This is a genomic window from Methylomonas sp. LL1, assembly GCF_015711015.1.
In the GTDB taxonomy this organism is placed as follows: Bacteria; Pseudomonadota; Gammaproteobacteria; order Methylococcales; family Methylomonadaceae; genus Methylomonas.
In genome coordinates, this window is record NZ_CP064653.1 from 1,785,485 (window position 1) to 1,843,155 (window position 57,671).

At 53.5% G+C, this 57,671-nt stretch carries 40 protein-coding genes (2 of these 40 running past the window's edge); 28 read left to right on the forward strand and 12 right to left on the reverse strand.

The annotated features are described in order from the left end of the window. Both nifD and nifH read right to left on the reverse strand, forming a co-directional pair. Positions 1 to 448 carry the start of a nitrogenase molybdenum-iron protein alpha chain gene (gene nifD, locus IVG45_RS08405; RefSeq protein ID WP_196437382.1) on the reverse strand. It extends 1,034 nt beyond the left edge of the window, so the window shows 448 of its 1,482 coding nt (coding positions 1-448); the start codon lies at positions 446 to 448; its stop codon lies off the left edge, out of view. 105 nt (positions 449 to 553) lie between these two features. Then, positions 554 to 1,438, reverse strand: a complete 885-nt coding sequence (nifH, locus tag IVG45_RS08410; RefSeq protein ID WP_196437383.1) for a nitrogenase iron protein — start codon at positions 1,436 to 1,438, stop codon at positions 554 to 556. A 703-nt stretch (positions 1,439 to 2,141) separates the two neighbouring features. Here nifH and IVG45_RS08415 point away from each other — a divergent pair. Next, complete coding sequence (locus IVG45_RS08415) at positions 2,142 to 2,993, forward strand: SIR2 family protein (protein WP_196437384.1); 852 nt, start codon at positions 2,142 to 2,144, stop codon at positions 2,991 to 2,993. A 128-nt stretch (positions 2,994 to 3,121) separates the two neighbouring features. On the opposite strand, the gene IVG45_RS08420 is transcribed toward IVG45_RS08415, so the two are convergent. Beyond that, positions 3,122 to 4,573 carry a bacteriohemerythrin gene (locus IVG45_RS08420; RefSeq protein WP_196437385.1) on the reverse strand — a complete coding sequence of 484 codons (1,452 nt, stop codon included), beginning with the start codon at positions 4,571 to 4,573 and terminating at the stop codon, positions 3,122 to 3,124. A gap of 284 nt (positions 4,574 to 4,857) precedes the next feature. Next, positions 4,858 to 5,946, reverse strand: a complete 1,089-nt coding sequence (gene amrS, locus IVG45_RS08425) for an AmmeMemoRadiSam system radical SAM enzyme (RefSeq protein WP_196437386.1) — start codon at positions 5,944 to 5,946, stop codon at positions 4,858 to 4,860. A 204-nt stretch (positions 5,947 to 6,150) separates the two neighbouring features. Between amrS and amrB the strand changes: the two genes are divergently transcribed. From amrB to IVG45_RS08480, 11 genes are all read left to right on the forward strand, one after another. Further along, positions 6,151 to 6,930: an AmmeMemoRadiSam system protein B gene (gene amrB, locus IVG45_RS08430; RefSeq protein WP_196437387.1), complete on the forward strand. Its 780-nt coding sequence runs from the start codon at positions 6,151 to 6,153 to the stop codon at positions 6,928 to 6,930. Next, positions 6,917 to 7,483, forward strand: coding sequence for an AmmeMemoRadiSam system protein A (amrA, locus tag IVG45_RS08435; protein WP_196437388.1), 567 nt, complete (start codon positions 6,917 to 6,919; stop codon positions 7,481 to 7,483). The genes amrB and amrA overlap by 14 nt, the downstream gene beginning before the upstream one ends. Positions 7,484 to 8,061: 578 nt before the next feature. Then, positions 8,062 to 10,908 (forward strand): EAL domain-containing protein, encoded by a 2,847-nt coding sequence (locus IVG45_RS08440; RefSeq protein ID WP_196437389.1) that lies wholly within the window; start codon positions 8,062 to 8,064, stop codon positions 10,906 to 10,908. A 5-nt stretch (positions 10,909 to 10,913) separates the two neighbouring features. Then, on the forward strand, positions 10,914 to 11,357 hold the full coding sequence (locus IVG45_RS08445) for a bacteriohemerythrin (protein ID WP_230874841.1): 444 nt from the start codon (positions 10,914 to 10,916) through the stop codon (positions 11,355 to 11,357). Positions 11,358 to 11,513: 156 nt separating this feature from the next. Further along, positions 11,514 to 12,983, forward strand: a complete 1,470-nt coding sequence (gene zwf / locus IVG45_RS08450) for a glucose-6-phosphate dehydrogenase (RefSeq protein WP_196437391.1) — start codon at positions 11,514 to 11,516, stop codon at positions 12,981 to 12,983. Between the two features lie 31 nt (positions 12,984 to 13,014). Continuing rightward, a complete protein-coding gene (gene pgl / locus IVG45_RS08455) occupies positions 13,015 to 13,725 on the forward strand; it encodes a 6-phosphogluconolactonase (RefSeq protein WP_196437392.1) in 711 nt (236 codons plus the stop codon). Between the two features lie 254 nt (positions 13,726 to 13,979). Beyond that, the gene (locus IVG45_RS08460) at positions 13,980 to 15,332 is read left to right on the forward strand and encodes an OpgC family protein (RefSeq protein ID WP_196437393.1); all 1,353 of its coding nucleotides are present in this window, start codon (positions 13,980 to 13,982) and stop codon (positions 15,330 to 15,332) included. 35 nt (positions 15,333 to 15,367) lie between these two features. Then, on the forward strand, positions 15,368 to 17,188 hold the full coding sequence (gene edd / locus IVG45_RS08465) for a phosphogluconate dehydratase (RefSeq protein WP_196437394.1): 1,821 nt from the start codon (positions 15,368 to 15,370) through the stop codon (positions 17,186 to 17,188). A 120-nt stretch (positions 17,189 to 17,308) separates the two neighbouring features. After that, on the forward strand, positions 17,309 to 17,938 hold the full coding sequence (locus IVG45_RS08470; RefSeq protein ID WP_196437395.1) for a bifunctional 4-hydroxy-2-oxoglutarate aldolase/2-dehydro-3-deoxy-phosphogluconate aldolase: 630 nt from the start codon (positions 17,309 to 17,311) through the stop codon (positions 17,936 to 17,938). Between the two features lie 72 nt (positions 17,939 to 18,010). Further along, entirely contained in the window at positions 18,011 to 18,505 is a 495-nt protein-coding gene (locus tag IVG45_RS08475; RefSeq protein WP_196437396.1) for a rod shape-determining protein, read from the forward strand. Between the two features lie 138 nt (positions 18,506 to 18,643). Beyond that, positions 18,644 to 19,213, forward strand: a complete 570-nt coding sequence (locus tag IVG45_RS08480; RefSeq protein ID WP_196437397.1) for a cytochrome b — start codon at positions 18,644 to 18,646, stop codon at positions 19,211 to 19,213. A gap of 106 nt (positions 19,214 to 19,319) precedes the next feature. Here the strand turns inward: IVG45_RS08480 and IVG45_RS08485 are convergent, their stop codons facing one another. Beyond that, complete coding sequence (locus IVG45_RS08485) at positions 19,320 to 20,357, reverse strand: IS110 family transposase (RefSeq protein ID WP_196434802.1); 1,038 nt, start codon at positions 20,355 to 20,357, stop codon at positions 19,320 to 19,322. Positions 20,358 to 20,857: 500 nt separating this feature from the next. Between IVG45_RS08485 and gnd the strand changes: the two genes are divergently transcribed. After that, complete coding sequence (gene gnd, locus IVG45_RS08490) at positions 20,858 to 22,303, forward strand: decarboxylating NADP(+)-dependent phosphogluconate dehydrogenase (RefSeq protein ID WP_196437398.1); 1,446 nt, start codon at positions 20,858 to 20,860, stop codon at positions 22,301 to 22,303. A 254-nt stretch (positions 22,304 to 22,557) separates the two neighbouring features. Here the strand turns inward: gnd and IVG45_RS08495 are convergent, their stop codons facing one another. Continuing rightward, positions 22,558 to 22,965: a Dabb family protein gene (locus IVG45_RS08495; protein ID WP_230874808.1), complete on the reverse strand. Its 408-nt coding sequence runs from the start codon at positions 22,963 to 22,965 to the stop codon at positions 22,558 to 22,560. Continuing rightward, positions 22,965 to 23,528 (reverse strand): thioredoxin family protein, encoded by a 564-nt coding sequence (locus IVG45_RS08500; protein WP_196437399.1) that lies wholly within the window; start codon positions 23,526 to 23,528, stop codon positions 22,965 to 22,967. Before IVG45_RS08500 ends, IVG45_RS08495 begins: the two co-directional genes overlap by 1 nt. Before the next feature lie 120 nt (positions 23,529 to 23,648). On the opposite strand from IVG45_RS08500, the gene IVG45_RS08505 reads away from it, so the two are divergent. The 6 genes from IVG45_RS08505 to glgX all read left to right on the forward strand — a co-directional run bounded on the left by IVG45_RS08505 (position 23,649) and on the right by glgX (position 40,545). After that, complete coding sequence (locus IVG45_RS08505) at positions 23,649 to 28,781, forward strand: trifunctional serine/threonine-protein kinase/ATP-binding protein/sensor histidine kinase (RefSeq protein ID WP_196437400.1); 5,133 nt, start codon at positions 23,649 to 23,651, stop codon at positions 28,779 to 28,781. Positions 28,782 to 28,846: 65 nt separating this feature from the next. Then, positions 28,847 to 29,548 carry a response regulator gene (locus tag IVG45_RS08510; protein ID WP_196437401.1) on the forward strand — a complete coding sequence of 234 codons (702 nt, stop codon included), beginning with the start codon at positions 28,847 to 28,849 and terminating at the stop codon, positions 29,546 to 29,548. Between the two features lie 17 nt (positions 29,549 to 29,565). Next, on the forward strand, positions 29,566 to 31,980 hold the full coding sequence (locus tag IVG45_RS08515) for a sensor domain-containing protein (RefSeq protein WP_196437402.1): 2,415 nt from the start codon (positions 29,566 to 29,568) through the stop codon (positions 31,978 to 31,980). Between the two features lie 55 nt (positions 31,981 to 32,035). Next, positions 32,036 to 32,701, forward strand: coding sequence for a ribulose-phosphate 3-epimerase (gene rpe, locus IVG45_RS08520; protein ID WP_196437403.1), 666 nt, complete (start codon positions 32,036 to 32,038; stop codon positions 32,699 to 32,701). Positions 32,702 to 32,771: 70 nt separating this feature from the next. After that, positions 32,772 to 37,949, forward strand: a complete 5,178-nt coding sequence (locus IVG45_RS08525; RefSeq protein ID WP_196437404.1) for a RecQ family ATP-dependent DNA helicase — start codon at positions 32,772 to 32,774, stop codon at positions 37,947 to 37,949. Between the two features lie 532 nt (positions 37,950 to 38,481). Further along, positions 38,482 to 40,545, forward strand: coding sequence for a glycogen debranching protein GlgX (gene glgX, locus IVG45_RS08530; RefSeq protein WP_196437405.1), 2,064 nt, complete (start codon positions 38,482 to 38,484; stop codon positions 40,543 to 40,545). A gap of 155 nt (positions 40,546 to 40,700) precedes the next feature. Here the strand turns inward: glgX and IVG45_RS08535 are convergent, their stop codons facing one another. Then, positions 40,701 to 43,595 carry an AAA family ATPase gene (locus IVG45_RS08535; RefSeq protein ID WP_196437406.1) on the reverse strand — a complete coding sequence of 965 codons (2,895 nt, stop codon included), beginning with the start codon at positions 43,593 to 43,595 and terminating at the stop codon, positions 40,701 to 40,703. Positions 43,596 to 44,088: 493 nt separating this feature from the next. Between IVG45_RS08535 and IVG45_RS08540 the strand changes: the two genes are divergently transcribed. Continuing rightward, positions 44,089 to 44,625 carry a hypothetical protein gene (locus IVG45_RS08540; RefSeq protein WP_196437407.1) on the forward strand — a complete coding sequence of 179 codons (537 nt, stop codon included), beginning with the start codon at positions 44,089 to 44,091 and terminating at the stop codon, positions 44,623 to 44,625. Between the two features lie 176 nt (positions 44,626 to 44,801). Here IVG45_RS08540 and IVG45_RS08545 read toward each other — a convergent pair whose 3' ends face one another. Next, the gene (locus IVG45_RS08545) at positions 44,802 to 47,726 is read right to left on the reverse strand and encodes an AAA family ATPase (RefSeq protein ID WP_196437408.1); all 2,925 of its coding nucleotides are present in this window, start codon (positions 47,724 to 47,726) and stop codon (positions 44,802 to 44,804) included. A 378-nt stretch (positions 47,727 to 48,104) separates the two neighbouring features. Here IVG45_RS08545 and IVG45_RS08550 point away from each other — a divergent pair, with 378 nt between their 5' ends. From IVG45_RS08550 to IVG45_RS08565, 4 genes are all read left to right on the forward strand, one after another. Beyond that, the gene (locus IVG45_RS08550) at positions 48,105 to 48,839 is read left to right on the forward strand and encodes a VPLPA-CTERM sorting domain-containing protein (protein WP_196437409.1); all 735 of its coding nucleotides are present in this window, start codon (positions 48,105 to 48,107) and stop codon (positions 48,837 to 48,839) included. 239 nt (positions 48,840 to 49,078) lie between these two features. Next, positions 49,079 to 51,178, forward strand: coding sequence for a cellulose binding domain-containing protein (locus tag IVG45_RS08555; protein ID WP_196437410.1), 2,100 nt, complete (start codon positions 49,079 to 49,081; stop codon positions 51,176 to 51,178). Positions 51,179 to 51,382: 204 nt separating this feature from the next. Beyond that, positions 51,383 to 52,492 (forward strand): VPLPA-CTERM sorting domain-containing protein, encoded by a 1,110-nt coding sequence (locus IVG45_RS08560; protein ID WP_196437411.1) that lies wholly within the window; start codon positions 51,383 to 51,385, stop codon positions 52,490 to 52,492. A 343-nt stretch (positions 52,493 to 52,835) separates the two neighbouring features. Continuing rightward, a complete protein-coding gene (locus IVG45_RS08565) occupies positions 52,836 to 53,639 on the forward strand; it encodes an arylamine N-acetyltransferase family protein (protein ID WP_196437412.1) in 804 nt (267 codons plus the stop codon). A 165-nt stretch (positions 53,640 to 53,804) separates the two neighbouring features. Here IVG45_RS08565 and sixA read toward each other — a convergent pair whose 3' ends face one another. Continuing rightward, positions 53,805 to 54,290, reverse strand: coding sequence for a phosphohistidine phosphatase SixA (gene sixA / locus IVG45_RS08570; protein ID WP_196437413.1), 486 nt, complete (start codon positions 54,288 to 54,290; stop codon positions 53,805 to 53,807). A gap of 193 nt (positions 54,291 to 54,483) precedes the next feature. Between sixA and IVG45_RS08575 the strand changes: the two genes are divergently transcribed. The 4 genes from IVG45_RS08575 (at position 54,484) to IVG45_RS08590 (ending at position 56,436) form a co-directional block, all read left to right on the forward strand. After that, on the forward strand, positions 54,484 to 54,909 hold the full coding sequence (locus tag IVG45_RS08575) for a hypothetical protein (protein WP_196437414.1): 426 nt from the start codon (positions 54,484 to 54,486) through the stop codon (positions 54,907 to 54,909). Positions 54,910 to 55,192: 283 nt separating this feature from the next. Beyond that, positions 55,193 to 55,528 carry a hypothetical protein gene (locus IVG45_RS08580; RefSeq protein WP_196437415.1) on the forward strand — a complete coding sequence of 112 codons (336 nt, stop codon included), beginning with the start codon at positions 55,193 to 55,195 and terminating at the stop codon, positions 55,526 to 55,528. A gap of 33 nt (positions 55,529 to 55,561) precedes the next feature. Then, complete coding sequence (locus IVG45_RS08585; RefSeq protein ID WP_196437416.1) at positions 55,562 to 55,813, forward strand: Rho-binding antiterminator; 252 nt, start codon at positions 55,562 to 55,564, stop codon at positions 55,811 to 55,813. A 143-nt stretch (positions 55,814 to 55,956) separates the two neighbouring features. Beyond that, the gene (locus tag IVG45_RS08590) at positions 55,957 to 56,436 is read left to right on the forward strand and encodes a hypothetical protein (RefSeq protein WP_196437417.1); all 480 of its coding nucleotides are present in this window, start codon (positions 55,957 to 55,959) and stop codon (positions 56,434 to 56,436) included. Positions 56,437 to 56,524: 88 nt separating this feature from the next. Here IVG45_RS08590 and IVG45_RS08595 read toward each other — a convergent pair whose 3' ends face one another. Both IVG45_RS08595 and lolA read right to left on the reverse strand, forming a co-directional pair. Continuing rightward, on the reverse strand, positions 56,525 to 56,935 hold the full coding sequence (locus IVG45_RS08595; RefSeq protein WP_196437418.1) for a hypothetical protein: 411 nt from the start codon (positions 56,933 to 56,935) through the stop codon (positions 56,525 to 56,527). A gap of 139 nt (positions 56,936 to 57,074) precedes the next feature. Further along, on the reverse strand, positions 57,075 to 57,671 hold the 3' portion of the coding sequence (lolA, locus tag IVG45_RS08600; RefSeq protein ID WP_196437419.1) for an outer membrane lipoprotein chaperone LolA. The gene runs 30 nt beyond the window's last position; only the last 597 of its 627 coding nucleotides appear in the window; its start codon lies beyond the right edge, outside the window — the gene reads right to left on this strand; its stop codon occupies positions 57,075 to 57,077.

Sequence of the window (57,671 nt, forward strand, 5' to 3'; positions counted from 1 at the left end):
TCGACACACCTTTGTTCAATGGGAACAAGGTTTCAATTTCGTCAATACATTTGGCCAGTTTTTTATCGCCGCCGAAAACGATGTCTTTTTCGGTGAAATCGGAGGTAAAGTTCATGGTACCGAAGGTATTGATACCGGTAGTACCGACGTAGTAGTTACGGCGGCCGGCGCGCGAATATTGTCCGCAACCGACGGGGCCGTGAGAAATATGGATCATGTCCTTAATCGGACCCCAAACCACACCCTTGGAACCGGCATAGGCGCAACCACGAATGGTCATGACTCCAGGCAGGGATTTACGGTTTGACGTGATACATTTATTGGACTTTTCCAAGCTTTGATCATTAACCGCCAAATGTTTTTCGCGGTCTTTTTTAGCTTTTTCGGGATAGACTTCCAACACTTCTTGAATAAGCGCTTCGGTCTCTTCTCTTGTCATGGCTGCCATGATGATCTCCTTTTGTGGTCGTGGGTAATCTCCCAACTGACCCCTGTTAGGAACTAGTTAAAAGCAGGTTGGATCGAGCATCCTCAACCCAACCTACGTACTTATTTAAGCAGAAGCTTCAGCTGCTGCTGTAACGCCGACGGTGCTTTCGTCAACTTCTTCCATCACACCGAATTCCATCAACAGTTCTTCCAGCTCATCCATCGTGATTGGAGTTGGGATGACCAGGTTTTTGTTGTTGACGATTTTGTTGGCCAGATCGCGGTATTCTTGAGCTTGTTTAGCTTGCGGCTCATACTCGATCACGGTCATGCGGCGGATTTCGGCGCGTTGTACGACGTTGTCGCGCGGCACGAAGTGGATCATGTGGGTGCCCAATTTGGCGGCCAATTCCATGATCAGTTCGTCTTCGCGAGCGGTTTGACGCGAGTTGCAGATCAAACCGGCCAAACGTACGCCGCCTGAGTTAGCGTATTTCACGATACCTTTAGCGATGTTGTTGGCCGCATACATGGCCATCATTTCGCCGGAGCAAACGATATAAATTTCTTGCGCTTTGTTTTCACGAATTGGCATCGCGAAACCACCGCAAACAACGTCACCCAATACATCGTAGAATACGAAGTCTAAGTCTTCGTCGTAAGCGCCTTCCTCTTCCAGGAAGTTGATCGCGGTGATAACACCACGGCCGGCGCAACCTACTCCTGGCTCTGGACCGCCGGATTCAACGCATTTAATGTCGCGATAACCGACTTTCAATACGTCTTCCAGTTCCAAATCTTCCACGCTGCCGGCGTCGGCCGCCATTTGCATGATAGAGTTTTGCGCTTTCGCATGCAGGATCAAACGAGTAGAATCGGCTTTAGGGTCGCAACCGACGATCATTACTTTTTTGCCGAGCTCAGCCAAGCCGGCAACCAGATTTTGAGTAGTGGTCGATTTACCGATACCACCTTTACCGTAAATAGCACATTGACGTAATTTCGCCATGATCTTCTCCTCTGTAGAGCGTGTAGTTAATGACAAACTGAATATTGCAATGCGCGTGCCAATCTATACGCAACTTTTAAGTATATGTTTTTAAAGTAAATTTAATAAATTTACCTTCCAAATGCTTGGTTGCATACCAAACAATTTGTGTAGGGGGCTGTTGCTTTACTCACAGAAATGATGTGGTTTTATCGATTTGGCCATTTTGACCCACGCCCACCATCGGGAAGGCCCCACTCGGCCATCGGCCTTGGCCCAACCTTGACTTTGCTCACGCCTCATCATTTCGGTACTGCCGTAACTTATATATAGCCATCGCGGTTCACATTTAGGCAATTTGGCCCCTCTCCAACCGAATGCCTACAAAGATGCCAGTAGTTGGGCTATATAGTTGCAGTTACCGATTTGACCGGAGCCATGAAATTCACAAACCAGAATTTGGTGAGCAATGACTCTATCTAATGCTTACGGCACTGATTACCGCCGGTTTAGCCATCCTAGTATTGAGCGCATGCCGACAGACTCAGTGGCCGTTGTGATAAACCTTACAATTTAAACAGAAACTACGGCGCGCCGATGATACCGGTGCTTCGGCCGCGAAGCCGGGCCTGACTGGCATGTGTTCCAACCTGGCCTATGCCTGAAAAAGTGGAGCGAATATTGCATTCTTCAAACTATGCATTTTCAACTCCGGAGCTCATCCATGTCCAATTCCGTCTTTTCCGAAATTCTTAGCGGTTTATATGATAATCAAGTCGTGCCTTATCTCGGCCCAGGGGTGCTGTTCGATTCGATCAGTAAACTCAATGGCGCGCCGATACCGGCCGACAGCGATAGCTTAATTCTGGCCATGAACGGCGGCAAGCCGATGGCCCCCAAGCTAATGTACGAATTCCCGCGCGCGGCGATGAATCAGGAATTAAAGCGCGGCCGCAATTACGTCACCCAATTTTTGGATAAAACCTACGGTCAAATGAAGTGGAGCCGGGCCGCCGTGCATGAATGGCTGGCGGAATGGAAACCCAATTATATCGTCGACATCAATCGCGACACTCAGTTGCAGGACAGCTACGCCGATGAGGAACACACGCTGGTCGTCGGTCTTGCCCGCGTGATTGGCAACCACTTCCGCTTCAAGATTTATCACTACGACGGCCAAAGCTATTTTGAAATCGAGCAAAACCAGGTCGACACCAAGTTGCCTATCCTATTCAAACCGATGGGTACGCCGAAACCGGAATCCAATTACGTGGCTTCCGATGCCGACTATGTCGATTACATCACCGAACTGATGGGCGGCTTCGCCATCCCCGACTTCTTGAAGGAATACCGGAAAGGTAAAAAATATCTGCTGCTGGGGCTGCCCTTGAACCGGGATTCTGAACGGATGGTAATGAGCGATATTACCTATGCCGCCGCCGAACACCGGGGCTGGTTCTTACGTAAAAATCCCACCGACAAGGAAAAACGCTTCGCCGATCGCTTAGGCTTTGAACTGATCGAAGCCGATTGCAAGGATTTGCTGGAACTGGTACTAACTCGCCAGGCAGCTTAATACCCCTTCGCAACTCCGGGAACGGTTTAGCGTTTCTCTGGGGCTCGTGCCCAAATTGATTGGAACAGGTAGGAGAGGCTCTTGCGCCCTCCTACATTTGACCAGCCGTCCCGATCATTAACCAACGATCAGTTTTGATAAAACCGGAAGCAGCCTTTGCCGGCATTTTTGGCTTCGTAAAGGCTGTGGTCGGCATGCAGCAGCAAGGTCAAGGCCGGCACGTTATCAGCCGGATACAGGGTCACGCCGATACTGGCCGAAACACTGACCGTGCCGCTGTCCAACGCGATGGGCTGTTCGATTTCGTCTATCGTGCGCTGCAGCAGTCCTCGGCAATATTCGGCGTCATTCAGATCGCCCCATAAAATCACAAATTCGTCCCCGCCCAAACGGGCCACGGTGTCATTTTTGCGCATCACGCCCGTCAGCCGTTGGGAAACGATTTTTAACACCAGATCGCCGGCATCATGCCCCCAATGGTCGTTGACCGGTTTAAAGCCATCCAAATCGAGATAACAAACCGCCAAATAGCAACGATTCCGCATGGCATCGGCCATCGCCAGCTCCATTCTGTCCGCCAACAACAAGCGATTGGGTAAACCGGTCAATGCGTCATGGTTGGCGGCGTGCTCCAAATGCCGCTGGCGTTTGATCAACTGGCCGACGCTGGAAAAAACCCCGGCATAATGACAGACTTGGCCTTGAGCGTTTTTGATGGCGGATATGGTCAGCCACTCCGGCTCTAATTCGCCTGACGGCGTCCGATTCCATATCTCTCCCGACCAATGACAAGTTTGATCGAGGCTTTGCTGGATTTGTTCACTCATTACTTTATCCAGAAATCCCGACTTAATGTTTTGCAAGGGTTTTCTGAGTAAAACACTCTCTTCGAGTTGGCTATTCTGACAAAAAGCGCTGTTAACATCGATGATATGGTACTGGGCATCGGTGATACAAATAGCTTCCAGGGTGTTTTCGAACACATTGGCGAACAGACGCAGCCGCATTTCGACTTTTTGCCGTTCGGCAATTTCCTTCATTAACTGCAAGGTTCGCGTCGACAGATTTTCGTACATCGCCAGCATGGTCTCGATCAATAATTGCTGGCCGCTGTTTTTGCTCTTGTCGAATTGAATTTTGGCTTGTTCGACTGACGCTCCCTTCTGCATCGCCAACACGATTTCGGCCATCTGCTTGTCCCTATCTAAAATGTGAAACGCCAGCCAATGGGTTAAAAAACAGACGATTTCCTCTATCACCTTGTCCAGGGGTTGATCGGTTTCTCGCTGCTTTAACGCTATCACGTCGGCAATAAAACTGGCGTGAACCTTCCTATGCCTGGCCAACATCGCATCGTCGGGCAGATACTGTTGCCAAATTTTCTCTTCGGTTTCAAAGTGATAAGCCGCGTAATCGGTCAATTGAGCAAAGATCTTGTTCAGCCCCGGAATATCGATATCGTAGGCCAGATGTCCCGCCAACAAATTGAGTAAACGCACCAACTGGCAATGTTGCGCATCGATCTCCGGAATACCCACCTCGAAGCCGGCGCTCCAAGGAAAAATTTCAATCGCTGTCATAAGTTTTTATTTTGTTTAAAAGCACCGAATTAGATAATTTTGAGAAAACCTGTAGCCACGGATACCAAAACTATCGTTTGCCGAGCGGACTCGTGCTGAGCGAAGCCGAAGTAGCCGAAGCGAATAGTTGACTTCGACTCCGCTCAGTCAACGTCGGACTTTTTTGGCATTCAGTCAACGACAGTTTTTGGGTGGGGCAAATTTATTGCCATAAATCACCTTAATACCCTGGTCTTTCGGACTTGGAACCGCAAGCGATCATGAATACCCCCGCCCCATGGCTCTCAGTCATCAAATCGCACTGCCCGCCGTTTTGCGCCCCAATCCCCAGGACTAGGATTGAACAGGCCCGCGCATCGGGCTCCGCAAAATTGGCAATGCCCCGTGGCATCCAAATTCCAGTCCGACAGCACATACCAGTCGCGCCCGATCAATAATTTCCCGCATTGATGGCAATAAGTGCTTTCCGCCGCCTTATCATGCACATTGCCGACATAGGCGTAACGCACGCCGTTTTTCAGCGCGATGTCGCGCGCCAGCAGTAGCGATGAGGTCGCTGTATGCGGTTTGTCGATCATTTTCCAGTCGGGATGAAAAGCCGTGAAATGCATCGGCACATCCGACCCCAATTTTTCCACCACCCATTGGGTCATGGCCTCCAATTCGGCCTCGCTATCATTTTCGCCGGGTATGATCAGCGTGGTCAGTTCGAACCAGACCTGAGTCTCATGCTTCAGATACAGCAAGGTTTCCAGCACCGGCTGCAGATGGCCGCCGGTGATTCTGTGATAAAAATCCTCGCTAAAGGCTTTTAAATCAATATTGGCCGCATCCATCCACTGATAAAACTCGATACGAGGTTCGGCGCAGACATAACCGGCACTGACCGCCACCGACTTCAAACCCAATTCCCGGCAGGCCCGAGCGGTATCGATGGCATATTCGTGAAATACCACCGGATCGTTATAAGTATAAGCCACGCTGCCGCAACCGTAACTCGCCGCCGCTTCGGCAATGGCTTGCGGCGAAGCCCGGCTCATCAAGGTATCCATTTCCCTCGATTTGCTGATGTCCCAATTCTGGCAAAACTTGCAAGCCAGATTACAGCCGGCGGTGCCGAAGGAAAAAATCGGCGTTCCGGGCAGAAAATGATTCAGCGGCTTTTTCTCGATCGGGTCGATCGCGAAGCCGCTCGATCGGCCGTAACTGGTCATGACGATTTGATTATCCAGATTCTGCCGCACGAAACACAGGCCGCGCTGGCCTTCATGCAACTTACAAAACCGTGGACAAAGATCGCATTGCACCCGGCCATCGTCCAAGGTATGCCAATAACGGGTAGCCACCGTGTCGTGAGAAATAAAAGTGGTCATACTCATCCTCCTGCCCGATTGAAATTCAGTAGTCCGGCTATTTAGAACAAATACCCCGGACAGCCGAAATCAACGCTTAAGCGGTTGATGTTAAATAAAACTCCGGGACAACATGCCCGGAACTTGGCAAAGTTGTTGTAACATATCCGGGCCGATACCATTAAAAAATTGTGTTGATGGCTTTTCCCGACGGAGGTACATGTCATGAACAGAAAGCCCGCCGTTGCAGGGAGTTTTTACCCTGCCGATCCCAAAACCTTAAGCAACATGATGACTGGCTTTTTGCGCGATGCCTATTGCGGCGGTAAAGCCCCAAAAGCCATGATCGCGCCGCACGCCGGTTATATCTATTCCGGCCCGATCGCCGCCAGCGCTTACGCCCGTTTAAAACCGGTTCGCGATACCATCAAGCGAGTAGTGTTAATAGGTCCCTCGCACCGCGTGGCATTTCAAGGCCTGGCTGTCAGCGAAGCCGACAGTTTCAGCACCCCGTTGGGCGAGATTAGCATTGACAAACCGGCGCTGGAATTGTTGCAAACACTGCCCTTTGTCGGTTTTCTGGAGCAAGCTCACGCGTTGGAACACAGCCTGGAAGTACATTTACCTTTTTTGCAGCAAACCCTAACGGATTTCAAGTTGGTGCCGATTGTCGCCGGCGATGCCAGCCCCGAACAGGTCGGTCAGGTGCTGGACAAGCTGTGGGGCGGCGATGAAACTTTGATCGTGATCAGTTCGGACTTGAGCCATTATCACGATTATTCAACCGCGCAACGTCTGGATAGGCACACCAGCGATTTAATCGAACATCTTCAGTATCGGGAGCTTTCCCCTGAAGCGGCTTGCGGCATGGTGCCGGTCAGCGGCTTATTAAAACTGCTGCGGGAAAAATCGCTGAGCATTAAGAACATTGATCTGAGAAATTCCGGCGACACCGCCGGCGACAAATACCGGGTAGTGGGGTATGGCGCTTATGTCGTTGAATGATTCGCAAAAAAATCAATTACTGGAACTGGCGCAAGCCTCGATCCTGCACGGTCTGGAAACCGGCGAACCGCTGCCGATCGACCCGCAAGACTATGCCGCGGAACTGACCGTCAACCGTGCAACTTTCGTAACGCTGGAGCGCCGGGGACAATTACGTGGCTGTATCGGCATGCTGGAGGCGGTTAGACCGCTGGTTCGAGACATTGCCGAAAATGCCTTCGCCGCCGCCTTTCGCGACCCCCGTTTTCCACCGTTAACCATCGCCGAGTTGGCCGATCTCGAACTGCATATTTCCATCTTAAGTCCGGCCGAAGCCGTCCACTTCAAGTCGGAGCAAGACTTGATCGAGCAATTAAAGCCCGGCATCGACGGCTTGATTCTACGGGAGGGTTATCGCCGCGGCACATTTCTGCCCTCGGTATGGGAACAGTTGCCCGATGCCAGCCAGTTTCTGCGCCATTTAAAACAAAAAGCCGGCCTGCCCGCCGACTATTGGTCCGACAGTCTGGAAATATTCCGCTACAGCACCGAAATGTTTTCCCGATCAGCCTAGCGCTCATAAAGGCTCGGCATCACCCCAACCATGACTTTCAGAGTAAATTGTTCGTCTTTTGTATTCGATTACAGACATTATGACGGAAATTTCTGAGCACCCTCCTACATGAATTAAGGAAACGCCGATTGTGGTTTTGTTTTGATTTATCTACTATCTAAACCCGTAGTGGTTATGGCGGTATTTCGAATACTCAATTAGTGAACCATCCAGATCACAATCGTATTTGGTGAGATAAAAAATTGAGTAATCCATTGAATTATTTTGGAACTCACAAGAACACCGTCCAGATATTCAACTAACGGTTACTGGCAAGAGTGGCTTCAGCCTCGATCAAGCCTTTCATTGCAGCCAAAATCGCTCCTACAAAAGAACCTCATCTTGGGAAATTATGGATGGCCAAATCCTAAGTCAGTGTTATTCGAAATTCCAGTCCATTGTGTGGACGCCCCATCAGGATTTGCTTTTATTATTCCGGCGCTTTCTAAATAAATAGAAGCCTGGTAACACCCTAAAACAGAAAAATGGCTAGGGATTATTTCAATAGATTTCACCATTCAGCGGTCGCCTGGGATAGTGTGTCTAAATGTTTAGATACCGATGCCTACAGCACCTTTGTCGAGCACATGCCTAGCGGTTTGAGCTATTGTAAAATATCCTTCCGCGACGGGCAGCCCGACGACTTCATTTTTCTTTACACCAATTCTGCTTTTGAAACGTTGACCGGCTTGAAACAAGTTTACGGCAAACCGGCTTCCAAAGTCATCCCTGGCATTCAAGACAAAACTCCCCTGGATTTTGAAACATGTTGCCGTGTAGCCATGGGCGGCGAACCGGAGCGATTTGAAACCTTAGTCGAGGCATTGGGAATCTGGTTTTCGGTATCCGTCTATAGTCCGAAACCGGAGCATTTCGTTGCCGTTTTTGATGTCGTCACCGAACACAGGCAGGCCGAAGAAAGTCTTCGCCAAAGCGAAACCTTGTACCGAAAACTGTTCAAGGCCAATCCGCATCCGATGTGGATTTACGACCTGGAGTGGCTGAGTTTCCTGGCCGTGAACGACACCGCCATCTCGCATTACGGTTACAGCAAAGCGGAATTTCTGTCGATGACGATTGCCGACCTTTGGCCTGGCGAAGATAGGCTAAAGTTGCGCGACAGCATCCAACGCCCTGGGATGGACACGCTGTATGAGGACGGTTTCTGCCGCCACATCAAAAAAGACGGCACGCTGATTGATGTCGAGATGACTTCGTACCGTTTTGAATATGCGGGAAGACAGGTGGAAGTGGTGCTGGCCCACGATTTTACCCAGCGCAAACAGGCGGAAATCGATCTACGCATCTCCGCCATCGCCTTCGAGGCTCAGGAAGGCATCTTGGTCACCGATGCCGATAGTGTGATTCTACGCGTAAACCGCGCATTCACGGCAATCACGGGCTACAGCGCCGAGGACGTCATCGGTCGCAATCCGCGCCTGCTAAACTCCGGCCGGCAGGATACCGATTTTTATGCCGCTATGTGGGACAGCATTCAAAACACCGGTTCGTGGGATGGTGAAATCTGGAATCGGCGCAAGAACGGCGACATTTACCCCGAGCATCTCACTATCACTTGCGTAAAAGATTCGCTGGGCAACATCAGCAATTACGTCGCCACGCTCACCGATATCACCTCGAAAAAAGAGGCGGACGATAAAATCAAGCACTTGGCTTACTACGATCCATTGACAGGGCTGTCTAACCGTAGATTGATGATCGATCGCTTGTCTCAGCAGTTGGCGCACGCCCGTCGATCGGGTGATTTGGTGGCTATTTGCATGCTTGATCTGGATGGATTTAAGCAAGTCAATGATCAACTGGGGCATAAGGCGGGCGATGCCCTGCTGGTTGAGGTGGCAAAACGCCTACAGGAATGCGTCAGGCAATCGGATACCGTCTCCCGTTTCGGCGGTGATGAATTTTCCTTGGTACTTGGTGACGTTAAAAAAATCAGCGAATGCGAGCAAACGATTTACCGGATCATTGCCCGATTGGCAAGCCCTTATCAAATCAATGGCAGTATTGCCCATGTCACCGCCAGCTTAGGTGCAACGATTTTTCCTAATGACGGCGACACCCCCGACTTGTTGTTGAGGCACGCAGACCAAGCCATGTATGAAGCCAAGGAGGCTGGCAAAAACTGTTATTGCTTGTTTAACCCCAGCCACCATAAACAGCAAATGTCGAATAAAGCCATGCTCGATAAGATGGGCAAGGCACTGGCCGATGGACAATTCACGATGTTCTATCAACCTCAAGTCGATTGCCGTCTGGGCAAGGTCGTTGGGGTCGAAGCGCTGATACGCTGGAACCACCCAATCCTGGGTCTATTACCGCCGTCGGAATTTATGCCGCTGCTCGAACATGACAATCTCATCATTACCGTCGGCGAGTGGGTGATCAATGAAGCGCTACGGCAGCTGGCTGAATGGAAAAAAGCCGGGATCGATCTAAAAATTAGCGTTAACGTCGCGGCGCGCCAACTGCATCAGGAACGCTTTGTCGTCCAGTTGAAAGCATTGATCGGAAATTACGACTCGGATATCACGAAGCGCTTGATCATTGAAATCGTCGAAACGACCGCGTTGGAAGATATCACGCTTGTCTCGGAGACCATCCGGCAATGCCGTGAATTAAATATTCGGTTTGCAATCGATGATTTCGGCACGGGCTTTTCTTCGCTTGCACATTTGAAGCACCTGAGGGTCGGTGAGCTCAAAATCGATAAAAGTTTTGTTTTTAGCATGCTTCACAATCCGGAAGATCTTGCGATCGTTAGCGGTGTGATCGGCTTGGGAGCCTCTTTCAAGCATGAGGTCATTGCCGAAGGCGTGGAGTCCATTGATCAGATATTGATGCTAATGGATCTGGGCTGCAACATTATGCAGGGTTACGTGATTGCCCGTCCCATGACAGTGGCACACCTGGTTTCATGGCTGAGGGAATTCGAGCCCGATCCCTTGTGGAAATTACCTTTTACTCAAGCCCCATCGCGGGATTATTTTGAGTTGCTATTGGCGGAAACCAACCATTGTCACTGGATAAACGAAATAGTGGAAAGGTATAGGGATAGTATGGAGGACTTTAATCCCGGGAAGTTTCTCGACTTTAAACAATGTCGTTTTGGCAATTGGCTCTATGGGGACGGGGCTCGTCAATTCGGCAAAGACAGTTGGTTTATCGAAATTGAATCGATACATCAAGGAATTCATCAATCAGCCCTACGGTTATGTAGATTTCAACGCAATGGAAATCTAATGAGAGCGACCGATGAAGCCAGCGACTTACAAAAACAGCAACATTTATTGAACGCCATGCTAAAAGCTGCCCGCGAAGCACTATCGAATCAATACTTAATGACTAATTTAACCAAATCACTGTGAATAAAATGATTGGACATGAATTGATAGTATGGAATGAAGAGCTAGTAACCGGTGTGAGCGAAATTGACGAACAGCATCGCATCCTGGTCAATAGCATTAATGAGGTCAATACTCGCTTGTCGAGCACTTCGGTCAGCGCTGAGATACTGGAGAAAATAACTCAGGATCTGCTCAGCTACGCGCTTTACCATTTTGAGACCGAGGAAAGCTTGATGCAAGAATTCAACTACTTGCAAACGCATGGTGAAGATTTAGCCATCCATCAACGCCAACATCGCGACTTCTCCGCAACAGTGGTATCGGTACGCGAAGACATAAAAACAGGAAAACTGATTTCACGCGAAGATTTGCTCTCATTTCTCAATAGTTGGCTGATCAATCATATTCTTAATACGGATAAAAGGTTAGGAGCGTTTATTTTAGAAAAGCGAAAAGAGCTTAAAGCCTAAAATTTAGCCTTCAAAGCCCCCATAATCCGAGGGCGCGACCACCCGCGCCTTGTTTGCCAAGCGCTCGGGACACTATAATAGGCAATTTTATCACTCTTGGCCCGGTTTAATCGCGCATAAACCCGCCCTGGGCATTTTCGCTCCGTATATAACGACATGACAAAAAACAACTGTTTCAAACCCTGCGACTTGGTGATTTACGGTGCCTTGGGCGATTTGTCCAAACGTAAACTGCTGATCTCTTTGTATCGTTTGGAAAAACACAATCTGATCGAGCAGGACACCCGCATCATCGGCGTCGACCGTCTGGAAGAAACCAGCGACAGCTTTGTCGCAATCGCCCATAAAAGCTTGCAAGCGTTTTTGAACAACAGCATTGACGACGAAATCTGGCAGCGTTTTTCCAAGCGCCTGTCCTATTTAAAAATCGACCTGACCCAACCCGAGCAATACAAACAATTGAATGGCGCGGTGGATGCCGAAAAACGGGTGATGGTGAACTATTTCGCGGTGGCGCCGTTTCTGTTCAAAAACATCTGCCAAGGTCTGCAGAGTTGCGGCGTGTTGAACGCAGAATCGCGCATGGTAATGGAAAAACCCATAGGCCATGACTTGAAATCCTCTAAGGAAATCAACGACGTGGTCGCCGACGTGTTTCACGAAGACCAAGTCTATCGTATCGACCATTACCTGGGTAAGGAAACCGTACTGAATCTGCTGGCCTTGCGCTTCGCTAATTCACTGTTCTACACCAGTTGGAACCATAACACCATCGACCATATCCAGATCACGGTCGGCGAAGACATCGGTATCGAGGGCCGCTGGGATTATTTCGACAAAACCGGCCAGTTGCGCGACATGTTGCAGAATCATTTGCTGCAAATTCTGACCTTCGTCACCATGGAGCCGCCCGCGAATCTATCCGCGGAAAGCATCCACATGGAAAAAATCAAACTGTTGAAGGCGCTGCGGCCTATTACCGCGCGCAATGTCGACGATAAAACCGTGCGCGGCCAATATACCGCCGGTTTTATCAAGGGTAACTCGGTACCCGGTTATCTGGAAGAAGAAGGCGCCAATACCGAAAGCACCACCGAAAGTTTCGTGGCCATTCGAGTCGACATCGACAACTGGCGCTGGTCCGGGGTACCGGTGTATATGCGCACCGGTAAACGCATGCCGAACAAGCGCACCGAGATTGTCGTCAATTTTAAAAATCTGCCGCATAACATCTTCAAGGACAGCTTTCATGAACTGCCGGCCAACAAACTGGTCATTCATCTGCAGCCCAATGAAGGCGTGGATGTCATGATGCTGAATAAAGTGCCGGGCATAGACGGCAACATCAAATTGCAACAAACTAAACTGGATTTGAGTTTTTCCGAAACCTTCAAAAAAAACCGTATCTTCGGCGGCTATGAAAAACTGATACTGGAAGCCTTGCGCGGCAATCCAACCCTGTTTTTGAGCCGTGAAGAAATCGAACAAGCCTGGACTTGGGTGGACTCGATCCAGGATGCCTGGCAGCATAACCATACCCCGCCCAAGCCCTACCCGGCCGGCAGCTGGGGACCGGTGGCCTCGGTCGCATTACTGGCACGCGATGGGCGTGCCTGGGAAGAATAACAACTACTATCTTATTGAGAGAATAACGATCATGGTTAAAGAATTCTTTTTTGAACAGCGTCATCATTTATTTACCGCCTTGGTTGCCGAGTGTCAGGACGTGTTATCGGAAGCTATCAGCAAGCACGGCGCGGCCACTCTATTGGTTTCCGGCGGTGGCACCCCCGCGCCTTTGTACGAGGCTTTATCCAAAACCGAACTGAACTGGAAAAAAATCAAAATCGCGCTGGTCGACGAACGCTGGGTGGATCAGGACCACGCCGCCAGCAACGAAGCGCTGATCAGACGTACATTGCTAATTAATAACGCCAAGACGGCCGAGTTTACCGGCATGAAAACCGCCGCCAAAACGGCAACCGCCGGCCAAGGCGAAACCGAAGCCCTCTATCGCAAGCTACCGCAACCCTTCAGTCTGGCGATTGTCGGCATGGGTCCGGATGGCCACACCGCATCGCTGTTCCCGCATGCCAAGGGCTTGGCGGGAGCCTTGAACACCGATAATGACAATCTGACGGCGGCCATCAGCGCCAACCAGACCGAAGTCACCGGCCCCAACACCGAACGGCTGACCCTGACCTTGCCGGCCTTGCTGAAAACCGACCGCGTGATTATTTTGTTCACCGGCGAGGACAAACTGGCTGTTTTCAGCGCCGCCCAACAACCCGGACCGATCGAAGACATGCCGATCCGCGCCCTGCTGCACCAGGAACAAGTGCCGGTCGAACTGTACTGGGCGCCTTGACCGATCGAAAGGGTTTGGTTGGTAATAATTTCCCTGAATTCATTGTAGGGGCGATTTTAAGCGCCCAAGGCGAATAACTCGTAAAAGCGCGTAGCGAATGCGCCCCTACAGGACATTCAAATATCGGGAGCTTATTTTTCACCGAATCCAAGGGTATGCCGGGGCGGCGCAAACCAACCCATTGACGGGAACATAGCCTTTTTAAGCTGCAAACTTCGTCTTGTCCACATTGACCACCCCTAACGGGGCACCTTATGAAATTTGAGATACGCGCCGCGCCACCTCGTAATTTGCAGCTGGATTTCTTTCGCGGCCTGGCCTTGATGATCATTTTCATCAATCACATGCCAGGCAACCCTTGGTTTGCTTACACGCCCTCGCGCCTCGGCCCTAGCGACGCCGCCGAAACCTTCGTATTTTTATCCGGTTTTGCCGCCGCCATCGCTTACGGCCGCAGCTTTAATCAGGCAGGCATCGGCCTGGGTTCGGTACGGGTGTTGTTCCGTTGCGGTCAGATTTATGTCGCTCATTTGGCCTTATTCATATTGATGACCAGCTTATTCCTGTGGATGAACAGTCAGGGCATCATCGGCGCTCACTGGCAGCTCGATAATCTGCATTACTTTTTCGACCAAACCCAGGAAGCGGTGCTGGCACTGGTCAGCCTGAAGTACGTTCCCAATTTCATCGACATTCTGCCGATGTATTTGGTGATCATGCTCTGGCTGCCGATGGCGTGGGTCTTGTCGCGCATCCATGTCTGGCTGCCGCTGGGGTTTTCCTTGCTACTCTATCTGGCGGCGCATCGTTTAGGTTGGGAACTCAGCGCCGACCCCACCAGCAGCCGCAGCTGGTATTTCAATCCTTTTTGCTGGCAACTGGTGTTTTTCACCGGCTTTGCCTTCAGCAGCGGCTGGCTGCCGATTCCGCGCTTTCACCAAGGCCTGTTATGGCTATGCTTACTGTTTGTGGCGTTTTGTTATCCGCTGGAAAACCCTTTCGGCTACCAGCGCCTGCCCTGGTTTGCCGCCTTGCGCGAAAGCTGGGCCGGGCTGCTGGATAAAAGCCATCTCGGCTTCATCCGCTACCTGCATTTTTTGGCCATGACCTATTTGGTCAGCCACTTCATGCATCGCCATCCGCACTGGTTACAAACCGGTCCAGCCCGCGAAATCATTGCGATGGGCCGTCAATCGCTGCCTATCTTCATGCTCGGCACCTGCCTATCGTTTGCCGGCGGCATGCTGCTGGACGGCACCCATCCCGATCTGGTCGAAAGCGCCTTGATCAATCTGGCCGGACTGGGACTGATGCTGTTATGCGCCCAGTTGCTGAACTGGCTGGATCAAAAACCCTGGAAAACCCTCGGCGAAACCCCCGCCGATAACATGGCAAACAATTGGCCGGCTCAATCGGTATTGGCATTAGGTTTGTTGTTGCTGACCGCCGCACCGATGCTGTTCCTGCAATCCCAACAACCACCGGCCGCCGCCATGGCCGAAGCCGAACCCGATCTGGTCGTTTCGCCCGAGAATCCAACCCAGATCACCGAAGAAGTGGTTTATCAACCCAACGACGAAGCGATCGAAATGCCCGATACGCTGTAAAATCGTCAACACTCATCATCCGGAGACATCCATTAATGCACCCCATATTAGAACAAGTTACCGAACAAGTCGTGGCTCGTAGCCGCGACACTCGCGCCGCCTACCTGGCCCGCATCGATGCCGCCATCGCCAACGGCCCTCACCGCACCAACTTGCCTTGCGCCAATCTGGCGCACGGCTTTGCCGTCTGCTCGGCCGTTGAAAAAGAAGAACTGTCGCATAGCCCCAAGGCCAACGTCGGCATCATATCCGCCTACAATGACATGCTGTCCGCCCACGAACCCTACAAGGATTATCCGGCGCTGATCAAGCAAGCGGTGCGGGAAGCCGGCGGCGTGGCTCAATTCGCCGGCGGCGTGCCGGCCATGTGCGACGGCATCACCCAAGGCATGCCCGGCATGGAATTGTCACTGTTCAGTCGCGACGTGATCGCCATGTCCACCGCGATCGGCCTGAGCCACAACATGTTCGACGCCGCACTGTATCTGGGCGTTTGCGACAAGATCGTTCCCGGACTGTTGATCGGCGCGTTGAGTTTCGGCCACCTGCCGGCGGTATTCGTACCGGCGGGCCCCATGACCAGCGGATTGTCCAACAAGGACAAATCCCGCGCCCGGCAAAAATTCGCCGAAGGCAAGATCGGCGAGAAAGAGCTGCTGGAATCGGAATCCAAATCCTACCACGGCCCCGGCACCTGTACTTTCTACGGCACCGCCAACAGCAACCAGATGATGGTCGAAATCATGGGCCTGCATTTGCCCGGCAGTTCGTTCGTCAATCCTTACACCCCGCTACGCGACGAACTGACCAAGGCCGCCGCCAAACAGGTATTGAAATTCACCGCCCTCGGCAACGATTTCCGCCCGATAGCGCATGTGATCGACGAAAAAGCCATCATCAACGCCATCATCGGCTTGCTGGCCACTGGCGGTTCGACCAACCACACCATCCATTTGATCGCGATTGCCCGCGCCGCCGGCATCATCATCAACTGGGACGATTTCGACAATTTATCCAAAGTCATTCCGTTGTTGACCAAGATTTATCCGAACGGCCCGGCCGACGTCAATCAGTTCCATGCCGCCGGCGGCATGGGGTTGCTGATTTCCGAACTGCTGGATCACGGCTTGCTGCATGGCGACATTCTGACCATCGGCGATCAACGCGGCATGGCGCAATACAGCCAAGTGCCAAAGCTGGAAGGCGGTCAATTACATTGGGAGCAAGGCCCAACAAGCAGCCTGGACCAGCAAGTCATCGGCAGCGTGGCCAAACCGTTCGCCGCCGGCGGCGGTCTGCATGTGATGCACGGCAATCTGGGCCGCGGCGTGTCTAAAATCTCGGCGGTGGCCGAGGAACACCAAGTCGTCACCGCGCCTGCCATGGTATTCGACGACCAACTTGACGTAGTCGCGGCTTTCAAACGCGGCGAACTGGAAAAAGACGTCATCGTAGTGTTACGCTTTCAAGGCCCTAAAGCCAACGGCATGCCGGAATTGCATAAACTGACCCCCATCATGGGTTTATTGCAGGATAAAGGTTTCAAAGTCGGATTATTGACCGACGGCCGCATGTCGGGCGCCTCCGGCAAGGTACCGTCCGCCATCCACATGTGGCCGGAATGCATTGAGGGCGGTCCGCTGGCAAAAGTCCATAACGGCGACATCATCGTGATGAACACGCAGACCGGCGAAGTCAACGTGCAAATCGACCCGGCCGAATTCGCAGCCCGCGTCGCGGAGCCCAACCATGCCACCGGCCACCATTTCGGCATGGGCCGCGAACTATTCGGAGCCATGCGGGCTCAGGCTTCGACGGCGGAAACCGGGGCGACAAACCTGTTTTTCGTGGATTAATTACAATAAAAATAACTGTCGGGCTTGTCCTTGCGGACAAAATGTTTTGCTTTACCCGATAAACACCATCAGCGTTGGGTTATCCCCTGGGCTAACCCAACCCATTAACTGGAAAACAATATGACCGTATCAATCAAAGAAGTAATGACCACCTCGCCCGTCATGCCGGTGATGGTCATCAACCACATCGAACACGCCGTTCCCCTGGCGCGCGCCCTGGCCGACGGCGGTTTGAAAGTATTGGAAATTACCCTGCGCACCCCGGTGGCGCTGGAATGCATTCGCCGAATCAAGGCCGAAGTACCCGATGCGATCGTCGGCGCCGGCACCATCATCAATACTCAAACCTTGCATCAAGCTATCGATGCCGGCGCGCAATTCATCGTCAGCCCCGGCCTCACGCCTAGCCTGCTCGACGCGGGATTAAGCTGCGGCGTTCCCCTCCTGCCCGGAGTCATCACCCCCAGCGAAGTCATGCGTTTACTGGAAAAAGGCATTACGGCGATGAAATTCTTCCCGGCCGAAGCGGCGGGCGGCATTCCGATGCTGAAATCCATCGGCGGCCCGCTGCCGCAAGTCACCTTTTGTCCCACCGGTGGTGTCAATCCCAAAAACGCCCCCGAATATCTGGCACTCGCTAATGTGGCCTGCGTAGGTGGTTCATGGATGGCGCCGGTCGATCTGGTCGATGCCGGCAATTGGACCGAAATCACCCGGCGCGCGGCTGAAGCGACGGCCTTGAAAAAATAAGCGCAGCTCTTTTGTAGGGTACGCATTGCGTACCCTACCAAGAAATTTATACTTCGAGAGGGATTAATGGGCATGTTTAAGCTTTTTCGAAACACCCTCTACATTCGTATTGAACCCGAGAATATCGCCTTACTGCATGTCGAATCCGGCTCTCAATTTGCCGATATTCCGATGTTGGCCATTGAAACCAGAAAAGGAAAATCAACCATCATTGCAACTGGACGCGACGCCCTCATGCTCTCCGGCAGAGACAATATCACCATCAGCAACGGCTTCCGGCATCCACGTACATTGCTGGCCGATTTTGCGATTGCGGAACAGACGTTAAAGCATTTTGTCAGGAAAACCCTGCCAAAATCGTTATTTGTCACGTCACCGGTTATGATTATCCAACCACTGGCCTTATTGGAAGGCGGATTGACTCAAATCGAAATTCGCGCCTTTGCCGAACTCGGCGCCTTGGCGGGCGCCCGCCAAGTTTATCTATGGGTAGGTCCGGAATTGACCCGCGATGAATTGAGCAAGTTGAACTTCGCGCGCGCCGGCGGCCAATTGCTTTTTCCATAAGCACAACTAAGCTTAGGAACAGATGAGAAACATGTCGGCAACTGTAGGTGCGAATTTATTCGCACTGTGCGGATAAATCCGTACCCAAAACCCGCCGCCCTCCCAAATTCAACGGTCGGTATCAACGGAGAATCAGATATGCAAACAAACTCAACCGAACCCTACAATCCCTTGACCATCGCCCTGCATTGGCTGATGTTTGTGTTGATGGTCGGCAGTTATACTTTTATCGAGTTGCGCGAATTGTTCCCCAAGGGCAGCGACCCGCGCGAGGCCATGAAAGCCTTGCATTTCATGGTGGGCTTGACCCTATTGCTGTTGGTTTTGCCGCGCATCCTGGTTCGCCTGTCGAGTTCGACACCCAAGATCATTCCGGAGCCGCCGGCCTGGCAACACTCGGCGGCAAAAATGGCTCATTTGGCGCTTTACCTGTTCATGATTGTGATGCCGATACTCGGCTGGCTGATGTTAAGCGCCGCCGGTAAACCTATCCCCTTTTACGGCCTCGAACTGCCGGCGCTGATCGGCGAAGATAAAGAGCTGGCCAAATTCATCAAGGAAATCCATGAAACCATCGGTGAAATCGGTTATTACCTGATCGGACTGCATGTGCTGGCCGCGCTGTTTCATCACTATTTCCAACGCGACAACACTTTGCTCAACATGCTCCCGGCATCATTGGCGCATCGTTTGAGAATTGATCAATAAGGATATCGCCAAAAACAACTTCCCTGAATAAGGATTTGGTTGAAAAAAATTTCCCTGATTTCCTTGTAGATACTCTGTTCCAAGTCAACAAAATTCCATCACTTTTTCACTCAGCGATGATGGGTGTCGGAATGACATAAAACCGTGTGTTATCGAACGGCTGGTCGTGCTTTAGCATGCCATGGATCGCATGCAGTAATTTACGCATCACTGCGCAGACGGCCTGTAAAGGTTTCTTGCCGTTGTCGACCAAGTGCTGGAAATAAGCGCTGACATGGGGATCATGCTGTTTGGCGCTCAAGGCCGGCATATACAATGCCGAGCGAATATGCCGGTTACCCGCCTTGGACAGCCGCATTTTCTTATGTACGCTTTTGCCGGATTCAAAGGCTTTGGGATCGAGCCCGGCAAACTTGACCCATTCGCGATGCGACAGGTTGGGTGGCAATAACAGCAGTTCGCCCATCAAAGCAATGGCGCTGGTTTGGGCAATGCCTTTGATGCCGGTCAGCAACTCAAAAACACGCTTGAGTTCCGGGTGCTGGTTGATCAAGGTCATCGCTTCGGCGGCCAAGGTATCGATGCGTTTTTCCAATTGACTGATCGCCAGCTTGGCATCGCGCAGCAACGCCTTTGGAGTTTCCTGAGTCGCACTCAGTGCATGCAGATGGTTTTTCGCGGCAGCTTTCTGACCGGTCAGCGCATCAATGCGGCGGGCAAACCCGCGCAAAGCCAGGGTCTGATTCGATGGCCGGGTCCAGGCGACAAAGTCCATGCGCTCGACGTATTCGGCCAGGGTATTGGCATCAACGGCATCGGTTTTGCTGTTTCTCATCAACACCTTGGCGAAGTTATGCGAGGCCTTGGGATTGACGACCATCACGGGAATACCGGCGTCATGCAACGCAATTGCCAGGTCGAAATGGTAAATGCCGGTGGCTTCCAGGCAGACTTTGATGCCCGGCAGCTTGATCAGCTTGTTGACCAAGCGGGCACGGTCAGAGCGGGTATTGGCATATTTTTGTGGATCGAACGACTTGCCGTTCTTGCGGATCACCAGCACCAATTCATCGGCTCCGACATCCACGCCGGCAAACAGGCGGTGGATAGATTCAGCGATGGCATTGATTGGGAGGTTCGTCATAATCGTTTTTTAATTCAGTTAAAGGTTAAGTACACTATTCACCGGTTCCCGACCCTGCGCATGCACCTACCTTCCTTGTGTATGCAGGCTCTAAGCCTCGGATACTCCACGGTATGGGTGAATAGGGCGGGGGCCAATCTACAGCACAGGCTCTGGTATTTACCAGTCCTCAGGGGCGAACGGCCTCCCAATGAACGATGACAGCTTAATCGGTTCTTCTAGGCTATCGGTTGTTAAAATTCATCATACAAGGGGCGATTTTAATCGCCCAAGGCGAATGAATTCGCCTCTACAGGACATTCGAATATCGGGAACTTATTTTTGACGGAATCCTAAGTTAAATTTTCCGCGAGCGCTTTTGAAATATTGATAGGGGTCGAATTTACTTGTGCCCTTGAGGACACAAGTAAATTCGACCCTACACTGTTTCGACACAGTAAGAGCATGTCATCCTCAACGTGTTACTATCCGAATACAATCAACGATTACGGTAGGCGAACATGAAAGCAAATATCGGTTTAATCGGCCTGGCGGTCATGGGCCAAAATCTGGTTCTGAACATGAACGATCACGGTTTCAAGGTGGCGGTCTATAACCGCACCACCAGCAAGGTCGATGATTTTCTGGATGGGCCGGCCAAGGACACACAAGTTGTCGGCGCGCATTCCTTGCAAGAACTGGTCAACAGTCTGGAATCGCCGCGTAAAGTCATGCTGATGGTGAAAGCCGGCAGCGTGGTGGATCAATACATCGAGGACTTGCTGCCTTTATTATCGGCGGGCGACATCATCATAGACGGCGGCAATTCGCTGTTTACCGATACGGATCGCCGCACCAAATATCTGCAAGAAAAAGGCCTGCTGTATATCGGCAGCGGGGTTTCCGGCGGCGAGGAAGGCGCCCGCCACGGCCCGTCCATCATGCCCGGCGGCAATCAAGTGGCCTGGCCGGCGGTCAAGCCGATCTTCCAGGCCATCAGCGCCCATGTCGATGGAGCCCCCTGCTGCGAATGGGTCGGCGATAACGGCGCCGGCCACTACGTCAAAATGGTGCATAACGGCATCGAATACGGCGACATGCAATTGATTTGCGAGGCTTACCAACTGCTGTCTGAAGGCCTGGGACTCAGTACCGACGAGATGCAGGCCATTTTCGCCGAATGGAATGGAGGAGAACTCAGCTCCTATCTGATTGAAATCACCGCCAATATCCTGGCTTACAAGGACGACGACGGCCAGCCATTGCTTAACAATATACTGGATACCGCCGGCCAGAAAGGCACCGGCAAATGGACCGGCATCAACGCGCTGGATTTGGGCATTCCATTGACGCTGATCGGCGAATCGGTGTTTGCCCGCTGCCTGTCCGCCCAAAAAGACGAGCGTGTCAAGGCAGCGAAGGCATTGCCGAAACAAACCACGACCTTTAAGGGCGACAAGCAAGCCATGATCCTGGCCATCCGCCAGGCCTTGTATGCCTCCAAAATCATTTCCTATGCGCAGGGTTTTCGTTTGATGCGGGAAGCGGCCAAGGAATACCGGCTGAGCTTGAATTACGGCGATATCGCCTTGATGTGGCGCGGCGGCTGCATCATCCGCAGCCAGTTTTTGAACGACATCAAACAGGCTTACCAACAAAACCCGGACCTGGAAAATTTGTTGTTAGCCAATTTCTTCGTCAATGCGATGAAGCAAGCCGAAGCCGGCTGGCGCCAAGCGGTAATTCTGGGCATACAACTCGGCATCCCGACGCCGGCCTTCTCGTCCGCCCTGGCCTATTTCGACGGCTACCGGACCGAAAGACTACCGGCCAATCTGCTGCAAGCGCAACGGGATTATTTCGGCGCCCATTCCTACGAACGCACCGACAAACCCAGGGGAGAATTTTTCCATACCGACTGGACCGGCCACGGCGGTAAAACCGCATCCAGCACTTATACGGTTTAAGTTTTCGAATTGCCAATTTATCAGGATTGGGGCGAGAATATCGATAGCAGGAATGCTGCCGTCAAGCTCCAAAAGCTACGCTAATGATTCGGTAAAAAACAACTTCCCGGCTGGACTCTAGTAGGAGGGGCTTTAGCCGCGACCGAAGGCTTGACAAGTCGCGGCTAAAGCCCCTCCCACACCTGCGATATACAAGCGTCGGAATCGGGAAGTTATTCTCTCTGGATCTGGACAAAATTGCCCCAGCCCTTTTATCAGTCGATAAAATCGTAAACTGTGTATCGATCCACCAACGGCCGCAACACGTCTTTAGCAATCCGGCCATACTCCGGATTTTTCAAAAAGGCTTCGAAGGCTTGCTGGCTTTCAAACACACTGGCAATCGCTACATCGTAAGACTGGTCCAGAGCAGAGCTGGCATGGCTGCGTTTGACGGCGGCCGGCGTACCGACATCGTAAGCCAGCACGCCGGGCAATTGCGACAGCGGCTTGCTTTCCGCTATGTATTGTTGCCTGAGTTTTTCGTCGCCGGGCTGCTTCAACCAGATAACCACCAGATGATGCAAACGGTGCCGAGATTCGGCCCGTTGCATCGTCGCGCAACCGGCCAGCAATCCGGCCAAAATCACGACAGCCAGCCGGCTGCGCCAAGACATCCGCATCAACCCACCTTCCACTTGATATTACAACCTATGCTGGGAATTTGGTTGGCCGAAATTGGTTGCCTGGCCAGCAAACTATCCAAGGCATTGCGTAAATCCTCGCCGGTCACCGGCAGATCATTTTTCGGCGTCGAGCCGTCCAGCCGTCCGCGGTAGACACAGGTCAGATCGGCGTCGAACAGATAAATATCCGGCGTGCAGGCGGCTCGATAGGCCTTGGCCACCTCCTGGCTTTCATCGAACAAATAGGCGGCGAACGGATTACCCCACTCCGCCATTAATTGCCGCATCTTGTCCGGCGCATCCTCGGGATAGAGTTCGACATCGTTGGAGCTTATCGCAATGGTGGCAATGCCCAAGGCGGCATATTGCTGGGCGATCGCAATCAACTGCTGTTTGACATGCAACACGTAAGGGCAATGATTACAGATGAACATCACGATGCTGCCCTGCTCGCCCTGTAAATCCCGCAAACTGAAATGCTTACCGCTCACGGTATCGGGTAATGTGAAATCCGGGGCTATCGTGCCTAACGGCAACATATTGGAAGAGGTGGCGGCCATGATTTCTCCTCGGGTAAGGTCAACAAAGTCCGGATTATAAATCAGTGTTAACGCTGGTTTTGCCGGAAAATTCGCTTTACTATGCCAGACATAGTCGGCATCCCAAGGCGTTTTTTTCAGATGATTGATATAACAACAAAAAATTTGCAATTGCTGGACGCGCCCCGCCTAGACAGCTACGTCTTAACCGAAAAGCTGGGGGAAAGCTTGCAAGCCCAGGTGTATAAGGGTTTCCATAATCATGTCCCCGATTACCCGTTGGTGATCAAATGCCTGAAATTGCTCTCCAGCTGGGAAGATCAATCCCGCCACCTGCGCCAAAAAATCGAACGCTTGAAAGTATTACATGATCCGCGGGTCTGCACCCCACTGGCTCTGGAAAGCAGCGAAGACCATCATTTCATCGTCCAACCCTGGTTTGCCGGCCATACCCTCAATCACTGGGCTGGCCAACAACAAACCATCAAATTCGGCGATTTCTTCACCCTGGCCTGCACGCTGGCCGACACCTTGCAGGCCGTGCATGATGCCGGCATCACCCATGGCGGCATCAAGCCGCATAATATTCTGGTACAAGCGGACAGTTTGAATTTACGCCTGACCGACTTCATCACCCCGCTGGATATCCGCGATGTCAGCCATTTCATTTACGACCCGGAATTTGTCCGCAACACCCTGGCCTATACCTCGCCGGAACAGACCGGCCGCATCAACTATCGGGTGGATTTTTCCACCGATTTATATTCGCTGGGCATTGTGTTTTACGAACTGTTGACCGGCCGTTTGCCGTTTTTTTCGACCGACCCGTTGGAATTGATCCATTCGCATCTGGCCGAGGAAGCCCGCAAGGCCGACAACATCAACCCGGACATACCGCATACTCTGGCTGAAATCATCGCTAAACTGACCCTGAAACAACCTGAAAAACGCTACCAAAGCGCGTCCGGACTGTTGGCGGATTTACTGCGTTGCCAGACTGAATACGCCAAAACCGGTGGTATATCCAATTTCAGTATTTGCCAACACGATAGAACCCGGCGGGTGATCTTTATCTCCAAAATGGTGGGCCGGCAAACCGAAAGCGAATTGATCCATCAGCAATACCAGCAGGTCATGCAGGGCCGTTTCCGGTCGATTTTCATATCGGGTCTGTCCGGCATCGGTAAAACCCGCTTGATTCAGGAGCTGCAAAAACCGCTGGTCAAAAACCGCGGCTATTTCACCTCCGGCAAATTCGATCAATATCAAAAAAACATCCCATATAGCTCATTGCTTCAAGCCCTGCGCAACCTGATCCGCACCTTTCTGACCGAGAGCGACGACCAGGTAGCGCAATGGCGCGGCAAGATCCTGGAAGCGGTGGAAAATAACGGCGGCGTAATTTGCGACGTGGTGCCGGAACTGGAATTCATTATCGGCCCGCAACCGGAACCGATGCACTTGCCGCCGGTAGAGGCCCGCAACCGTTTCAACAATTTGTTCGGCCGCTTTCTGGCTTGCCTGGCCAGCGAAAACAATCCGCTGGTCCTGTTTATCGACGATTTGCAATGGTGCGATACCGCCACCTTCGATTTCCTGCAAAACCTGTTTACCAACCATCATGAACACCCCTATCTGTTTTTCATGGGCGCGTATCGGCACAACGAAGTCGATAGCGCCCACCCGTTAACCAAACTGATTCGATCTGTACGGGAAAACGAGGGGCCACTGGCCGAAATCCGTCTGGAAGCACTCAGCGACAGTGATTGCCATGAAATGGTGGCCTATATTCTGGACTCGGAATTGAACACCACCGCCCATCTGGCCAACTTCATTGCCCACCTGACCGAAGGCAACCCGCTGTTCGTCAGCGAAAGTCTGGCTTGGCTGTATAACGAAGGTCTGCTCAGTACCGATGCCGAGCTACATTGGACCTGGGACATGAACCGCATCCGCGACACCCAGATGCCGGCCAGCGTGGTTGAGTTATTCAGCACCAAAGTGCGTAAATTGCCGTTCAAAACCTTGCATATCCTGAACCACTGCGCCTGCATGGGTAACCGCTTCACGATAGACGATGTGGCCTTGGTGATGGACAGACGCATCGAACAGCTATTCGAAGACCTGAAGCCGGTGCTCAGTCTAAGCCTGTTGCTGGAGAACAAATCCGATCTGCAATTCGTCCATGACCGGGTCCAAGAAGCCGTTTTGCGTCAAATTGATCCTAAAACCCGGCCTAAAATTCACTGGCGCATCGGCAATCGCTTGCTACAGCCGGTGCCTACCGGCACCAACCTGGAAAGCCTGGATAATTTATTCACCATCACCGCCCACCTGAATCAAGGTTGTCCGAACAAATTGGACGCCGAAACCGTTTACTGGTTGGTCGACATCAACTTTCATGCCGGCAACAAGGCGCTGGATGCGCTGGCCGGCGAAGCCGCCAACGAATTTTTTCTGAAGGCGCACGATTACCTGCCGGCCGATTGCTGGGAGCAGGATTACGATCTCAGTTTCAGGATTTATCAACGCCTGGCGAAAACCAATCTGATGTGCGGACGCTACGAACATTCGGAACAGTTGTTGAACCACTTGATCGAGCACGCCATCAGCGACCTGGATAAAGCCGAAGCCTTGGCCGAGCAAACCACCTCGCTATCTTCCTTCGGCAATTTCAACCAGGCCATCCTGACCGCCAACCGGGGCCTGGCTTATTTCGACAAATCCATTCCGGACGATCCGGAACTAGCCGAGCAACGCATGCAACATCTGATGGCTCAAATCAGCCAACAAGGCGACGTCTGGAGCAAAATCCTGCAAATGCCGTTCACCGAGGAACGTAAAAGCAAAATCGAGTTGGCCTTTTACAGCGAACTGATTCCGGATTTATATATGTGCGGCCTGGTGCCGCAACTGTATTTGTCGGCCGCGCAATCGACCCTGCACTGCCTGACCGGCGGCATGGACGAATCGGTGATTTATTCATTTTCGATCATGGGCCTGAACCTGGGCGAACAAGGCCAATTCGAGCAGGCCTTTCGTTATCAGGATCTGGCGCACGACCTATGCGCCAAATATCCCAACACCTTCGGCGCCACCCGAGGCATGAACGGCATCGTCTGGTGCAATATGCACTCGCGCAGCCACCCGGCGGAAATCGTCGATTACGCCCATAAATCGATACAATGCGGCAAAAATTGCGGCGATTTGTATAACGCCGGTTTGTCCTACGGACCGTTGATGTGGAATCTGCAAGTACAGGGCAAAAACTTGCGCTGGATTGAAGAAGCCGCCGAGGAATGCCTGCAGTTTTCCCGCAAGAATCAATTGTCGTTTTCGGTCGGTCTGGCCGAAGCGGTACTGGCCGGCTGGGTGCAACCGATGAAACCCGATTACCAGCCAGTTGACATGGACGAAACCTTAAGGAGTTGGGCCGACGACAATTACGTTTCAGCCTCCGGCAGCTATTTTGCGTTGCTCGGCTTTGCCCAATACTATCGCGGCGAATACACCGAGGCCGCGCACTCGCTGCAAGCGGTCGAGCAGTATTTGCATGGACTGACCGATAACGTGCTGAAACGCATGTGGTATGTATTCAGGGTGCTGAATCGCTTACGCCTGCCGGAAAAAATGACTTGGCCGGAAATCGAGGCCGAAATCAGCCCGCTAGTGGATAAACTGGAAACCTGGGCGGCGCTAGGCCCGTTGCTGAAACCCTATCTGGCCTTGATCCGGGCCGAAATCGCCTTGTGCCGCGCCGATTACCGCGAAGCGCGCAATCTGTATCTGGACGCTATCGCGCTAGCCGTTGCCCAAAACTACGGCCTGCTGACCGGCCACTTATATCAGATTCTGGCGGAATTATTAACCGCGCAACAATTGGGCGACGCGGAACTGTATTACGGCGAAGCCCGCCGCATCTACCGCCTGTGCCGCGCCGATGCCAAAAACAACCTACTGCAAGCCCACCATCAATATGTCAGCCCGGAAACCGGCGCTCGCGGCAATCGGCACGATATTTCGCATGCCACCCTGCCGAGTCTGGATATCAACTATCTGATGAAATCGGCTCTGGCTCTGTCCGCCGAAATCGACCTGCCCCGCTTGATGCAAAAAATCATGGCGGTGGTTTTGGAAAGCTCGGCGGCCCAACACGGCTACTTACTAATCAAGCAAGGCGACGAATTGCTGATCGCCGCCGAGCAACATGTCGGTAAAAAGCACTCAACCGCCAAACAATACTACCCGCTGGACAAGGTGCGCGGCATTTGCCGGGCGATAGTCAATTATGTGCAACGTACCCATGAAAAAGTGGTGCTGCACGATGCCTCGCGGGAAGGCGAGTTCCAGAACGCGCCGGAAGTACAATCCCTGATGTTACGCTCCGTGCTGTGTTTGCCCGTCATCAAGCAATCGGAGTTGATCGGTCTGCTGTATCTGGAAAACCGCCTGTCGGAAGGCGTATTCACCAGCGAGAAAATCAGCATGACCGAGTTATTGACCGCGCAAGCCGCGATTTCGCTGGAAAATGCCAAACTGCTGGAACAAACCCGTCTGGCCTATCTGCAATTGCAGGAAAACCAGGAACACATGCTGCAAATGGAAAAACTGTCGGCCATCGGCACCTTGGTCGGCGGCGTGGCGCATGAAATCAACAACCCCTTGATGGGGGTGATGAATTTTGTCGAATTCGTGGCCGACCGCAGTGAAGACCCCAAAGCCAAGGAAATTCTGAATCAGGCCTTGCAGCAGATCCAGCGCATTAAAAAAATCGTATCCAATATGCTGGTATTCATGCGCACCAAATCCACGCCGACCGGCAATTGTTCGTTGGAACTGGTACTGGAGCAAACCCTGCTGTTACTGGAAGGCGAACTGCGCAAGTCCGCCATCAGCGTGCATACCGATCTACCGGAAAACCTGCCCGCCATCGTCTGCTCGGCCGAAAGCCTGCAGCAAATTCTGGTCAATCTGTTGATCAACGCGCGGGATGCCTTGGCGGGCATCGAACAACCGCAAATCAATATTATCGGTCATACTATAGACAAAACGTTAGAGCTCTGGATCATGGATAACGGCCCCGGCATCAGCGAGGAAATCCAAAGCCGCATGTTCGATCCGTTTTTCACCACCAAGGCGCCGGGCAAGGGTACCGGCCTGGGATTATCGGTAACCCGCCGGCTGATCCAGGACAGCGGCGGCTCGATCACCGTGGAAAGCAAGCCGGGAGAAGGTTGCCGGATTCGGATGAATTTCCATATTTTAGATAGCTAATTTCCACGGTTCTCAGCATAATTGTTAGACCTTTCCATTCTTCAAACAAAAGTTAGAGACAAAGCATGCTAAATAATATTTTGGTGATAGATGACGATCCCGCTGTTCGGGGCGCATTCAAGCTTATTTTGGAAGAAGACGGTTACGTTGTTCGCGAAGCCGAGAACGGCGAGCAGGGCATTGAAATGATTCAGGACATGCGTCCCGATTTGATATTTCTGGATCTGCGCATGCCCGGCATTGACGGCGTGGAAACCCTGCGACGCCTGAAGGCGCTGGACGAGAGCCTGAATGTCTATATCGTTACCGCGTTTGCCTCCGAGTTTATGGATCAACTGAAAGGCGCCCATGACGAGGGCCTGCAGTTCGAACTGGCCAGCAAACCGCTATCGGCCTCGCAAATCCGCAACATCGCCCAGATCGTACATGTGTCCAAGGTCAATGAATCGCGCCGGGCCTCGCACCACAAACTGGTGCTAACCCTGTACGTGGTTTCGTTAAGCCCGGAAACCCGCCGTCTGGTCGAACAAATCAGCGCGGTATTGGCCGGCATTTACGAGCCCGGCCACTGGGTATTCGACGTGGTGGAAGTGCTAGGCATGCCGGAAAAAGCCCTGGAAAAGGAAATTTTCGCCACGCCGATGCTGGTGCGCGACATTCCCGAACCGGTGTTGAAATTACTGGGCGATTTATCGCGGATGTCATCGGTAATGGCGGCGATTACCACCCAAACCTCCGGCACCGGCGTGCAAACCATCATTATCTAAATCCTAGCCAGTAACCGATGTCCGATTCCCTGGAAAAACTCAACCTGATACTGGACACCATCACCGACGGCATCCTGGTTGTGGACCTACTGGGCACGGTGCTCTACGCCAATCAAGCCGCCATCCAATTACTGGAGCGGGAAGCTATCGTCGGCCAATCCCTGGCGATTCCGATCAACCCCAGCCCAGGCAAACCGCAGGACATTAATCTGATTCGCCACAGCGGCTTTGCCTGGGCCGAGATGCGTTCAGCCTCTTTCGAATGGGAAGGCGCGCCGGCTTATGTGATCGGCCTACACGACATCACGGCCCGGAAACAGGCCGAACTCGCGTTGCAACAAAGCGAGGCCTTGTTTCAAACCTTGGCCAGACTGGCTCCGGTCGGCATCTTCAAGACCGACCCGGCCGGCAACTGCGAATACGTCAATCAACGCTGGTCGGACATCAGCGGCATGGAAGCCGAAGCCGCCCACGGCGACGGCTGGATAGAGGCCATTCTTGTCGACGACCGGCAACGGGTATCCCAGGAATGGCAAAGCGCCATCCAAAACCAAACCGCGTTTAGCAGCCAATACCGCTTTCAACATCGCAACGGTCCGTTTCATTGGGTGATAGGCAGCGCCACGCCCGAATACGATAGCAACCGGCAATTGCTGGGATACGTCGGCACCGTCACCGATATTACCGACATCAAACGTAACGAGGCCCATCTGCGTCAGGCCGCCGCCGTATTCGAATCCACCCGTGAAGGCGTGATGATTACCGATGCCCAGCTATGCATCCAAATGGTGAACCGGGCTTTCAGCGAAATCACCGGTTACAGCCAATTCGAGTCGTTGGGTAAAACCGCCGCGCTGCTACGCTCCGGCCGCCATCCCCAGGATTTTTACACCAGCATGTGGTCGGAGATCGCCAATACCGGCCATTGGCAGGGTGAAATCTGGAACCGGCGTAAAAACGGCGAAATATATCCGCAATTGTTGAGTATCAGCACGGTTAAAAACCAGGCCGGCGAAGTCTGCAATTACGTCGGGGTATTCGCCGACATCACTAAACTGAAAGCCTCGGAAAAGGAGCTGGAATTTCTGGCCCATCACGATCCCTTGACTAACCTGCCCAACCGCATGCTGTTCATGTCGCGCTTGCAACACAGCATCGACCAAGCCAGCCGGCAAGTCGCCAAACTGGCGGTTTTGATGCTGGATCTGGACCGTTTCAAGGATGTTAACGACAGCTTCGGCCACTTGGCCGGCGACGACCTGCTGCAGATGGTTGCCGAGCGTCTAACCTCGCGCTTGCGGGCATCGGATACCATTTGCCGCCAGGGAGGCGATGAGTTTGTAATCTTACTGGAAGACATGAATCAACCGGAATCCGCCGCCCGGATTGCCAGCGAAATCATTGCCGCGCTGAACGAACCCTGGCTGCTGGCCACCGGCAACGAAGTCCGCATCGGGGTCAGTATCGGCATTGCTCTGTTTCCCGATCATGGCGCCGCCGCCGTGGAACTGATTCAACACGCCGACTCCGCCTTGTATCAAGCCAAAAACGAGGGCCGCAATTGTTTTAAATACTTCTCCGAGGAATTGACCATCGCCGCTCGCGAGCGGATCGAAATCGAGTTCCGCCTGCGCCAAGCGCTGGAAAAAGCCGAATTACGCGTATTCTTTCAACCGCAGCTGAAAATGGACAACAGCCGGATCGTTGGGGCGGAGGCTCTGATACGCTGGCAAACCGCCGGCGGCGAAATAATTCCCCCCAACCGTTTTATTCCGATAGCCGAAGAAACCGGCCTGATTAGCATCATCGGCAACTGGGTACTAAAAGAGACCTGCCGCCAAGGCAAACAATGGCTGGATGCCGGCCTGCCGCCGCTACGCTTGGCGGTCAACCTGTCACCGCAACAATTTCTGCACTGCGACATCTGCGACGTGGTCGCCAACACCTTGGCGGAAACCGGCTTTCCGGCTCATCTGCTGGAATTGGAATTGACCGAAAGCGCTTTGATGAAACGGGAAAAGGAAGCGATCGGCATTTTGAACCGCTTGAATGCACTAGGCGTTCATCTGGCTATCGACGATTTCGGCACCGGCTATTCCTCGCTGGCCTATCTGAAAGCCTTTCCGCTGGATGTATTAAAAATCGACAGGAGTTTTATCGAAGACATCCCCAAGCACCGCGACGACATGGAAATCACCGCCACCATCATTGCGATGGCCAAAACGCTCCGCATGCGAGTCATTGCCGAAGGGGTGGAAACCGCCGAACAAATGGCCTTTCTGCAAAAACGCGGCTGCGACTTCTACCAAGGCTTTTATATCAGCCCTCCCCTAGCACCCGCCGAGTTTGAAAGTTTCCTAAACCACTATATTCCGCCTCAAACCGAACTCAAACATTTGCCGGTCTCGTTGCTGGCCAACACGGGGTTTTAGCGTAACGCCGGAAAAAAAGTATAATGCTCTGTTTTTAACCAACGAGGACCAGAAAATGGCTGACTTAATTGCACCTTCCATTCTCTCCGCTGATTTCGCGCGCTTGGGCGAGGAAGTGGTGAATGTTTTAAATGCCGGCGCGGATATCGTGCATTTCGATGTAATGGACAACCATTTTGTACCTAACCTGACAATTGGTCCCCTGGTCTGCGAAGCTCTGCGCAAACACGGCATTACCGCGCCGATCGACGTACATTTGATGATAGATCCGGTCGACCGCATCATTCCGGATTTCGCCAAGGCCGGTGCCACTTACATCACCTTCCACCCCGAAGCATCCCGTCATATCGATCGCTCCTTGCAAATGATCAAGGATCTGGGCTGCAAGACCGGCCTGGTCTTCAACCCGGCCACACCGCTGCATCACCTGGACCATGTAATGGACAAGCTGGACATGATTTTGTTGATGTCGGTTAACCCCGGTTTCGGCGGCCAATCCTTCCTGCCGTCGGCCCTGCCAAAACTGCGCGAAGTCAGAAGACGCATCGACGAAAGCGGTTTCGACATTCGCCTGGAAATCGACGGCGGCGTAAACACCGCCAATATCCGCGAAATCAAAGCCGCCGGTGCCGATACCTTTGTTGCCGGTTCCGCTATCTTCGGCAAACCCGACTACAAAGCGGTGATAGCCGAAATGCGCGCGGAAATAGCTAAAGCCTAATTAGCGCTATACCGCTTCGGCTATACCCGCCGAAGCGGCTTTTCTTCCCGCCTGACTAGCCGCAACATCCATGGACTGGCAAAGTTTTATAAACCGCTGTTGCAGTCTGGATCTGGAAACCAACGAAAACGGCGACATCTTCGCTATCGCCGCCCAGTTTAGCAACCAGACCTTTCAACGCCGGGCGCCTTTCGACATCCACCAAACTCTGAGAGAACTGGATGCCTTCGCCGCCGACGCCGATTTTCTGCTCGGACACAATCTCCTGCTGCACGACCTGCCTGTCTGCCGGGCGCTGAAACCCGATCTGGCATGCCTGAATAAAATGGTAGTCGATACCTTATTCCTGTCACCCTTGGCCTTCCCGGAAAATCCTTATCACCGTCTAGTGAAAAACTATAGATTGGTTCGCGACGGTCTAAGCGACCCATTACTCGACGCCAAACTGGCGGAATCACTGTTTCAGGATCAATGGATAGCATTGCAAGACCAACAACAGCATTGCGACATCCTGTCGTTTTATCACTACGCGTTTTCCGGTGACGCACAATATTCCGGCCTGCAACAGACATTTATCGATCTGGGCGCCGGCGCCATCAACGCTTCGCGGGCCTTCGATTTATTTAAGCAACTCAGCCGCGACCAGGTCTGCGAAACCGCCTTTAACAAAGTCATCCTGACCTATCTGCCCGATCCGCATAAACGCCCTGCTTTAGCTTATAGCCTGGCATGGCTGCGGGTGGCGGGTGGTAATTCGGTATTGCCACCCTGGGTACGCCAAACCTTTCAGGATGTCGCCCCGGCCTTGAGCCAGTTGCGCGACATCCCCTGTGGCAAGCCCGCTTGCAACTATTGCCGGCAAATCCACGATCCGGTGACTCAATTGACTCGCTATTTCGGTTTTCCAGCCTTTCGCAACGAACCGCCCGCGAGCGACGGCGGCAGTTTGCAACAACAAATCGTGCAAGCCGCCATGGCTGACACACCATTATTCGCGGTATTGCCCACCGGCGGCGGCAAATCCTTGTGCTTTCAATTACCGGCCCTGGTGCGTTATCAACGCCGCGGAGTGCTGACCATCGTGATTTCGCCGTTGCAGGCCTTGATGAAAGATCAGGTCGACAACTTGCGCAATAAGACCGGCGCCCCCAGCGCCGCCGCGTTGTACGGCATGCTGACGCCACCGGAGCGCGGCGAGGTATTGAAAGCCATTCAAATGGGCGACATCGCCATTTTGTATGTTTCGCCGGAACAACTGCGCAATGCCGGCTTCCGCAAAGCCATCGCCCAGCGTGAAATCGGTTGCTGGGTGTTCGACGAGGCCCATTGTTTATCCAAATGGGGTCACGATTTTCGGCCGGATTATCTGTACGCCGCGCGCTTCATTCAGGAGTTCGCCGCCAAACAAAATGCCATGCTGCCGCCGGTGCAATGCTTCACTGCCACCGCCAAACAAGACGTCCGGGATGAAATCATCGACTACTTCCGCGCCCATCTGGCCCAGGAGTTAGCGTTATTCGAAGGTGGTGTCGAGCGCAACAATCTGCAATTCGAGGTGCAAACCGTCGGCGGCAACGAAAAATACGCCCGCATTCAGCAACTGCTCGACGAACGGCTGACAAACAGCGAAGGCAGCGCCATTGTCTACTGCTCTACAAAAAAACATACCGAGGAAGTGGCCGAGTTCCTTCAGCATCAGAACTGGTCCGCGGCGGCTTTTCATGCCGGCAAGGACGCGGCGGAAAAACGCCATGTACAGGAAAGCTTCGTCGACGGCAGTATCCGCGTCATTGCCGCCACCAACGCCTTCGGCATGGGCATAGACAAGGAAAACGTTCGACTGGTGATACACGCCGACATCCCCGGCTCGCTGGAAAACTATCTGCAAGAAGCCGGCCGGGCCGGCCGCGACCGGGAAGCCGCCGAATGCGTATTGCTGTTCGACGAGCACGACATCGAAACCCAATTCAAACTGTCCGCGCTATCGCAAGTCGACCAGCGCGACATCGCTCAGATTCTGCGCGGTTTACGCCGCAGCAAAAAAGACCGGGACGGCAATGTCGTCATCACCAGCGGCGAGATCCTACAGGACGATAACGTCCAAACCTCCTTCGACAGCGACGACCGCAACGCCGCCACCAAGATCATCACGGCGGTATCCTGGCTGGAGCGGGCCGGCTTTATCGAACGCAACGAAAACCGCACCCAGGTGTTTCAAGGCCGGCCTCTAGTGAAAAACCTGGAACAGGCCAAAGCCAAAATCGCCAAACTGGATTTATCCGAACGCCAGCAAAAACGCTGGTTGGCGATACTGGAAGAATTGTTCAACGCCGACAGCGACGAAGGCTTCAGCGCCGACGACTTGGCTTTGCTGGGCGAATTCGCCACTACCGAGCAGGATAAGCTCGGTGAAACCGCCAGTCAGCGGGTAATTCGCACCCTGTACGATATGACCTCCCAAGGCCTGATCCAGCAAAATCTGCTGCTCACCGCCTTCGTGCGCTACAAAATCGCCGATTCATCATTGATCCGGCTGGAAAAAATCTGTCCGCTGGAACTAGCCATGATTGAGGCGATGCGTGAGCAGGCCCCGGATGCCGCCGACGACGCTTGGCAAACCCTGTCGTTGCGGCACATCAATCAACATTTATTGGACAACGGCTACAGCCTCAGCAATCCGGAAGTGCTGAGACTGCTGTTGAACAGTCTGGCTCGCGACGGTCTCGGCTTGGCCGGCAACAAAGGCAGCCTGACTCTGCGCCATCGCGGCCTGGATCAATACGCCGTCAAACTGAATCGCGGCTGGAAGGCCTTGATCGGCACCGCCGAGAAACGTCAAGCCATCGCCAAGATCGCCTTGGACCGTATCCTGGCTAATATCCCACCGGATACCAAAGCCGGCGCCGACCTGCTGGTGGAATTTTCCGCCGAACAATTGATGGCGGAGCTGCGGCAGGATTTGGTTGCAGCGGCCGAGGTCAAAGATCACCTGGCCGCGGTGGAGCGGGCGCTGAATTTCCTGCACGAGCAAAAAGTCATTACCTTGCAACAAGGCTTGGCGGTATTTCGGCAGGCGATGACGATACGGGTGCTACCGGAAGCCAAATCCCGCCGCTACGGCAAGGGCGACTACCAACCACTGTCACAGCATTACGGCGAGCGGGTATTTCAAATCCATGTGATGAACGAATATGCCCGCCGTGGGCTGGAAAAAATCGGCCAGGCCCTGGCCTTTGTGGTGGCCTACTTTGCAATGGATAAGACCGAATTCGTCAAACGCTATTTCGCCGACCGCCGCGAAGTGCTGGAGCGCGCCACCAGCCAGCAATCGTTTCAACGCATCGTCTCGGATTTGCAAAATCCGGAACAAATCGCCTTGGTGGCGGGACCGGAAGACAAAAACATGCTGATTTTGGCCGGCCCCGGCTCCGGCAAGACAAGGGTAGTGGTGCATCGCTGTGCTTATCTGTTGCGGGTCAAACGAGTGCCGGCCCGCAGTATTTTGGTGTTATGTTTCAACCGCAACGCCGCCACCGAACTGCGCCGCCGGCTAAGCGATTTAGCGGGCGACGACAGCAAAGGCGTCACCATTCAAACCTATCACGGCCTGGCCTTGCGGTTAACCGGCCACACCTTGAACAATAACGGCGAGCCAATCGAGCTGGCCTTCTCCGGCATTATCGAAGAAGCCATCAAACTATTACAAGGCGACCAATCGCTATTAGGTTTGGAGGCCGACGAAAGCCGCGACCGGCTACTGGCCGGCTACCGCCATATCCTGGTCGACGAATACCAGGACATCAACGATCAGCAATACCGGCTGGTTTCCGCCATCGCGGGCCGCACCTCGGACGACGACGCCAAACTGACCATCCTGGCCGTGGGTGATGACGACCAGAACATCTACGAATTTAACGGCACCAATGTCGGCTTTATCAAAAAGTTCCAAAGCGATTACCAGGCCGACCTGCATTTTCTGTTGGAAAACTACCGCTCCAGCGCCCACATTATCGCCGCCGCCAACGCCCTGATCGCCCACAACCACGGCAGGATGAAACAACAGCAACCCATCCGTATCAACCGCCAGCGTAAAAATCTGGAGGCCGGTGGCCGATGGCGGCATCTGGATACCTTGGCGCGCGGCCGGGTCCAGCAAATCCAGGTAGCCAACGAAGCCAGCCAGGCAATGACGCTGGTGCTGGAACTGCGGCGCATGAGACAACTCGATACTCGGCTAGACTGGTCGCAATGCGCGGTGCTGGCCCGTGAATGGCGACTGTTGGATCCGGTGAGAGCCGAATTGGAGCGGCACGATATTCCGCTCAGCATCCTGCTGCCCGGCGAGTTGAAACTCAACCCATTCCGCATCCGCGAGAATGCGGATGTATTGCAGGCGCTAAAACAGGCCGGCAACAGTTTGAATTCGGCCTCGTTCTGGCTGGACTATCTGGCTGATCAATATCCGGCCAGCCTCGAAAACACCTGGATCAAGCAACTTCAAACAGTATTGCTGGACTGGCAACGAGAAACCGCCGACAGCGAAGTCAGTAATCGGCAAACCCTGGATTACGTCTGCGAAATTCTGGCCGAACAACGCCGAGAACGGCGGCTAGGCAGCGGCGTACTGCTCAGCACCATGCATGCGGTAAAAGGCATGGAGTTTTCTCATGTATTGATTGCGGATGGCGGCTGGACCAAACAAAACCTGGAGGAACAACGCCGGCTATTTTATGTGGCGATGACGCGTGCAAAGGAAACCTTATGCCTCATACAACGCCTAGATCAACAAAATCCGTTTCTGAAGGAAATACAGGGCGAGCAATTACTAATCAGGCCGGCGCCGGAACTAGCAGCACAAGAGAATGCCGGTAACCGGATTTACCAAATTCTGGGTTTGCAGGACGTGGACCTAAGTTATGCCGGCAGCTTTGCTTCGCCGATCCCTATCCATCAACAGTTGGCGACGTTGATGCCTGGTAGTGTACTGGGCATGGTCGACCAGCAAGGCCAGCTAAGTTTGCAAACGAACGGCATCACAGTGGCACGCTTGTCGCGGGCAGCCCATGCCGTCTGGCGGGACAGACTACACTCGATCGAACGCATCACGGTTATCGCCATGCTCAAACGCTTTCGCGAGGATGGCAGCGCCGAATATCACAGCCGCTGTAAAGTAAACGAATGGCTAGTGCCCGTGGTGGAAGTTGTTTATCAAGATACGCCAAGCATACTGGCTAGCTCCAAGGCATAGTTCCCGCATTTCGTATTTGACTCTGCCTTATTGCCGGCTATAGTTGATGCAAACCCAATTTAACTAATATTTTTCGACCAAAATCTTTAACTTTCCAAAGCAAGATGGAACTTAGGCGATTTATGGCAATAAATGTACCCAATCCAAGCAATTTGCCGTTGACTGAGCGAACGGCACATATTTGACCTTGGCAATGGGTACAAACTTTCTCAAAAATCACCTTAGTCTGCAAAGGTTTCAGTTTGATTCTTCAACCTAACGCTCATGAAGGCCCGACATCATCCCGGCAAATGAAAGTGAGTTGGCGGACATACCCATGACTTTCACAGTAATTTATTTGTCATAGTCAATGTTCCTAATGGCGACTAAGAATTTCGTCAAAAATAACTTCCGGAAATTTTGCAGAGCACTATGGGCGAATAAATTCGCCCCTACAACAGGCTCTGATGACAACGGTAAGCGGGAAGTTAATTATTGCCGAATTCAAGTTGTTTTGATTGCTCCGCCATCTTTTTGAGGAATATTTGTAGCCATGAACCACAAGATAGCTTCCGGAAGTTCCTATCCCTTGGGCTCAACCTTGCGTCCAGGCGGCGCCAATTTCAGCGTTTACGCTAAAAACGCCACCACGGTCGAACTGCTGTTGTTCGACAGCGTGGACGCCGATGCACCTAGTCGAATCATTCCTCTTGACCCACTACGCAATCGCACCTTTCATTATTGGCATATATTCGCCCCCGACATCCAGGCCGGCCAACTCTATGCTTATCGCGTCAACGGGCCTTACAGCCCGGAACACGGCTTACGCTTCGACCCCGACAAGATGCTGCTCGACCCCTATGCGCGCGGCATTGCCGTCGGCCCTAATTACGACCGGAAGGCCGCATCCTTGCCAGGACCCAATCTGGCTTCATCCATGAAAAGCGTGGTTGTGGATTATCGCGGCTACAATTGGGAAGGCGATGCGCCGTTAAGAAAACCGTTTCGCGGCACGGTGATTTACGAAATGCATGTGCGCGGCTTTACTCGCCATCCGCAATCCGGCGTCGCCGCCTATAAACGAGGCACCTATGCCGGGTTGATCGAAAAAATTCCCTATCTGAAAGATCTCGGCGTGACGGCCGTGGAATTGCTGCCGGTGTTTCAATTCGACCCGCAGGATGCCCCACAAGGCCTAAGCAATTACTGGGGTTATTCGCCGGTGTCGTTCTTCGCGCCGCACAGCGGTTATAGTTCCGATCCATCCCCGCTTGGAACCATCGCCGAGTTCCGGGACATGGTGAAAGCCCTGCACCGCGCCGGTATCGAAATCATCCTTGATGTCGTGTTCAACCATACCGCGGAAGGCGATCATCGCGGGCCGATGCTCTGTTTCAAGGGCTTGGCCAACGATGCCTATTACATCCTCGATCCCCGCAATGGCGAATATACCAATTATGCGGGCACCGGCAACACCCTCAAGGCCAATCATTCGGTGGTACGGCGCTTGATATTGGATAGCTTGCGTTATTGGGTCACCGAAATGCATGTGGACGGATTCCGCTTCGATTTGGCATCCATTTTGTCGCGCGACGAAGACGGCCGGCCCTTTCCCAATCCGCCGATTCTTTGGGACATCGAAACCGATCCGGTACTTTCCGGCAGCAAGCTGATCGCCGAAGCCTGGGATGCAGCCGGGCTTTATCAGGTAGGCAGTTTCATCGGCGACTTCTGGAAAGAATGGAACGGCCAGTTCCGCGACGACATTCGCGCGTTTGTCCGCGCCGATCCGGGCAGCGTCACGAAATTGCCCAACCGATTGTTCGCCAGTCCCGATATTTTCGCCGACGAAAGGCGCGAGCCGGAAACCAGCGTCAACTTCATCACCTGCCACGACGGCTTTACGCTTTACGACCTGGTGTCCTATAACGGCAAGCACAATGAAGCCAACCGAGAAAATAACCGCGACGGCTGCGATAACAACTACAGTTGGAATTGCGGCGCCGAGGGGCCGAGCGACGATGACCGGATCAACACATTGCGGCAACGCCAAATCAAGAACTTCCTGACCTTGACCCTATTCGCCGCCGGCACGCCGATGCTGACCATGGGCGACGAGGCCTGCCGTACCCAACGCGGCAACAACAACGCCTATTGCCAGGATAACGAACTCAGTTGGTTCGACTGGTCGCTGCTGGACCAACATGCCGACATCCACCGCTTCGTTAAGCTGCTGATACACCTGCGCGGCTTGCTGTATACCTGGCGGGAATCCTCGGCCACGCTTAACCTGTTTTTTCAACAGTTGCATATCGAATACCACGGCATCCAGCTGAATCAACCAGACTGGGGGGCAGACTCGCACTGCCTGGCGATCCTAATCGCCAAGCTGCAGCGTCCCTATGTGATTTATTTCATTTTTAATAGTTATTGGGAGCCGCTGGAATTCGAACTTCCCGATCGGTTTCAGAAATCCCGTTTGAGTTGGGCGCGCGTTATCGACACAGCCTTACCGTCACCCAACGATTGCGTCGAAGTAGATTGCGCCGTCAGAATGGAAGAACATAAATATTACGCTCAGTCCAGATCCATTGTGATGTTACTTGCCGAGCTTTAGCTAGCTTAGTCTTATCGGTACTCCCTCCTAATTGAGAGCCGAGAATGATGTTACAACAGAGATCGAGATTGCCGGGGAAGAAGTAGCTTCAGTCGCGACTTATAAGCCTTTAATTGCTAGCCTGGTCAGGACGCAGCCTCGACACAGAAAGTACTTCAAAAGCCAGCTGTCCAAGCGGGTACGTTCTTGCCGTCGAGCAGGGCCTTAGCTTCCAGTAAATCCGGGGTGTCAAAGCCTTCAGTGAACCAGCCATAAATCCCGTTCAACAAGTTCTTCGCATCGTCTAATCGACCTTGGCTCCGCCACAGTCGAGCAAGACTGGTTGCAGCCCGCAGTTCCAGTGCCTTGGCTTGCTGACGGCGGGCAACAGCCAGGGCTTGGTGGAAGCACTTTTCCGACTCTTCTTGATCGGCACTACCGGCTTCCAACAACAACTCGCCACGCAGACGGTGAACTTCGGCTTCGTAGTAGTGTTCTCCGGGGTTCTCGACAGCCACCAAGGCCTGGCTTAATGAAGCAATACCCAATTCTGGTTCGCCATTTTTAGCCAGGGCTTCGGCGAGTTGCGACAAATAGCGCGATTCGTAGGCTCGAGAGCCGGTTGCGCGCCAGGACGTCAAGCCGTGCTGGATCAGGGAAACCCCTTCTTCGCTCTGCCCCAACAGCGCGAGCGCCCAACCGCGCATGATGGTTGTCATGGCTTGCCACAACAGGAAGCCATGTTCCGTACACAGCTGTTCCAGCATTTCGCAGTATTCAACGACTCGAGTCGGTTCCCGGCGGTCGACGTACTGCATGATGGAGGCGCCAAGGGCGACGGCCTGGGTGTATGGATGACGGATGACCTCGGCCAATCCAAGGGCCTTGTCGTAACCTGTTTTGGCTTGTTCCGCAAAGCCCATCAGCCATAGAGTCTGTGCTTCGCAAAACCAGGCGCAAACTCCTGGGTCTTGAGTATAGGTATAAAACAGTGTGTTGTGGATAGCCGAATCGTAAAGCGCAATGGCACGCCGCGCATGAGTCAAACTCGATTCCAGCTTGCCGCAGGTCAGTAATGTTGCTCCCAGCGCGACATGCGCACCAATGAGTCCCACCGTATCTCCGGCTTGTTCCGCGGTGGCCTGCATTTGGCCGGCACAATCGAGGGCGTTGCCAAGATCGATCTGCACATAATGGAATGACCACAAGCCCCACAATACTCGTAGCAGGCGCGGCGATTCTCCGCTTTGCCGTGCCAGCTCAAGCGCTCTCTCGAAAACCTTCTCGAGATCGGGCGCTCCGTAACCCTGGGTAGCCTGCAAGACCATTGCGAACAGGGGGTACATGTCTCTGCCGTAGCGGGCGTAATGCGGTAGCATCGGCTGTTGATCCTCCAACAATCTCAACCCACGCCGCAACAGTTGCGCGGTTTCATGCAGAGCATGGCGGGCGAGAGCATTCGCTGCGGCCAATTGCAGATATTTGATTCCCTTTTCCCACTCTCGTCCCCGCTCGAAATGGAGAGCGAGTTCCGCCGCCAGTTCCTCTGGACGGATGCGGGTCGACTCCAACCATTCGCCGATCTTGAGATGCAGGCGGGCGCTTTGCAGTGGCGGTAAGCGGTTATAGGCGAATTCGCGATAAAAGGCGTGGCGGAAACGATAGCGGCCAATCGACTCCGACCCTGTAATGAATAACCGCGGGCGGGCGAGAGCTTCACAGTGCTCCTCGATCTGTCTATTGCCGAGGGATAGAGCGGCTGCCAGCGTTTCCGCCGAGAACGTCATGCCGACTACGCTGGCGGCTTCCAGCGCATGCCGGCAATCGTCCGACAATCGCTCGAACTGCCGCGTCAACAGTTGTTGTACGCCATTGGGCAGCGCCGAAGTCTGCATCGCCACATCACAGTCAGTGGCTTGTTCGTTCTGCACGGTTTCGACCAGCTGCACCAGGAAAAATGGTAAGCCGCCAGTGCGGTTGTGGACGGCTCGCGCCCAATTGGAAGCCTGGTCGCGATCGGTAAGACGTTGTGCCAGGTATTCGGCGATGGCGGCTTCCGACAGCAGTTCCAACGGCAGCTCGGAGCACAGCCCTTGTATCTGTAATTCTCTCAGCACGAGCATCAAGCCATGGTCGGTGAACATCACGTCCTCGGGGCGAAAGCTGCCCAGGATCAGCCAGCGAGCCGGTTGCTTGCGCCGCGCCAGATAAGCCAGCAGGTCCAGCGTGGCGTGGTCGCTCCAGTGCAGGTCTTCAAGGACAAGGATAAGCGGTTGCTCCGCGGTGCATCGACCCAGAAATTCGCCGAATTCCCTGAGCATGCGCATCTGAGTGGTGCCAGCCAGAACCTGCTGCATCAGCGGTTGATCAGCATCGTTCAGATACCAAGGCAGTTGCGCCAGCCAGGTGGGGGCGACCTGACGTAACAGCGCGGACAGACGGGCTTCGTCATGGCGAATCAGATCATTGAGCGCCTCCAGCACCGGTAAATAAGGCTCGCCCTGGCCATATTGCTCGACACACTGGCCGCGTCCCGTCAGTACACTATGGGCGGACGACTGCAGGAAGGCCTCGATCAGCGCGGTCTTGCCTATGCCCGGCTCGCCGGTGACGAAGGCCAATTGAGGTTTTCCCAGTACGGCTTTTTCCAATAGCCGGCCAAGTTCCGCCAATGGGCCGGCCCGGTCGACCAGATCAGGAAAACTTTGTAATGCCGCCGGATGTGACGTCATGGCCGGTGTTTGCACGGCGGAGGCGGCCGTCACCTCGGCGATAAAACGATAGCCCAGGCGGTGCACGGTCTCGATGTAGAGAGGATTTTTCGGATCGTCGTCCAGCGCCTGCCTGAGCGTGGTGATGGTGTTTTTCAAGACGCCCTGGCTGACGAAGCGATGGCCCCAGACGGCGTCCAGCAGTTCGTCCTTGCCGACCAAGTTGCCGCGATGCTCGATTAGGTAAATCAGCGCCGCCAGCGCCTTGGGAGGTAGCGGCACGGTGTTCTCACCCTTCAACAGCCGGGCGCCGGCCGGTTTGAGACTGTAGGCGCCGAAGTGGAACAGCTCAATATTCATAGACCAATGCCCCGATTAAGCCGGATTCACAAAATCGACAAACGTGACCGAAACCTAACGGTTTCGTGACGACTTGTTTCAGCTGATTTTCTATTCTGAGCCCCGTTCTCGTTGCTGTAGGTATCGAACTTGACGACGAGAAAACCGAATCGCACGGCATAATAGCAGGGGAGTAAAAAATCATTGAGAGCAGTGGTTTTTTAACGGCAACGATAAGACAAGGAATACGGGAATTTTTTATTTACGCACATTCCCGGCCGTTGGCGCAACTTTAGCCGCCGCTGCCCCGAAAAATCAGAGCAGGAAAGTCGGTGAGCGATCATGGTATGAAACAGGACTGATCCATTCCTGTCCATGGTCAGCGCGTCCGTGATAGGGGGCTGAGTTTGCTGTTCTATCAAGGAATTATGGCTCTGTGTGAAATCAGGTGGGTGGCTTTCGAAGACAGGCCGAAGACTCACTGAGCTCGAAATTTAATCTATTTGAGGGGGTTATGAACACAATTTCAGAAAACATCGCTTTTGCCAAGGCAGCGATAGACTACGTCAATATCAAAATGGATATTGGCGCTTCTAATAAGGTTTGGCCAATTTCCGAATGGTGGGGCAAAGGGGCGAAGATTGCCTGCGCCGGTTCCTATCTCAACGAAGGCGAGATGCGTGTTCAAGTCAGAAAAACCTTGAAAAGCGTCAAGCAGGCTTCCGGCAAATACACTAATGAAGACGTCTTGAATTCTCAGGCGGAATGGGCAAGCCTGTATGGATGTGGAAACTGTGGGGAGCAAAGTTCAATCGCGTTTGTCTTTTTGCGCAACAAAGGTGTCCGCTCCCTTGACTGGATGCATTTTATCGATCGCGATCATGCATTTGTCATAATCAATCGGCAAGCAGCAAGCGATGAGAAAGATTATAAATCCTGGGGTGCCGACGCGGTGTTATGCGACCCATGGAAAAGCGAGGCATGCTTGGTCAGTAAATCCAGCCTCTTTTCCCCTATATTAAAAACCGAATCCTTATTTAGATTGGATTGACTAGCTCTTTTCATCCTATCGACCTTCTAATAAGGGCACCGAGCTGTTAGCGATTCCGGAGTAGGCACCGAATGAAGTTAATGGCTTCATTCGCCGAAGTAGCCGCCCTCCCCATATCATATTCGCTCACATGCCAGCCGGGGCTTCAGGAGTCAGGTATTTAGCCATCGGCAAGGTCAGGCGGCCGTCGTGTGCCGCTCGAAGTGCTCAGCGGAACAGCCGTGCACTTCGAGCAACGTCTTGGCTTCCAGCAAGTCGGGTGTGGTCCAGCCTTCCGTGAACCAGGCGTAGACGTCCCCCAGCAGCTTGCTTGCATCGTCTTCCAGGTCTAGGTCCCGCGACAGCCTAGTCAAGCCAACCGCCGCCCTTAACTCCAGAGACTTGGCACCTTGGCCACGAGCGACGGTCAGGGCTTGTTGGAAACATGACTCCGCTTCTTCAAGGGATTCATTGCCGGTCTGCAGCAACAACTCGCCCCGCAGGAGATAGACTTCGGCTTCGTAGCGACGTTCTCCGTATAGCTCGGTTTTGGCGAAGGCTTCATCCAAGGTTTTTAATCCCTCGTCGAACCGTCCGCCCATCGCATAAGCTTCGGCGAGGAGGGTCAGATAGCGAGGTTCAATCCACCGCGAGCCGGTAGCTCGCCAGGTCGCAAGCCCCTGTTCGATCAGGACGATACCGGCTTCGGCCTGGCCCAGCATCGCGATCGCCCATCCGCGCATGATGGTGGCCATGGCTTGCCACATCAGAAAGCTATGTTCCTCGGCCAATCGCTCCAAGGCTTCGCAGCGTTCCAAGACGCGCGCCGGTTCCCGGCGGTCTACGTGCTGCCAGGTCACTGCGCTGAGGGCAATGGCCAGGCTGAATGGGTGGCCGAGGTCCTCGGCCAATGCCAGCGCATCATCAAAGACGGCCATTGCTTGTTCGGGAAAGCCCTTCAGCCAAACAACCAGGCCTAGGCAATACCGCGCACAGACCCCTGGATCCTGTGTATATAGTAAAAATAAGGTGCGGTGGCTATCAGGATCGTATAACGCCAAGCATTGCTGGGCGTGGCCTAGGGCAAGATCGAGTTCGCCACGGTTCAGGTAGGTCGTGCCCAGTGCAAAATGCGCGCCTATCAATCCCGCGGTATCTTCCGCTTGTTCGGCTTCGGCCTGCATTTGGCGTGCGTAATCCAAGCTAAGTTCGAGGTTGGACCGAACGTAGTGGAAGGCCCACAGTCCCCACAGTACGCGTAGCAGGCGCTGTGTTTCCCCAAGCTGATTTACCAAGCTGAGCGCCCGAGCATAGATGGTTTCAAGACAGTCCACGCCGTAACCCTGGATGGCCTGCAGGATCATGGCGTACAGGGTGTTGAGGTCGGTGCCGTAGCGGGCGTATTCAGGCGAGCCAGTCAGTTTGTCCTCCAGCAAGGCCAGTCCGCGCCGCAATAGTTGTGCTGCCTCGTGCAGCGCATGGCGGCCCACGGCATTGCCCGCGGCCAGTTGCAGGTATTTGACGGCCTTTTCCCAGTCGCGTCCCCGTTCGAAGTGCAGCGCCAGCTCCGCAGCCAGCTCCTCGGGGCGCTTACGGGCCGATTCCAGCCACTCGCCGACATTGAGATGCAGGCGGGCGCATTGCAGAAGCGGCAGGCGGTCATAAGCGAACTTCTGATAGAAGGCGTGCCTAAAACTGTAGCGGCCCACTAATCCCGAATTTGTGGCTGGATGGATGAAGTGCCTGAGGTTTGCCAAGTTTTCGCAGTATTCCTCGGCGTCGGTATTATCGATAGCCAGTGCCGCTGCCACGGCTTCGGCCGAGAAGGTCGAGCCAGCCACGCAGGCGGCTTCCAGCACACGCCGGTAATCTTCCGACAGGCGCTCGAACTGCCGGGCCAACAGCTGTTGCACGCCCTCGGGCAGCGCCGAAGCCTGTATCGCCACGTCGCGGTCAAGGCCTTGCTCGCCCTGTAGGGTTTCGATCAACTGCACCAGGAAAAACGGCAAGCCGCCGGTTCGGCTGTGGATGGCTCGCGCCCAATTACTGGTCTGGTCGCGATCCGTAAAACGTTGTGAGAGGTATTCGCCTATGGCGGCTTCCGACAGCGGTTCCAGCGGTAAATCCGTGCAAAGCCCCTGTATTTGCAATTCCCTGAGCACGTGCTTCAAGTCATGGCCGGTGAGCATCACGTCCTCGGGTCGATAGCTGCCCAGGATCAGCCAGCGCGCCGGTTGCTTGCGCCGCGCCAGATAAGCCAAGAGGTCCAGCGTGGCGTGGTCGCTCCAGTGCAGGTCTTCCAGGACAAGGATAAGCGGTTGCTCCGCGGTGCATCGACCCAGAAATTCGCCGAACTCCCTGAGCATGCGCATCTGAGTAGTGCCGGCCATCACCTGTTGCATCAATGTTTGATCGGTTTCGTTTAGATACCAGGGCAGTTGCGCCAGCCAGGTGGGGGCGACCTGGCGTAGCAGCGCGGACAGACGGGCTTCATCATGGCGAATCAGATCATTGAGCGCCTCCAGCACCGGTAGATAAGGCTCGCCTTGGCCGTATTGCTCGACACACTGGCCGTGGCCCGTCACCACTCGATGGCTGGCCGACTGCGAAAAGGCGTCGATCAGTGCTGTCTTGCCTATGCCCGGCTCGCCGGTGACAAATGTCAATTGAGGCTCGCCCAGGATGGATTTTTCCAAAAGCCGGCCAAGTTTCGCCAATGGGCCGGCTCGGCCGACCAGAAGAGGCGGGCTATCCAAATCGGGCGCGATCGTCGCCATGGCCGGCGTTTGCATGGCGGAGGCGTGGGCGGCCCTCACCTCGGCGATGAAGCGATAGCCCAGGCGATGCACTGTCTCGATGTAGCGCGGCGTTTTCGGATCGTCGTCGAGCGCTTGTCTCAGAATCGTAACGGTGTTTTTTAATACGCCCTGGCTGACGAAACGGTGCCCCCAGACGGCGTCCAGCAATTCTTCCTTGCTGATCAAGCGGCCGTGTTGCTGTACCAGATAAATCAGAGCGGCCAGGGCCTTGGGGGGCAGGGCTACGGTGCTTTCGTTCTTCAGCAGGCGAGCACCCGCCAGATCGAGGCAGTAGGCGTCGAAGTGAAACATCTCAATATCCATAGACAGATGCTTCGATTAAGCCAGGCTCACAAAAACCAAAAACGTGACTAAAACCTGACGGTTTCGTGACGACTTGTACCTGCATTTTTCCTAACCTGTGCATCGTTCCCAGCCCCGTGTCGCGATCCAAAATAAACATTCAAGCTACCTGCCTCTTAAGGAGAATAACAAAAATGAAACCTGGTATGCACGCTCTTTCCGGGCTGCCGGCAGGATTGATGCAACGACCTTACACGATTCATTTGGCATTGAGCGGCCTGAACGCTAGGGGAGATTCGTCAACCGAGAAACGAACGACTGGGCGACAAATCAGCCTCGAATCGAGTGGCTACGAATTTCTATCATCGTTATTAATTTAATAAACCTAAGGAAAATGCAATGAAAACATCCCATCTCGCAGCCATGATTCTTGCCGCGCAAGCCATGAATACTACGGCTTCGGCGTCGGTGGTATTACCTGGTGGAACACTTGCAGATCTTGCGATTGCCGGTACGACGAGCATTTATCATGTGTTTGGTCACGCTGGCAATCCCGGTGGTGATTCCGGTTCGGATACACCAGCCATCCGGATTGACTTTAACGCGGGAGCAAATAATGTCTTTTCAATTTCCGCCACTGGATTAGTCGGTTGTTGTTCGGACAGCCCAAATATCACACCTGATGGTGGAAACTCATCGGCACACATCAGTGGCACAAACGGTTTGTCCGGAATTTTAGGTAACGCCCAAATCGCATTGGTGGGTGTTTTTACATCGGAAATTGATCCATTCGGTTCGGTTGCTCCTGTATCTCTCAGCTTCGATGCCGCCAACCCCATATCGCTCTCACCATTGCTCGCTCAGGTGTTTTATATCGGCGATGGAAAATCAGGCAAGAATAATCCCAGCGGAACTGCGTTGACATTTACCGCGCCAACCAATGCAAGCCGGCTATATCTGGGGCTTACGGATGGATGGGCGTTCAATGGCCTGCCAGGTTATTACGGCGACAATCGCGGTGCATTTACGGCGAATGTCAGTCTGGCGCCCGTACCATTACCAGCCGCTCTTCCTTTAATGCTGACAGGTTTAGGGGCGCTAGGTTTAGCCTCCCGCCGCAAGCAAGAGGCGTAAGTAATCGAGAGCCGGCTCATTCCCGTGAGTTGAAAAGCCATGGGTACGGCGCGATTCGGTTAGCGTGCGGCGCAGTGCCGCGCCAGTTGCTATCTGGTTGTGCCGACCGTGCTAAGCAGATGCCGGGCCGAAGTGCCAACCAATATCATGGCATGACCGAAATTTCAGGGACTCTTCGCCTTTTTTTCCGCCCCCCTGCGTTACATCGTCGACCATATAATTATTATTAAGAGAATAAGATGATCGTATTTTCCAAAACAGCGCATGCCGGCTTGCTGGCCTGCGGCTTATTACTACTCGCGCCGACGGTATCGGCATTGCCGATGGCCGGTAATACACCCCCGGTATTGGCCATGGGCGTCGGCAACAGCCCTGTCGGAGAGGCCGGCCGCCACGCCGACATGCCGGTCGGCTACCGCTTTCAATATTTCACCGGCGGCCTCGGGGCCGACGACTGGCGGAATTGGCTGTCGCCGGACGGCAGCTTCGCCGATAAATGGCTGCAGGAGAGCCATCAAGCCGGATTGACGCCGGTCATCACTTATTACGAAATCGTCCATGCCGCGCCTTACCGCTTCGAGGAGCCGCCTACTCGAAACCTACAAACGCCGGCGACGATGAAGGCTTATTTCGAGAACTGGATCTTCCTGTTGCAACGCATCGCCGCGTTCGGTCATCCGGTGGTGGTGCAAGTCGAACCCGACCTGTGGGGCTATGTGGAATGGAGCAGCAGCGACCCGGCGCAGACCGAGATCGCGGTGGCTGCGTCGGGCCTGGCAGAGGCAGCAGGTTACGAAAACAATGCCAGCGGCTTTGCCAAGCTGATGAAAGCACTGCGTGACCTGTATGCGCCTAATGTGATTCTAGGTTGGCATGTCTCGGGCTGGGCCACACGCACCGACCTGATCGTCAATCAGGGCGATCCGGACAAGTTGGCCGTGGAGACCGCCAATTTCTACCGCTCCCTGGATACCGAGTTCGACGTGATGTTCACCGAAACCTCAGACCGCGATTCGGGGTTTTACCAGTTGCAGGGCGGGCCGGACCGTTGGTGGAAACCGGAAGACTTCGACCGTTTCCGCCAGTTCGTGTCCCGCTTGCATAGCGAGTTGAACCAGGATGTCATCATGTGGCAGATTCCGGTCGGCAATACTCTGTATCGCAAATGCAACAATACCCCTAACCATTATCAGGACAACCGCCCCGAGTATTTCCTAAAACCGGTGGTGGACAGCGGCGATACCACGCGCTTGCGGCAGTTCCGCGATGCCGGGGTGGTGGCGCTGATGTTCGGTGCCGGCCAGGACGATCAGACCCGCTATTTCGATTATGTCAAAGATGCGGTCGAGGACCCGGCGCCGATAGACAATCGCGCGCGCAATCACACCGACCATCTGAACGATTTGCCGGCCTTGAATAGCGACGACGACGGCGGTTTCCTGAGATTGGCCATTCAACGCTATTACGCCAACGGCGCATTGCCGCTGCCCGAGCGCGCTCCTTCGCAATGCGGCGACGGCATCGATAACGACCATGACGGCTTGATCGATTTTCCAAGCGACCCGAATTGCCAGTCTCCTACCGACAACAGCGAAGCGGAGCCTTTGCCTGCGTGTTCGGACGGCGCGGACAACGATACCGACGGCTGGATCGATTTTCCCGACGATCCGGGTTGCAGCGCCGCCGACGACGGCGACGAATCCAACGGGCCGGTGTTGACTACATTGCCATCCAACGTGGCGATCAGCAGCGATTGGAGAACCGGTTATTGCGCCGATGTGACCGTCAACAATAACACGCAGGCCACGGTGCTTTGGCAAACCGGCTTCGAAACGGCGGGCAGCATCACCAATATGTGGAACGCCGATTACAGCCAAAACGGCAATCAGGTGACGGCTAGCGGGGCGGAGTGGAATAACGAACTGTCGCCGGGCGAATCGGCCAGCTTCGGCTTCTGCGCCGACCGATCGGCTGCGCTTCCGGTCTGTAGCGACCAAATCGACAACGACGGCGACGGCTTGGCCGATTATCCGGCCGATCCCGGTTGCGCTTCAGCCGACGACGGCGACGAAACCGACGCCGATCCGGGGCAAATCCAGCATAGCTTGCATGTCGACTCCGATTGGGGATCAGGCTACTGCGCGACCGTTGCCGTCAGCAATCTTGGGACTAGCAGCCAGCAATGGTCTGTCGATCTGAACATTGAGGGCCGGATCGACAATTTGTGGAACGGCGTTTATAGCCAATCCGGCATAGGTTTGCATGTCCAGGGCGAGGCCTGGAATGGCAATCTGGCCGGCGGCGCGTCGACCAGTTTCGGCTTCTGCGCCAGCCGCTAGAGAAGGAGCGCGGCGCAGGGAAGTGCGCCGAAATCTTTTGGCCGGTCCCATACAAGGATGTTCCACTCTGGGGAAGCCGGCCACCTTAGTCTATACGTCTTGTTTATGCGGTCTTGAGGTTGGTTTTTTTAAAAAAGATTTTCAAGATCAGGTCCTTTTTTATGGTTTTTCAAGAAGTTCATATTTAATCTTTTGGGGGGAGAAATGTTAAAACACCCGGCGGCCGTTCTTGGCCTGATAATGATTCCACTGAGCCATGCCCACGCTTCGGCCCAAATTTCGGGGTGGGAGTCCCACGGAAACACAACGACACATTTTTCTCACTCGGATGAAAATGTTCCGGTGAAGCATAACTACACCACCCCCGGCGAGTATTCGCCAATTATCTATCCAGAAGGGGCTCCCACCGGTAACCACACCGTGGGATATGCGGATGCGGCCAGCCAAACCTTGCGGGCCTCGGCATATTCATGGGCACGCCCCGGGCAAAACGAAACACCTTCTAACAGCGCACAGTCAGTCATCGCTGCAAGTTTCGATAAAACCCTCACCGTCAATGCCGGAAGCTCCGGTCTTTCGGTTGGCGATCCAGTTACCCTTCGGCTTGCCATTAATTTCGATGGGATTTACTCGACTCATCAGGGGTGCACGACGATACCCTGCGTGATCACCTATGGCTACGATGTCAGTGATGGTGGCTGGGTTGATGTCAACGCCGGCTACCGCATTACCAACCCGAATCACTTGGTCGGGTCGGGAAACCGCCCCGAGGTAGTGGCCGACTTCAGTTTTCACGCAAAAGAAGATAGCTCCTCGAGGAGCTGGGGCTATATTGACCGCGTGTATGGCACCAACTACCCTTGGTGGATAGACAAATATGATCCCGATCACGATGGCATGAGTGACATGAGCGAGGATTGGTGGTGGAGTGCTAGCAGCAATAGTATCGAAACGGCAGCCGATAGTGGGCACAACACCTATAACGGCCCATTCGGGAGGGTGTTTTCAGGCACGGCGCCCAACATCGTACAGACTATCGATTTCCAAACCTATATCGGGGCTCAGCTTGCCATTTCCGCCGGCATGGATATCAGCACCTATGTGTATTATCACGGCGACGCTGGAGAAAAGACCGTCTATGGCAATTTCATGAACACCTTCAGCTCTGGCATCACATCGCTTAATGCGCCAGGAATTGAGTTATCTTACATAGTAGCTGCTCCTGTTCCATTGCCTGGGGCTGCCTGGCTGTTTTTGTCTGGTTTGATGGGTTTCTTGGCATTGAGGCGGGGCAAAACGGCAATCAGCGATTAAATGGTAGTGGAACTGCCTTTCGGGGCGAATTGTTGTAGTTGCGATATGCAGGCCGGAAACTTCGGCAGCCGTAGAGCAGTTGAAAGCCAGGCAAGGCTGGGTCCGGAGCTCGTGTCGGGTGCGGCGAAATATCGGCGTGAGCCGGTTTACATGTGATATGTAGTCATGACATTTATATGGCCAGTCCGTGACTACTTTTCAGTAGGTTCTCGCGGATAATGAACAATTGTCTGGATAGTCGTGATATTGCCGTGCTTGCCTTGGTTATATCGATTAAGACTATTCGGAACACAGCGACTTATCCACCAAAGCTCAATTTGGCTTTAAACATTCAATATGGCGTATGAAATTCGAATTAGATAGATACCTGAGCAGAATAAAGATTAGTAAACCCAAACCTAGCGTCGAAGGATTGGCGCAAATACAGGGGGCGCAGCTCAATGCGATTGCTTTCGAAAATGTCGATGCTTTCTTGAGCTCAATCCCCGACTTGGAGCCGTCGGCGTTAATCGAAAAAATCCTCGATAAGGGCCGTGGCGGATACTGTTTTGAATTGAATGGTTTGTTGGGGCTTGCGTTACAGGCGTTGGGTTTTGATTTCGAACCCATTTTGGCGCGGGTGAGGATGGGGCGTAGCGAAGGTGGTCCTCGCCATCATTTGGCATATCTCGTCAAAGCCGGCGGCGAGTCATGGCTGGTGGATGCCGGATTCGGCGGCCCCGCCCCCTTGCAACCGCTACGCTTGGTCAATGATCAGGAGCAGCAACAGGAGCATGAAACCTTCCGTATCCGGCATGAGTCGGACAGCGGCGATAGGGTGGTCGAAAAACGCCTGAATGGCGACTGGTTTAGCTTATATAGCTTCGACAGAGCGGCTGTGCGGCGCTGCGATCTGGATGCCGCGAATAGGCTGTGCGCCACCTGGAGTGAATCGTTGCTAGCCCAGAACCTGTTGCTTTGCCGCTATACCGACTTTGGCCGTATTCAGCTGTTCAATAATAGTTTTTCCGAATTTCGCGCCGATGATCAAATCAGCCGTTTAATCGAAACTATCGACGAGTTAAGTGCATTGATTCGAGACAATTTTGGCATCACCGTTTCGGATAGCGAACTATCCGGCATCGCCAATCGCTTGGGATTGGCTTAAGCATCAGGCTCATCCCCTGGCGGGGAACGCGGCGATTATCCTAGTATCCCGCAAGCCGGCAAGGCCCAGATTGGCATCATGGCGCGGCGCACCTGAGGACGGCGCACTGCGACGAATGCAATGTGGCTGTCTCGCATTGAGTTCGCCGATCTTGTCCATATAGGTTTAACGCATCATCGAACAAGGAATGCTCCACAACAATGTAGCGTTAGGTGAAGCGGAAAAATCGGCATCCAACCTGGTCAGCGAAGCTTTTTTAACGACGATGCTGTCGCCGGCAGTATTCAGCAGTTGGCCTATCGTTTCGGAAAAATCCGGCTCGTGTCCCACCAGCCAGACATCATCCAAGCCTCGGTCGGCCAGCTTGCCGAGTTCGGCGATGATCGTCCGCGGCGAGGTGGCCGTGCTTAGCCAGTCCACGATTTCCGGCGCCGGACATTCGGATAATTGTTCATGCAAAATCCTGGCGGTCTGCCGCGCGCGTAATAAGGGGCTGGAATAAATCGCCCCGGGAAACAATTGGTTGGCTTGGCAAAAAACCGCCAAGCGCTTGACTTGTTTTTCGCCTTTTTCGATCAAGGCCCGCTCGGCATCGGAGCCGGCAAGGCTTCTGTCTTCGGCGGTGGCGTGTCTCAGGAAAGTGATGTGCATGGCGGGCCTCCGGTTATAATGTGAGCGCGGTTTTTTATGGCGCACGACAAAGTAGAATTAGAAAAATGCTGGTTAGATCGGAAGTCATTTGGCCAATGTACTGTTCAACATTTCTACCAACTTACCGGCGTTGCTTGGAATCGGATTTGGTCAGGTTAGGATTATCCAGTAATCGTTATATAGGGTCTTTCCCATGTCGGCTAGTTTAGTGTTTGAACGCTTATTCAAACGCCTGTTTATTCTATGTGCCTGCATGGCCGGCATCCTGCATTTTTATAAAGACGATTGGCCTGAACCCGCTTATTACGACCTCGACCAACTCGAAGAACCGCTGCAAACGCCAACCGATAGAGAACCTTTTTCGATCGAGGCCAACGGCCTCGGCTATACCATCCATCCGAAATTCGACTACGACTTGCAAGGCGTTGTGGTCAGTTACAGCAATGCCGATGGTTTTACCAATATCTGGCATCACAAACGCTGGCAGGATTTTATCAACGTCCGTGACTTATGCGTGATTTGGGGAAACAACGTCGAAACCGGCGTATATAAAAACATGAAATTCAAGTCGGCGAGTGTCGGCTTCCGGCGGGAAAGATTGCTAGCCATCCCTGGCTAGCAATCGCGCCTACACCGCCACGTGATTGCCTGCGGCGGCCCTGGCCGTCCGCGTCACCTCGCCTTTGACCCAACAAGGGGATCAAAGCCTTGGCTCTCGCATGACTCGACGCCGTTTCGCGATGCCTTGCAGTTTTTCTAGTCGAAAAACCGCCCGGCGCTACGGCTTCCAGGGACTACTCAACCTTCACTCGCTAACGCTTCGTTTCCAAGGTTTCGCAGCGAGCGATAGCTGGACCTGTTGGGCCTATTGGCCCAATCGGGAAACCGCCGAAGTCTTTACCATGAACACGCTGTCCAACAATCATATTGTTACCGATAACGATACCATTAAACAGGCGTTAATGCGGGCGGAGCCCGGCGACCATATCCGCTTCAAGGGCAGTCTGGCCGAATATGTCAACCACGCCGCCGGATATACCCGTGGCACCAGCACTACCCGCCAGGATACCGGACAAGGCGCTTGCGAAACGGTGTATATCGACGACTTTGAAATCGTCAAAAAGGCCAATCCGGGTCTGCGTAAACTGGCAAAGTTGTTTAACTGGCTCACGCTGCTGACTTTGATAGGCTTTTGCGCGTTGTTTCTGATCGCGCCGGCAAGACCGCGCTATAAATGAAGCGCCACAAAATTTCAATGAATGGAGATCGACATGGCTGAATGTTCAATATCTTGCGACCAGCACGATTACCTTGAAATAGCCTGCATGCATGGCTATCAGGTCAAACTCACCCTCAAGGATCACCAAACTCTCGAAGGCAAGGCTATCGACACTCTGACTACCGCCGAGAAGCGCGAATATCTGATTATCGACAATGGGCAAAGACAGCAGGTCGAGCTGAATCGGTTGAAAAAATTACAAGTGATGACATCCAACGCCCAGTTTAAAGAAGTTGTTTTCTAACCAGCATATTCAAGCAACGTGTGCCGGTATGTTCGACGGTGAATTACAACAAGGCCTACTCGATGAATTCAATGATTGATAGCTTTGACATAGTCGATTGAGATCGATAATGTAGTCATACCAATCAACACAGGGAAATAACAATGGCATTTGAAGAGTGGATTATCGTTAATCACCCCTTATGGAAAAAACCAGCGGCGCTGGTTGGGCTTCGAGATACCCATTTCGTGGGCTATATCCCGCTGATGGACCCGCGAGATGCCAACGGCGATGGCCAAGTCTCGACCGGAGAGTGGCTCGCATCAAAGCTGCCGATCTTGGGTAACCTCAGCATTGAGGCCGAGAAGGGTTCGCTCATGATGGCCATCGCCACTGATAGTCGAGTACTGGATGTGCAACTAGACGCCCAAGGCAAGAAAGCCATCCTGAACGCCACCCTGGTTGCGGTCGAGCAAGCAATCTCCATGATTTATATCAAGCAAATTGCCGGCCCCGCGGCCGCACTGGCCCTAACCGGAACCTCATTGACTGGTGCTTCTTACTTTATCGCCAAAAAAGGGCTTGAACAGGTATTCAAGGCGATGATCGATAAAGCCATTGCACCGTTTGGTCAGACGTTATAAAGGGGTTATCGCGATCAAGTTTTATCGGACTGACGAAAACCACCGGGTGGCATAAGTTAGAAGTGGCGGCCAACAACCTGGCTTGGAATCACTTCCACGGCCAGCCGCCATCGATTTCACCGTGTTCGAAGAAAGTCCGGCAGCGCCGGCAAAGATAAAGCACGGGCGCCCCCATGTGTGGAGTATTGAGCGAACGCGATTTGCCGCCACATTGGGGACAAACATGAATGCGCCCATGCGTCCAATAGATAAGGCCCGCAAAACCCAGCCCAATCCAGAGAAAGTATTCGTTTAAACCGAAATACGCCAACAACGGTATGCCGGGAAACGTGAATAGCAGGGCAATGGCCAGCCAGATATTAAAGCGTTTGTTTGCCAGTGTCGTGAACGGTATTTCCCGGTATTCCACACCGGAGGCTTTCAAGCGGCTACCGTCCTCGGAAAAGACCACCCCGGAGTAACGATAACCTTTTCTACGCTCTGTCCATTGAGTGTCCATAATGCCATTACTCGATATCAACCAAGAAAAAACCAACCATCAATGCTTATGGCCGGAATCGTTTGTTAGCCGATCGGCTTGGAGAAAAGACCGACTTGGGTAGGGAGTTTTCCGCATCTTCGGCATTGCATGACCCTGATCAATTTTCAAACACATCGACATTTTTAGGCGGCTGGAAATTGAACATGGCATCGTTCAAGGCCGGATTGAGCTTGATGTTGGAAAAATAAATCCGGGTCAATTGGCCAAAATTATCGCTCAGTTCCATGCCGCCCAGCTGGCCGTGATTCAAACCGATCAGGATATATTTAAAACCGCTCTCTTCGTTCCTTGGCGACAGCTTGATCCAGTTTAAATCTTCGTCACTGCCCTGCTCTTCCAGGATAAATTTTTCATCGATATCGACTTGTCCGGTCAGCAACAACGCCGGGGTAGAGCCCAGCGAATCATCCAATTGCTTGACGGTGACCTGCTCCAGATCGGCATCGTAGAACCAAACTTTTCCGGAATTGGACACGATTTCCTGGGCAAACGGTTTTTGGTAATTCCAGCGGAATTTACCGGGCCGGCTCAGATAAAACTGTCCAAAACTACTTTGGGCGGCCTGCCCGGCCTTGTTGTAGCTGACTTGTTTGAAGTCGGCCGATAACGATGCGCTAGCCTTTAGAAACGCCTTCAACTGATTGATCGGCGTTTCTTCGGCCGAGACCATGGCGCCGTGCATGCCGGCCAGGAA

What these genes read in the sequence shown, in the direction of transcription:
- nifH (WP_196437383.1), bottom strand. Translation starts at nt 1,438, where the DNA reads ATGGCGAAATTACGTCAATGTGCTATTTACGGTAAAGGTGGTATCGGT.
- IVG45_RS08415 (WP_196437384.1), top strand. Translation starts at nt 2,142, where the DNA reads ATGTCCAATTCCGTCTTTTCCGAAATTCTTAGCGGTTTATATGATAAT.
- IVG45_RS08420 (WP_196437385.1), bottom strand. Translation starts at nt 4,573, where the DNA reads ATGACAGCGATTGAAATTTTTCCTTGGAGCGCCGGCTTCGAGGTGGGT.
- amrS (WP_196437386.1), bottom strand. Translation starts at nt 5,946, where the DNA reads ATGACCACTTTTATTTCTCACGACACGGTGGCTACCCGTTATTGGCAT.
- amrB (WP_196437387.1), top strand. Translation starts at nt 6,151, where the DNA reads ATGAACAGAAAGCCCGCCGTTGCAGGGAGTTTTTACCCTGCCGATCCC.
- amrA (WP_196437388.1), top strand. Translation starts at nt 6,917, where the DNA reads ATGTCGTTGAATGATTCGCAAAAAAATCAATTACTGGAACTGGCGCAA.
- IVG45_RS08445 (WP_230874841.1), top strand. Translation starts at nt 10,914, where the DNA reads ATGATTGGACATGAATTGATAGTATGGAATGAAGAGCTAGTAACCGGT.
- zwf (WP_196437391.1), top strand. Translation starts at nt 11,514, where the DNA reads ATGACAAAAAACAACTGTTTCAAACCCTGCGACTTGGTGATTTACGGT.
- pgl (WP_196437392.1), top strand. Translation starts at nt 13,015, where the DNA reads ATGGTTAAAGAATTCTTTTTTGAACAGCGTCATCATTTATTTACCGCC.
- IVG45_RS08460 (WP_196437393.1), top strand. Translation starts at nt 13,980, where the DNA reads ATGAAATTTGAGATACGCGCCGCGCCACCTCGTAATTTGCAGCTGGAT.
- edd (WP_196437394.1), top strand. Translation starts at nt 15,368, where the DNA reads ATGCACCCCATATTAGAACAAGTTACCGAACAAGTCGTGGCTCGTAGC.
- IVG45_RS08470 (WP_196437395.1), top strand. Translation starts at nt 17,309, where the DNA reads ATGACCGTATCAATCAAAGAAGTAATGACCACCTCGCCCGTCATGCCG.
- IVG45_RS08475 (WP_196437396.1), top strand. Translation starts at nt 18,011, where the DNA reads ATGTTTAAGCTTTTTCGAAACACCCTCTACATTCGTATTGAACCCGAG.
- IVG45_RS08480 (WP_196437397.1), top strand. Translation starts at nt 18,644, where the DNA reads ATGCAAACAAACTCAACCGAACCCTACAATCCCTTGACCATCGCCCTG.
- IVG45_RS08485 (WP_196434802.1), bottom strand. Translation starts at nt 20,357, where the DNA reads ATGACGAACCTCCCAATCAATGCCATCGCTGAATCTATCCACCGCCTG.
- gnd (WP_196437398.1), top strand. Translation starts at nt 20,858, where the DNA reads ATGAAAGCAAATATCGGTTTAATCGGCCTGGCGGTCATGGGCCAAAAT.
- IVG45_RS08495 (WP_230874808.1), bottom strand. Translation starts at nt 22,965, where the DNA reads ATGCGGATGTCTTGGCGCAGCCGGCTGGCTGTCGTGATTTTGGCCGGA.
- IVG45_RS08500 (WP_196437399.1), bottom strand. Translation starts at nt 23,528, where the DNA reads ATGGCCGCCACCTCTTCCAATATGTTGCCGTTAGGCACGATAGCCCCG.
- IVG45_RS08505 (WP_196437400.1), top strand. Translation starts at nt 23,649, where the DNA reads ATGATTGATATAACAACAAAAAATTTGCAATTGCTGGACGCGCCCCGC.
- IVG45_RS08510 (WP_196437401.1), top strand. Translation starts at nt 28,847, where the DNA reads ATGCTAAATAATATTTTGGTGATAGATGACGATCCCGCTGTTCGGGGC.
- IVG45_RS08515 (WP_196437402.1), top strand. Translation starts at nt 29,566, where the DNA reads ATGTCCGATTCCCTGGAAAAACTCAACCTGATACTGGACACCATCACC.
- rpe (WP_196437403.1), top strand. Translation starts at nt 32,036, where the DNA reads ATGGCTGACTTAATTGCACCTTCCATTCTCTCCGCTGATTTCGCGCGC.
- IVG45_RS08525 (WP_196437404.1), top strand. Translation starts at nt 32,772, where the DNA reads ATGGACTGGCAAAGTTTTATAAACCGCTGTTGCAGTCTGGATCTGGAA.
- glgX (WP_196437405.1), top strand. Translation starts at nt 38,482, where the DNA reads ATGAACCACAAGATAGCTTCCGGAAGTTCCTATCCCTTGGGCTCAACC.
- IVG45_RS08535 (WP_196437406.1), bottom strand. Translation starts at nt 43,595, where the DNA reads ATGAATATTGAGCTGTTCCACTTCGGCGCCTACAGTCTCAAACCGGCC.
- IVG45_RS08540 (WP_196437407.1), top strand. Translation starts at nt 44,089, where the DNA reads ATGAACACAATTTCAGAAAACATCGCTTTTGCCAAGGCAGCGATAGAC.
- IVG45_RS08545 (WP_196437408.1), bottom strand. Translation starts at nt 47,726, where the DNA reads ATGGATATTGAGATGTTTCACTTCGACGCCTACTGCCTCGATCTGGCG.
- IVG45_RS08550 (WP_196437409.1), top strand. Translation starts at nt 48,105, where the DNA reads ATGAAAACATCCCATCTCGCAGCCATGATTCTTGCCGCGCAAGCCATG.
- IVG45_RS08555 (WP_196437410.1), top strand. Translation starts at nt 49,079, where the DNA reads ATGATCGTATTTTCCAAAACAGCGCATGCCGGCTTGCTGGCCTGCGGC.
- IVG45_RS08560 (WP_196437411.1), top strand. Translation starts at nt 51,383, where the DNA reads ATGTTAAAACACCCGGCGGCCGTTCTTGGCCTGATAATGATTCCACTG.
- IVG45_RS08565 (WP_196437412.1), top strand. Translation starts at nt 52,836, where the DNA reads ATGAAATTCGAATTAGATAGATACCTGAGCAGAATAAAGATTAGTAAA.
- sixA (WP_196437413.1), bottom strand. Translation starts at nt 54,290, where the DNA reads ATGCACATCACTTTCCTGAGACACGCCACCGCCGAAGACAGAAGCCTT.
- IVG45_RS08575 (WP_196437414.1), top strand. Translation starts at nt 54,484, where the DNA reads ATGTCGGCTAGTTTAGTGTTTGAACGCTTATTCAAACGCCTGTTTATT.
- IVG45_RS08580 (WP_196437415.1), top strand. Translation starts at nt 55,193, where the DNA reads ATGAACACGCTGTCCAACAATCATATTGTTACCGATAACGATACCATT.
- IVG45_RS08585 (WP_196437416.1), top strand. Translation starts at nt 55,562, where the DNA reads ATGGCTGAATGTTCAATATCTTGCGACCAGCACGATTACCTTGAAATA.
- IVG45_RS08590 (WP_196437417.1), top strand. Translation starts at nt 55,957, where the DNA reads ATGGCATTTGAAGAGTGGATTATCGTTAATCACCCCTTATGGAAAAAA.
- IVG45_RS08595 (WP_196437418.1), bottom strand. Translation starts at nt 56,935, where the DNA reads ATGGACACTCAATGGACAGAGCGTAGAAAAGGTTATCGTTACTCCGGG.